The sequence below is a fragment of the Cupriavidus sp. CuC1 genome (assembly GCF_044627735.1).
GTDB lineage: Bacteria > Pseudomonadota > Gammaproteobacteria > Burkholderiales > Burkholderiaceae > Cupriavidus > Cupriavidus ulmosensis.
This window is the reverse complement of the sequence record NZ_JBIUHC010000002.1, coordinates 113,865-159,934: the sequence shown is the minus strand read 5'-3', so window position 1 is coordinate 159,934 and position 46,070 is coordinate 113,865. Positions and strand designations below refer to the sequence as shown.

General features: G+C 65.3%; 46 protein-coding genes and 1 tRNA gene. 17 read left to right on the top strand and 30 right to left on the bottom strand.

Features of this window, described 5'->3' with window-relative positions; translation table 11 throughout:
* Nucleotides 1–118: 118 nt before the first annotated feature.
* From mutY to mutM, 3 genes are all read right to left on the bottom strand, one after another.
* Complete coding sequence (gene mutY, locus ACGLHR_RS01555; protein ID WP_400091479.1) at nt 119–1,288, bottom strand: A/G-specific adenine glycosylase; 1,170 nt, start codon at nt 1,286–1,288, stop codon at nt 119–121.
* Nucleotides 1,289–1,398: 110 nt separating this feature from the next.
* The gene (locus ACGLHR_RS01550) at nt 1,399–3,342 is read right to left on the bottom strand and encodes a dynamin family protein (RefSeq protein WP_400091477.1); all 1,944 of its coding nucleotides are present in this window, start codon (nt 3,340–3,342) and stop codon (nt 1,399–1,401) included.
* 283 nt (nt 3,343–3,625) lie between these two features.
* Nucleotides 3,626–4,507, bottom strand: a complete 882-nt coding sequence (gene mutM / locus ACGLHR_RS01545; protein ID WP_400091475.1) for a bifunctional DNA-formamidopyrimidine glycosylase/DNA-(apurinic or apyrimidinic site) lyase — start codon at nt 4,505–4,507, stop codon at nt 3,626–3,628.
* Between the two features lie 141 nt (nt 4,508–4,648).
* On the opposite strand from mutM, the gene ACGLHR_RS01540 reads away from it, so the two are divergent.
* The 7 genes from ACGLHR_RS01540 (at nt 4,649) to pth (ending at nt 11,101) form a co-directional block, all read left to right on the top strand.
* Nucleotides 4,649–6,532 (top strand): tetratricopeptide repeat protein, encoded by a 1,884-nt coding sequence (locus ACGLHR_RS01540; RefSeq protein WP_400091472.1) that lies wholly within the window; start codon nt 4,649–4,651, stop codon nt 6,530–6,532.
* A gap of 119 nt (nt 6,533–6,651) precedes the next feature.
* Nucleotides 6,652–7,287 carry a lipoprotein insertase outer membrane protein LolB gene (lolB, locus tag ACGLHR_RS01535; protein ID WP_400091470.1) on the top strand — a complete coding sequence of 212 codons (636 nt, stop codon included), beginning with the start codon at nt 6,652–6,654 and terminating at the stop codon, nt 7,285–7,287.
* Nucleotides 7,284–8,162 carry a 4-(cytidine 5'-diphospho)-2-C-methyl-D-erythritol kinase gene (gene ispE, locus ACGLHR_RS01530; protein WP_318231594.1) on the top strand — a complete coding sequence of 293 codons (879 nt, stop codon included), beginning with the start codon at nt 7,284–7,286 and terminating at the stop codon, nt 8,160–8,162. The genes lolB and ispE overlap by 4 nt, the downstream gene beginning before the upstream one ends.
* Nucleotides 8,163–8,221: 59 nt before the next feature.
* Nucleotides 8,222–8,298, top strand: a tRNA-Gln gene (locus ACGLHR_RS01525).
* 96 nt (nt 8,299–8,394) lie between these two features.
* On the top strand, nt 8,395–9,348 hold the full coding sequence (locus ACGLHR_RS01520) for a ribose-phosphate pyrophosphokinase (RefSeq protein WP_017229695.1): 954 nt from the start codon (nt 8,395–8,397) through the stop codon (nt 9,346–9,348).
* Between the two features lie 121 nt (nt 9,349–9,469).
* Nucleotides 9,470–10,072 carry a 50S ribosomal protein L25/general stress protein Ctc gene (locus tag ACGLHR_RS01515; RefSeq protein ID WP_267605409.1) on the top strand — a complete coding sequence of 201 codons (603 nt, stop codon included), beginning with the start codon at nt 9,470–9,472 and terminating at the stop codon, nt 10,070–10,072.
* A gap of 435 nt (nt 10,073–10,507) precedes the next feature.
* Complete coding sequence (gene pth / locus ACGLHR_RS01510) at nt 10,508–11,101, top strand: aminoacyl-tRNA hydrolase (protein WP_318231596.1); 594 nt, start codon at nt 10,508–10,510, stop codon at nt 11,099–11,101.
* An 89-nt stretch (nt 11,102–11,190) separates the two neighbouring features.
* Here the strand turns inward: pth and ACGLHR_RS01505 are convergent, their stop codons facing one another.
* The 5 genes from ACGLHR_RS01505 to ACGLHR_RS01485 form a co-directional block, all read right to left on the bottom strand.
* Nucleotides 11,191–11,451 carry a YfhL family 4Fe-4S dicluster ferredoxin gene (locus ACGLHR_RS01505; protein ID WP_043343403.1) on the bottom strand — a complete coding sequence of 87 codons (261 nt, stop codon included), beginning with the start codon at nt 11,449–11,451 and terminating at the stop codon, nt 11,191–11,193.
* Between the two features lie 69 nt (nt 11,452–11,520).
* Nucleotides 11,521–12,009 carry a pantetheine-phosphate adenylyltransferase gene (coaD, locus tag ACGLHR_RS01500; protein ID WP_267605405.1) on the bottom strand — a complete coding sequence of 163 codons (489 nt, stop codon included), beginning with the start codon at nt 12,007–12,009 and terminating at the stop codon, nt 11,521–11,523.
* A 217-nt stretch (nt 12,010–12,226) separates the two neighbouring features.
* A complete protein-coding gene (gene rsmD / locus ACGLHR_RS01495; protein WP_267605404.1) occupies nt 12,227–12,856 on the bottom strand; it encodes a 16S rRNA (guanine(966)-N(2))-methyltransferase RsmD in 630 nt (209 codons plus the stop codon).
* A 77-nt stretch (nt 12,857–12,933) separates the two neighbouring features.
* Nucleotides 12,934–14,295, bottom strand: coding sequence for a M16 family metallopeptidase (locus ACGLHR_RS01490; RefSeq protein ID WP_400091494.1), 1,362 nt, complete (start codon nt 14,293–14,295; stop codon nt 12,934–12,936).
* A 24-nt stretch (nt 14,296–14,319) separates the two neighbouring features.
* Nucleotides 14,320–15,846, bottom strand: a complete 1,527-nt coding sequence (locus tag ACGLHR_RS01485) for a M16 family metallopeptidase (RefSeq protein ID WP_400091467.1) — start codon at nt 15,844–15,846, stop codon at nt 14,320–14,322.
* 60 nt (nt 15,847–15,906) lie between these two features.
* Here ACGLHR_RS01485 and ftsY point away from each other — a divergent pair, with 60 nt between their 5' ends.
* Nucleotides 15,907–17,052, top strand: coding sequence for a signal recognition particle-docking protein FtsY (ftsY, locus tag ACGLHR_RS01480; RefSeq protein ID WP_400091466.1), 1,146 nt, complete (start codon nt 15,907–15,909; stop codon nt 17,050–17,052).
* Between the two features lie 88 nt (nt 17,053–17,140).
* Here the strand turns inward: ftsY and maiA are convergent, their stop codons facing one another.
* On the bottom strand, nt 17,141–17,788 hold the full coding sequence (gene maiA / locus ACGLHR_RS01475) for a maleylacetoacetate isomerase (protein ID WP_400091465.1): 648 nt from the start codon (nt 17,786–17,788) through the stop codon (nt 17,141–17,143).
* Nucleotides 17,789–17,792: 4 nt separating this feature from the next.
* Nucleotides 17,793–18,494, bottom strand: coding sequence for a fumarylacetoacetate hydrolase family protein (locus ACGLHR_RS01470; RefSeq protein ID WP_400091463.1), 702 nt, complete (start codon nt 18,492–18,494; stop codon nt 17,793–17,795).
* Between the two features lie 210 nt (nt 18,495–18,704).
* Between ACGLHR_RS01470 and ACGLHR_RS01465 the strand changes: the two genes are divergently transcribed.
* The 5 genes from ACGLHR_RS01465 (at nt 18,705) to ybiB (ending at nt 24,079) form a co-directional block, all read left to right on the top strand.
* Nucleotides 18,705–19,376: an ANTAR domain-containing protein gene (locus ACGLHR_RS01465; RefSeq protein ID WP_318231601.1), complete on the top strand. Its 672-nt coding sequence runs from the start codon at nt 18,705–18,707 to the stop codon at nt 19,374–19,376.
* Between the two features lie 357 nt (nt 19,377–19,733).
* Complete coding sequence (locus ACGLHR_RS01460) at nt 19,734–21,053, top strand: CmpA/NrtA family ABC transporter substrate-binding protein (protein WP_400091461.1); 1,320 nt, start codon at nt 19,734–19,736, stop codon at nt 21,051–21,053.
* A gap of 85 nt (nt 21,054–21,138) precedes the next feature.
* Entirely contained in the window at nt 21,139–22,077 is a 939-nt protein-coding gene (ntrB, locus tag ACGLHR_RS01455) for a nitrate ABC transporter permease (RefSeq protein WP_400091458.1), read from the top strand.
* 52 nt (nt 22,078–22,129) lie between these two features.
* The gene (locus ACGLHR_RS01450) at nt 22,130–22,933 is read left to right on the top strand and encodes an ABC transporter ATP-binding protein (protein WP_400091456.1); all 804 of its coding nucleotides are present in this window, start codon (nt 22,130–22,132) and stop codon (nt 22,931–22,933) included.
* Between the two features lie 126 nt (nt 22,934–23,059).
* Nucleotides 23,060–24,079, top strand: a complete 1,020-nt coding sequence (gene ybiB, locus ACGLHR_RS01445; RefSeq protein WP_400091454.1) for a DNA-binding protein YbiB — start codon at nt 23,060–23,062, stop codon at nt 24,077–24,079.
* Between the two features lie 28 nt (nt 24,080–24,107).
* Here ybiB and ACGLHR_RS01440 read toward each other — a convergent pair whose 3' ends face one another.
* The gene (locus ACGLHR_RS01440; RefSeq protein WP_400091453.1) at nt 24,108–24,983 is read right to left on the bottom strand and encodes a pirin family protein; all 876 of its coding nucleotides are present in this window, start codon (nt 24,981–24,983) and stop codon (nt 24,108–24,110) included.
* A 411-nt stretch (nt 24,984–25,394) separates the two neighbouring features.
* On the opposite strand from ACGLHR_RS01440, the gene rpoH reads away from it, so the two are divergent.
* Entirely contained in the window at nt 25,395–26,291 is an 897-nt protein-coding gene (rpoH, locus tag ACGLHR_RS01435) for an RNA polymerase sigma factor RpoH (RefSeq protein WP_006159460.1), read from the top strand.
* Nucleotides 26,292–26,390: 99 nt separating this feature from the next.
* On the opposite strand, the gene ACGLHR_RS01430 is transcribed toward rpoH, so the two are convergent.
* The 5 genes from ACGLHR_RS01430 to ACGLHR_RS01410 form a co-directional block, all read right to left on the bottom strand.
* Complete coding sequence (locus ACGLHR_RS01430; RefSeq protein WP_267605391.1) at nt 26,391–27,017, bottom strand: SCO family protein; 627 nt, start codon at nt 27,015–27,017, stop codon at nt 26,391–26,393.
* 147 nt (nt 27,018–27,164) lie between these two features.
* Entirely contained in the window at nt 27,165–28,100 is a 936-nt protein-coding gene (gene cyoE / locus ACGLHR_RS01425; RefSeq protein ID WP_318231604.1) for a heme o synthase, read from the bottom strand.
* Nucleotides 28,097–29,200, bottom strand: a complete 1,104-nt coding sequence (locus ACGLHR_RS01420) for a heme A synthase (protein ID WP_400091449.1) — start codon at nt 29,198–29,200, stop codon at nt 28,097–28,099. The genes cyoE and ACGLHR_RS01420 overlap by 4 nt, the downstream gene beginning before the upstream one ends.
* Nucleotides 29,201–29,207: 7 nt before the next feature.
* Nucleotides 29,208–29,864, bottom strand: coding sequence for an SCO family protein (locus ACGLHR_RS01415; protein ID WP_400091448.1), 657 nt, complete (start codon nt 29,862–29,864; stop codon nt 29,208–29,210).
* Between the two features lie 98 nt (nt 29,865–29,962).
* Nucleotides 29,963–30,724: an SURF1 family protein gene (locus ACGLHR_RS01410; protein ID WP_400091446.1), complete on the bottom strand. Its 762-nt coding sequence runs from the start codon at nt 30,722–30,724 to the stop codon at nt 29,963–29,965.
* Nucleotides 30,725–30,802: 78 nt separating this feature from the next.
* On the opposite strand from ACGLHR_RS01410, the gene ACGLHR_RS01405 reads away from it, so the two are divergent.
* The gene (locus ACGLHR_RS01405; protein WP_006159466.1) at nt 30,803–31,012 is read left to right on the top strand and encodes a twin transmembrane helix small protein; all 210 of its coding nucleotides are present in this window, start codon (nt 30,803–30,805) and stop codon (nt 31,010–31,012) included.
* Between the two features lie 175 nt (nt 31,013–31,187).
* Here the strand turns inward: ACGLHR_RS01405 and ACGLHR_RS01400 are convergent, their stop codons facing one another.
* The 8 genes from ACGLHR_RS01400 to ACGLHR_RS01365 form a co-directional block, all read right to left on the bottom strand.
* Nucleotides 31,188–32,048, bottom strand: coding sequence for a cytochrome c oxidase subunit 3 (locus tag ACGLHR_RS01400; RefSeq protein ID WP_400091444.1), 861 nt, complete (start codon nt 32,046–32,048; stop codon nt 31,188–31,190).
* 137 nt (nt 32,049–32,185) lie between these two features.
* A complete protein-coding gene (locus ACGLHR_RS01395) occupies nt 32,186–32,398 on the bottom strand; it encodes a DUF2970 domain-containing protein (protein WP_035861042.1) in 213 nt (70 codons plus the stop codon).
* A 34-nt stretch (nt 32,399–32,432) separates the two neighbouring features.
* Nucleotides 32,433–33,047: a cytochrome c oxidase assembly protein gene (locus ACGLHR_RS01390; RefSeq protein ID WP_267605383.1), complete on the bottom strand. Its 615-nt coding sequence runs from the start codon at nt 33,045–33,047 to the stop codon at nt 32,433–32,435.
* Nucleotides 33,048–33,064: 17 nt separating this feature from the next.
* Nucleotides 33,065–33,196, bottom strand: coding sequence for a cytochrome oxidase small assembly protein (locus ACGLHR_RS01385; RefSeq protein WP_006159470.1), 132 nt, complete (start codon nt 33,194–33,196; stop codon nt 33,065–33,067).
* A gap of 77 nt (nt 33,197–33,273) precedes the next feature.
* The gene (gene ctaD, locus ACGLHR_RS01380) at nt 33,274–34,878 is read right to left on the bottom strand and encodes a cytochrome c oxidase subunit I (RefSeq protein WP_400091441.1); all 1,605 of its coding nucleotides are present in this window, start codon (nt 34,876–34,878) and stop codon (nt 33,274–33,276) included.
* Between the two features lie 23 nt (nt 34,879–34,901).
* Nucleotides 34,902–36,164: a cytochrome c oxidase subunit II gene (coxB, locus tag ACGLHR_RS01375; protein ID WP_318231609.1), complete on the bottom strand. Its 1,263-nt coding sequence runs from the start codon at nt 36,162–36,164 to the stop codon at nt 34,902–34,904.
* Between the two features lie 58 nt (nt 36,165–36,222).
* Nucleotides 36,223–36,732, bottom strand: a complete 510-nt coding sequence (locus tag ACGLHR_RS01370; protein ID WP_400091493.1) for a DUF2244 domain-containing protein — start codon at nt 36,730–36,732, stop codon at nt 36,223–36,225.
* A 265-nt stretch (nt 36,733–36,997) separates the two neighbouring features.
* Nucleotides 36,998–38,014 (bottom strand): methyltransferase domain-containing protein, encoded by a 1,017-nt coding sequence (locus tag ACGLHR_RS01365; protein ID WP_400091440.1) that lies wholly within the window; start codon nt 38,012–38,014, stop codon nt 36,998–37,000.
* On the opposite strand from ACGLHR_RS01365, the gene ACGLHR_RS01360 reads away from it, so the two are divergent.
* Nucleotides 37,937–38,878 (top strand): phosphoribosyltransferase family protein, encoded by a 942-nt coding sequence (locus ACGLHR_RS01360; protein WP_400091439.1) that lies wholly within the window; start codon nt 37,937–37,939, stop codon nt 38,876–38,878. The two genes, ACGLHR_RS01365 and ACGLHR_RS01360, sit on opposite strands and share 78 nt — an antisense overlap.
* 105 nt (nt 38,879–38,983) lie before the next feature.
* Nucleotides 38,984–39,454 carry a tRNA (uridine(34)/cytosine(34)/5-carboxymethylaminomethyluridine(34)-2'-O)-methyltransferase TrmL gene (gene trmL, locus ACGLHR_RS01355; protein WP_400091437.1) on the top strand — a complete coding sequence of 157 codons (471 nt, stop codon included), beginning with the start codon at nt 38,984–38,986 and terminating at the stop codon, nt 39,452–39,454.
* Nucleotides 39,455–39,472: 18 nt separating this feature from the next.
* On the opposite strand, the gene ACGLHR_RS01350 is transcribed toward trmL, so the two are convergent.
* From ACGLHR_RS01350 to ACGLHR_RS01325, 6 genes are all read right to left on the bottom strand, one after another.
* Nucleotides 39,473–40,465 (bottom strand): Bug family tripartite tricarboxylate transporter substrate binding protein, encoded by a 993-nt coding sequence (locus tag ACGLHR_RS01350; protein WP_400091492.1) that lies wholly within the window; start codon nt 40,463–40,465, stop codon nt 39,473–39,475.
* Nucleotides 40,466–40,472: 7 nt separating this feature from the next.
* Complete coding sequence (locus ACGLHR_RS01345) at nt 40,473–41,489, bottom strand: NAD(P)H-dependent glycerol-3-phosphate dehydrogenase (protein ID WP_400091436.1); 1,017 nt, start codon at nt 41,487–41,489, stop codon at nt 40,473–40,475.
* A gap of 105 nt (nt 41,490–41,594) precedes the next feature.
* Nucleotides 41,595–42,113, bottom strand: a complete 519-nt coding sequence (gene secB, locus ACGLHR_RS01340) for a protein-export chaperone SecB (RefSeq protein ID WP_267605373.1) — start codon at nt 42,111–42,113, stop codon at nt 41,595–41,597.
* A gap of 198 nt (nt 42,114–42,311) precedes the next feature.
* The gene (gene ltrA, locus ACGLHR_RS01335) at nt 42,312–44,015 is read right to left on the bottom strand and encodes a group II intron reverse transcriptase/maturase (RefSeq protein WP_400091434.1); all 1,704 of its coding nucleotides are present in this window, start codon (nt 44,013–44,015) and stop codon (nt 42,312–42,314) included.
* Between the two features lie 1,217 nt (nt 44,016–45,232).
* Entirely contained in the window at nt 45,233–45,490 is a 258-nt protein-coding gene (gene grxC, locus ACGLHR_RS01330; RefSeq protein ID WP_043343338.1) for a glutaredoxin 3, read from the bottom strand.
* A gap of 105 nt (nt 45,491–45,595) precedes the next feature.
* Nucleotides 45,596–46,009: a rhodanese-like domain-containing protein gene (locus tag ACGLHR_RS01325; RefSeq protein ID WP_006159481.1), complete on the bottom strand. Its 414-nt coding sequence runs from the start codon at nt 46,007–46,009 to the stop codon at nt 45,596–45,598.
* Nucleotides 46,010–46,070 lie beyond the last annotated feature (61 nt).

The window sequence follows — 46,070 nt, the reverse complement described above, 5'->3', positions numbered from 1 at the left end:
AATCTACTGCGCGGCCCGTGGCAGGCGCTGCGGTGCTCGCCGTACGCATGTACGGCTGCGCTCCTCGCACCTGCCACGGGCCGCTCGCTACGATTTCTTCGCACCTTCCGAGACGCTGTTAAAACAATCCGCCTTGGGCTTGCGCTTCCAGCAGCTTGCGCACTGGCGCGGGCGTGCCTACCGCGTCCAGATCGTCCAGCGAAAGCCAGCGCAGCGCGGGGCCGCTATCTGCGTCACGCACTGCGAGGCCGGTGACGTCGACGCGGATGGCGCGGATCAGCAGGCGGAAGTGGGTGAAGACATGGGTGAGTTCGCCGACCATGTTGGCAGCGCCGGGATTGCCGAATTCACGAGCGCGCTCTAGCGCAGCGTCTTCGGCCAGCTCCGCATCGAAGGGCACGGTATCGACCGGCATTTCGGGCAGGCTCCACAGGCCGCCCCAGATGCCGCTGTCCGGGCGCAGCGCGAGCAGGACTTCGCGGCCGCGGCGGACCAGCAGCATCACGGTGCTGCGCTCGGGAATGGCGGCGCGCGGCTTTGGCGTGGGCAGCACGCCGGTCAGGCCGTCGCGGCGCGCCACGCAGTCGCTCGCCAGCGGGCATGACGCGGCGGCGGCGAGGCAAGCTGGCTTGCCGCGCGAGCATACGGTGGCGCCAAGGTCCATCACGCCCTGGGTGTAGGACACCATGTCCTCGGCTTGCGTGGGCCCCTTGGCTGGCAAGACCTCATCGGCAAGCTGCCACATGCGGTTCTCCACCGCCTTGACGCCGGGATGCCCATGGATGCCGAAGAACCTGGCAAAGACGCGCTTGACGTTGCCGTCCAGGATCGGCGAGCGCACGCCGGCGCTGAACGCGGCCACGGCCGCCGCGGTGGAGCGGCCGATGCCGGGGAGCGTCACCAGCACCTCGGGGTCGGTCGGGAACACGCCGCCATGCTCGCTCATCACGGCCTTGGCGCAGCGGTGCAGGTTGCGCGCGCGCGAGTAGTAGCCAAGCCCGGCCCACAGCGCCATCACCTCGTCCGCGCTGGCCTCGGCCAATGCAGCCACGGTTGGCAGGCGGCCGACGAAGCGCTGGAAATACTCGATCACCGCGCTGACCTGGGTCTGCTGCAGCATGATCTCGGACAGCCAGATGCGGTAAGGGTCGCGGGTGTTCTGCCAGGGCAGGTCATGGCGCCCGTGCATGCGCTGCCAGCCCACCACGCGCGCGGCGAAATCGGCGGGAACCGCGGCGGGGGGAAGATCGGAAGAAACGGCAGGAGAAGCAGCGGGCTTGCGGGGCATCGGGTACGTGACGGGTAAGGCAACAGGGCGACAGCGCCGGAGGCGGCGGCGCGTCATGATACCGCCTCGCCGCCACCGGCACTCGCGGCCAGCCTTGCGCCGGCCGCGCTTCAGGCCGCGAACGCCCTGAGCTGCCCCTCGTCGGCGTCCGGCTGCAGGATCCGCCTGGAGAAGGATTCGATGCGGCCGCTGCGATCGTCCAGGCCGTTGAGCACTTCCTCGAGCTGCGCGATGCGGCTCTCGAGCGTGTCGGTGGCCTCATGGATGCGCTCGATCGAATCGACCCGGCGGCGCAACTGCTTCTGGTGTTCGCGCACCTGCGCCTCCAGCGGCGTCATCACCGACTTGAGCCAGATCTCGATATCGCGGTTCAGATCGCGGAAGGTTTCCAGCACGCGGGTCGCGATGGTGGAAAACGCGCTCTGCACCAGCTGCGGGCGCGTGCGCGTGAGCATGTTCATGGCACCGAAGTGCGTGTGGGCCAGCGCCAGCGTCTGCTGCAGTTCGCTGACGTAGCGCGCGGTGACGAACTGGATCGGCGCGGGCAGCGTAAAGCCATGCTCGGCATTGAAGCGGCGGTACATGCTGTCGGTGAGCTGGTGGAGCTGGGCGATCTTCTGGTCCGCCTCGCTGACCAGTTCGCCAAGCCGCGTGAACAAGGCGTCCATGTCCTCGCGCATGCCGCGCGAGAAGAAACGCTCCTTCATCTGCTCGCGGCGCTCGCGCATGGTGCGGCGCACGTCGCGCAGCTGCAGGCTCTTGATGATGTCGGCGCTATGGCGCCCGAATACCAGCCGCAGCGCCTGGAACTTGGCGATGCTCTGCTCGAACTCTTCCTTCTCGGACTGCACGCGCATCAGCATGTGCTTGACCATCGCGTGGTTCTTGCCGCGCAGGCCGCGCAGCTCGAACAACTGCTCGACGATGCTGCGGCGGCGGCTTTGCAGCAGTTGCTGCGCGCCGCGTGCCATCTCCTCCACCGAGCGCTGCACCTGGTCGGCGACGATCTCGCGCCGCTGCGGGATCAGCTGGTCCGACAGCACGTGCTCGAATTGCGGCAGGCCGCTGCGCGCCAGCAGGTCGGCGTCGTTAGTGACCTTGGCCACCAGGCCCTTCTGCGCCGACACCGGATAGACGCGCGACTCGTCGATGCCCAGCACATGGGCGCTGGTTGTGACCTGGCGCGTGATCTCGGCCGCGGTCTCGGCGGGCGACTTGAGCGGGTCCCACAGGCCATCGATCTTGTTCAACACGGCCAGGCAGCCCTTGCGGTGGCCTGCGCTCACATGGCTGCGCCAGAGGTCGAGGTCGCTCTTGGTCACGCCGGCGTCGGCCGCCAGCATGAACACAACGACATGCGCGTCCGGGATCAGGCGCAGCGTCAGCTCGGGCTCGGTGCCGATCGCGTTGAGGCCAGGCGTATCGAGGATGACCAGGCCCTGGCGCAGCAGCGGATGCGGGAAGTTGATGACCGCGTGGCGCCAGCGGGAAATCTCGACCATGCCGTCGGCATCGAGCGCGTAGGCGGCGTCGGGATCGTTCTCGTTGTACAGGCCGAGCGACTCGGCCATCTCGCGCGTGACCCGGTTGGTCTCGACCACATGCCGGAACGCATCCAGCATGCCGTCGGGCGACGAGGGGTCGAGCGGCACGGTATGCCAGTGCGCGTCGACGTCAAGGAAATCGGCGGTGGAAGCTTCCTGCAGGCGCGTCTCGATCGGCAGCAGCCGGATGCACGGTGCCTCGGCTTCGTCGTAGCGCAGCTCGGTCGGGCACATCGTGGTGCGCCCGGCGGAAGACGGCAGGATGCGACGGCCGTAGTCGGCAAAGAAGATTGCGTTGATCAGCTCGCTCTTGCCCCGCGAGAACTCCGCGATGAACGCCACCTTGAGCCGGTCGCTCTTGAGCACGCCCTGGATGCGCTGGACGCGTTCGTCGGCCTGGGCGTCGTAGAGATCGTGCTGCTGGAGCCAGGAGCGGAATTCGGCCAGGGAGTTGAGTACCCCGGTTCTCCAGGCGCCGTATTGTTCGAATTGAAGGGCGAGGGTTGTCATTGGCACTGGGATCGGCTTGGCGAAAAGCCCCCGCGACGGCGCTGCAGGCCTGGCATCTTGATGTCCGATGGCCGGCACCCGGGCGGTGACATGGTGTCTTTGTAACACTTTTTTACGTTCTTCAAGATACAGGTTTACGGCGGACTTTTGTGAAATTCGAGCCGCCCGCCGCCTCCCCTGTTGCGCCGGGCCATCGGGTTGGCACCACATTCGCGGGAAGATAGGCAATCGTCACTCTCGTGCGGGCTGCGGCACGAGAGCCACCGGCACGCCCCCGCCGGACTCAGCGTTGGCAGGTCGGGCAATAGAACGTCGAGCGCTGCCCCTGGACGATCTGCCGGATGGTGGTGCCGCAGACCCGGCATGGATGGCCGGCGCGGTCGTACACGGCGCAATCCAGCTGGAAATAGCCACTGCTGCCATCGCTGCCGACAAAGTCGCGCAAGGTGCTGCCGCCGCGCTCGATCGCGCGGGCCAGCGTGTCGCGCACGGCCTCGGCAAGGCGCTCGCAACGCGCCAGGGACAAGCGCCCGGCCGGCGTGGTGGGGCGGATGCCAGCGGCAAACAGGCTTTCCGACGCATAGATATTGCCCACGCCCACCACGATGTCGCCGGCAAGAAGCACGGTCTTGATGGCCGCGCTGCGCCCACGTCCCAGCCGGTAGAGCCAGGCCCCGTCGAAGCGTGGGTCGAAAGGCTCGATGCCAAGCTTGCTCAGCAGCGGATGGGTCGGCAATTGCGACTCTTCGAGCAGGCTCCACAGCACCGCGCCAAAGCGCCGCGGATCGCGGAAGCGCAGCACTAGTCCAGTGCCGGCGCCGGACCGCGCATCGCCCGGGCCGTCCGGGTCGGCGAGGACGAGGTCAAGGTGATCGTGCGTGCCCGGCGGCGGCGCCTGCGGCAGCACCCGCAACGTGCCGGTCATGCCAAGGTGGATCAGCAGCCATCCGGGGGCCTCCCCGTCCGGGCGCACGCACTCCAGCAGCAGGTACTTGCCACGCCGCTCGATGCGCGCGATCACCCGCCCGGCCAGCTGCGACTCCAGGTCCGGCTCGACCGGCCAGCGCAGGCCGCGATGGCGCACCACCACTTCGGCAATGCGCCGCCCAACCACATGCGGCAGCAAGCCGCGCCGGGTCACTTCGACCTCCGGCAACTCAGGCATCGAACCTCTCCCTTTTGTGCCACTCAAACCGCCAGAGACCCCAGCCGTGCTAGTGCCATGCGGATAAGCAAAGCATTGTAGCGGCAGGCTACAATGCCTTTACCTTCCCCATCGCCTTTGAGTGCTGGAGTACCCACCCACATGTCGGACCGCCTGGACCGTACCCCGATGACCACCGCTCAATTTATTTCTCCCCGGCGGCCGCTGCGTCACAGGCTCGCGGCCACGGCTGCGGCCGCGGTAGCAGTCTGCGCGCTGGCGCCGCTCGCCAGCCATGCCGCGTCCGCGGACGGCAAGCCCGCGATGAAGGTCGCCGCGGAGGCCACCACGCCAATCCGCTCGAACCCGCTGCCGCCGAAGATGCCCCTGCCGGCGGTGCCGCTGACCGCGGACATCCTCTACCGGGTGCTGGCCGCGGAAATCTCCACCCAGCGCGGCGTGGTTGGCCCCGCTTACCAGACGTACGTTGAGCTGGCCCGCAATACGCGCGACCCGCGCTTTGCGCAGCGAGCCACCGAGATCGCATTCAATGCCCGCAGCGCCCAGCAAGCGCTTGACGGCGCGCGGCTGTGGACCGAGCTTGCGCCGACCTCCGCCGGTGCGCGGCAAGTGCTGTCGACCCTGCTGGTCCTGAGCGGCCGATGGGACGAAGCCGAGCCCCTGCTGGCCCTGCAGCTCAATGGCGTGCCGCCGAGCCACCGGCCGGAGGCCATCCTGCAGATGCAGCAACAGCTTTCGCGCACCAGCGATCCGGCCGGGGCCGCCGCGCTGCTGCAGCGCCTGGTGGCCAACGACCTGAAGTCGGCCGAGGCCCACCTTGCCCTCGCGCGCGCCAAGGAAACCGCCAACGACATTCCCGGCGCCCTGGCCGAGCTCGACGAGGCCCAGAAGATCCGCCCCGACTTCGAAGCCGCTGCGCTGATGGCCGCCGAGCTGCGTGCCGACAGCGCGCCGGACCAGGCCATTGCCGGGCTGAAGGCGTTCGTCAACAAGGCCCCGGCCTCGGTCAACGGGCACATCACGCTGGCCCGCCTCTACCTGCAGCAAAACGACCTGCAAGCCGCGCGCTCGGAGTTCGAGACGCTGCGCACGATCGCGCCGAAGGATCCGCGCGTGCCGCTCGCCCTCGGCCTGACCAGCCTGCAGTCCAAGCGCTATGACGAAGCCGAGCTGTACCTGAAGGAGTACCTGCAGCTCGCCGAGCAAGTGCCGGCGGCCAGCCCGGATATCGCCTACCAGTACCTGGCGCAGATCGCCGAGGAAAAGAAGGACTATCCGGCGGCCGTGGCCTGGCTCGACCGCATCGACGACGCCCGGCTCGCGCCGGCGGCAGCCGTCAAGCGCGCGCAGTTGCTGGGCCGCATGGGCAAGCTCGACGACGCCCAGGCGGTATTCAACGACATGCTGGCCGATGCCGAGGATATTCCCGAGCCCGACCAGCGCGCGCAGCGCATGACCGCGATCCGCCAGGCCGAAGTCGGCATGCTGATCGACGCCAAGTCCTATGACCGCGCCCGCAAGGTGCTGGAGGAACGCGCCGCGGCGGAGCCGGACAACTCGGACTGGGTCTATGAGCTCGCCATGCTCGATGAGCGCGAGAAGCGCTACGACAGCATGGAAAAGCTGCTGCGCCGCGTGATCGCCATGCAGCCGGAAGCCAAGCAAGGCTATAACGCGCTGGGCTATTCGCTTGCGGACCGCAACGTGCGCCTGCCCGAGGCCCTCAAGCTGCTGGAAAAGGCCTCCGCGCTGGGCCCGGACGATCCCTACATCATGGATAGCCTGGCCTGGGTCAAATTCCGCCTGGGCCAGTTGCAGCCGGCCGCCGAACTGCTGCGCAACGCTTACGCCAAGGCGCCCGAGGCCGAAATCGGTGCCCACCTCGGCGAGGTGCTGTGGCAACTCGGCCAGCAGGACGAAGCCCGCAAGACCTGGACCGAAGCCGCCAAAATCGAGCCGGATAACGTCATCCTGATCGACACCCTGCGCCGCTACAACGTGCCGCTCTCCGCGCTGTCCAAGTAGCACCCTGCCGTCCGCAGCCGTCACGCAGCAAACAGATCACCCGCAATCATCCGCCGCCCGGCCCTCGCGCCGGGCCGGCAGCCCGGCGCCCGGCGGCGCCGGCGCGCACGCCAAACGCCATGCCCACATCCCGACGCCTTGCCCTGCTCTGCCTGAGCGCCCCCCTATGGCTCGCCGCCTGCGCCAGCATCACGCCCACGCGGCAGTTCGACGCTGGCGAGACCGCCCAGCCACGCGAGCTCAGCGGCCGTTTCGCCGCCAACTACGTGCGCTACGGCCGCGATGAAGGCGTGCAGGGCAGCTTCCAATGGCATGAGCAAGGCCGCAATGTGCGCCTGGACCTGATCTCGCCGCTGGGCCAGACCCTGGCCGTGGTCACTTCCACGCCTTCGGGCGCCACGCTCGACCTGCCCAACCAGGCACCGCGCAACGCGCCCGAGGTCGACACCTTGCTGGAAGAAGCGCTTGGCTTCTCGCTGCCGGTGGCGGGCCTGCGCGACTGGCTTCACGCCCGCCCCGCGCCCGGCAGCCCGGCGCGCACCACGCGCGACGACAGCGGACGCCTGGCTACCCTGGCGCAGAACGGCTGGACCGTACGCTACGTAGCGTGGCAGGAAGCCTCGCCCACGACGCCATCCACACCATCCACCGCGGCCGCGGCCGCGGCACGCCCGCGCCGCATCGACCTGGCACGCGACGGCCAAGCCAACCCGCTCTCGGTACGCCTCGTCATCGATCCGGAGCAAGCACAATGAGTACGGCCCGCCCCCTGCCGCCGCCGGAGCTGCGCAACTGCCCGGCGCCCGCCAAGCTGAATCTCTTCCTGCATGTGACCGGACGCCGCGCGGACGGCTACCACACGCTGCAGACGGTTTTCCAACTGGTGGACTGGAGCGATACGCTGGACTTTTGCCGCCGCGACGATGGCCGCATCGAGCGCATCAGCGACGTGCCGGGCGTGCCGGTGGAGAGCGACCTCATCGTGCGTGCCGCTCGGGCCTTGCAGCAGGCTAGCGGCACCGGCTTTGGCGCGGACATCGCCATTGCCAAGCGGCTGCCGATGGGCGGCGGCATCGGCGGCGGATCTTCGGATGCGGCGACCACGCTGCTAGCGCTGAATCATCTGTGGGGGCTGGGGCTGAGCCGCGACGAGCTCAAGCGCATCGGCCTTGCGCTAGGTGCCGACGTGCCGTTCTTCGTGCATGGAGAAAACGCGTTCGCGCAAGGGATTGGCGAGGAGCTGACGACGGTCGAATTGCCCGACAGTTGGTTCGTGATCATCCATCCGCGCCAGCATGTTCCGACCGTGGCAATTTTTTCGGACAAGCGCTTGACAAGGGATACAGCGATCACCATAATAGCGGACTTCACTGGATGCACAAACAAGTTCGGTTTCGGTCGCAACGACCTGGAAGCGATAGCAACAGTGAAGTTCGGCGAAGTTGCCCGAGCCCTTGAATGGTTGAGACAGTACAGTCCACATGCAAGGATGACCGGTTCCGGAGCCTGCGTGTTTGCCCGATTTAACGACGAGCAAACTGCGCAGCAGGTACTAGACCGGTTGCCTCCCGAATGGGATGGCAGGTGTGCGAAGAGTTTATCGCAACACCCACTCGCAACGCTCGCATAAAAGTTTTTCGTTCGGCGTCGCAGGCAGTTGAATGTGACGATGGACGTACCCGGTTGTGTAGGGGAGTCGCCAAGTTGGTCAAGGCACCGGATTTTGATTCCGGCATTCGAAGGTTCGAATCCTTCTTCCCCTGCCATTACATCCTACAGTGTCCTAATGGACCTGCACGAAAAGCTGCCGGCACTAGCCGGCAGCAATCGTTCCCCCTCCAGCAGCAAGACAGGTGCACCGAATGAGCAGCGAAGGCTTGATGGTTTTTACCGGCAACGCCAACCCCAAACTCGCGGAGGCTGTCGTGCAGCACCTCGGCATCCCGCTCGGGAAAGCCCAGGTCGGCCGGTTCTCCGACGGCGAAGTCCAAGTTGAAATCCAGGAAAATGTTCGCGGCAAGCACGTCATCGTGCTGCAGTCCACCTGCGCGCCGACCAACGACAACCTGATGGAACTGATGGTGATGGTCGATGCGCTCAAGCGCGCCTCGGCACGCAGCATCACCGCCGCCATGCCCTACTTCGGCTATGCCCGCCAGGATCGCCGCCCGCGTTCGGCGCGCGTCGCGATCTCGGCCAAGGTGGTAGCCAACATGCTGGAAGTTGCCGGCGTCGAGCGGGTCCTGACCATGGACCTCCACGCCGACCAGATCCAGGGCTTCTTCGATATCCCGGTTGATAACATCTACGCCTCCCCGGTTCTGCTGGGCGACCTGCGCGAGAAGAACTACGGCAATCTGCTGGTGGTCTCGCCCGACGTCGGCGGCGTGGTGCGCGCCCGTGCGCTGGCCAAGCAGCTGAACTGCGACCTGGCCATCATCGACAAGCGTCGCCCCAAGGCCAATGTGGCCGAAGTGATGAACATCATCGGTGAAGTCGACGGCCGCAACTGCGTGATCATGGATGACATGATCGACACCGGCGGCACCCTGTGCAAGGCTGCCCAGGTGCTCAAGGAACGCGGCGCGCTGAAGGTATTCGCTTACTGTACCCATCCGGTCCTGTCCGGCGGCGCGGCTGCCCGCATCGCCGACTCCGAGCTGGATGAAGTGGTGGTGTGCGACACGATTCCGCTGCGCGACGATGCCATCCAGTCCGGCAAGATTCGCCAGCTCTCGACCGCATCGCTGCTGGCAGAGACCTTTACCCGGATCGTCAAGGGCGACTCGATCATGTCGCTGTTTGCCGATTCCTGATAGAATTCAAGGCTTTACCGCGTTTGCGGCTGTTTTTTGGGGGTAAGACCCCAATTACGGCCCGTGGCGAGGTTCATCGGGCTGTCTGGTCGCGGACAGCCCTCTTACATTTGGAGTCATCATGAAAGTAGTAGCCTTCGAGCGTAGCGTACAGGGAACGGGTGCGAGCCGCCGCCTGCGCAACGCCGGCAAGACCCCCGGCATCATCTATGGCGGCGCAGCCGAGCCCAAGATGATCGAACTCGATCACAACGCGCTGTTCCACGCGCTGAAGAAAGAAGCATTCCACTCGTCGATTCTCGACCTCGAAGTGGAAGGCAAGGCTGAGAAGGCCCTGCTGCGCGCTTTCCAGATGCACCCGTTCAAGCCGCTGGTCCTGCACGTTGACTTCCAACGCGTGTCGGCCACCGACAAGATCCACGTCAAGGTGCCGCTGCACTTCATGAACCAGGAAAACGCCCCGGGCGTGAAGCTGGGCCATGGCATCGTCAACCACATCCTGAATGAACTGGAAGTGTCGTGCCTGCCGGCCGACCTGCCTGAGTTCATCGAAGTGGACCTGGGCAATGCAGAACTGGGCCAGACCCTGCACCTGTCCGACGTGAAGCTGCCGAAGGGCGTGAGCGCCATCACCCACGGTGACGAAAACCCCACTATCGCCAGCATCTCGCTGCCGGCCGGTGGCGTGTCGGAAGCCGCCGAAGGCGAAACGCCTGCTGCCTGAGTACCCTGAACGCAGCCCTCGGGCTGTGCGACAGGACGGCTCTCGCAGCCGCAAGAAAAAACCGCCGGCGCGTCCGGCGGTTTTTTTTTCGTGCCGAGGATCGCGTATGCTTGCCTCTGCCGGCACACCCGCGAACCGCAGATTTCCTGTTTGGCCCGCTTGCGGCCAAACCCAGCCGCGATGCGAAGCGAGCCGTGGCGGTGTTAGTTGCCGTATGGGGCGCCTCGTGGGCACGAGGGGGTGTCGCCCCATCCGGCGCGCCTTCTTTGCCTACTTTCTTGGCAAACAAGAAAGTAGGTCGCCGCCCCGCAGGGGTGGTGAAACTGCAGTTGATTTTGACTTTGCAGTTGCAGTTGCAGCCAAGCAGTTAGCCAAGCAGTTGCCAGCCGCCCCGCGCATCGTGCGCCGAGCCCCATCAACCAAGTAGTGCAACGCATGATCAAACTCATCGTCGGCCTCGGAAACCCCGGGGCGGAATACGAAGCCACACGCCACAATGCCGGCTTCTGGCTGGTCGACCAGCTGGCCCGCATGGGGGGCGTCACCCTGCGCGTGGAAGGCCGCTTCCACGGGCTGGCCGCGCGCGCCAGGCTGTGGGACCAGGAGATCTGGCTGCTCAAGCCGTCCACCTTCATGAACCGCTCCGGGCTGTCGGTGGTGTCGCTCGCGCGCTTCTACAAGATCCTGCCGGACGAGATCCTGGTGGCCCATGATGAGATGGACCTGCCGTCCGGCACCGTCAAGCTCAAGCGTGGCGGCGGCGCGGGCGGCCACAATGGCCTCAAGGATATTTCAGCGCACCTGACCACCCAGGAGTACTGGCGCCTGCGCATTGGCGTCGGCCATCCGCGCAATTCGGCGGGTGGTGCCGGCGAGCGCGAGGATGTGATCAATTTTGTGCTGAAGCCGCCGCGCCGCGAGGAACAGCAGGCCATCGACGAGGCGATCGACCGCAGCATCGCACCGCTGGGATTGCTCGCAAAGGGCGAGTCCGAGCGCGCCATGATGGAACTGCACACGGGACGCTAAGACCCCCGTGCACCAACAAAAAACCCCGCCACCTTTCGGTGACGGGGTTTTTTATTGCCGCATTGCCGTCCTGAGCCCAAGCAATCGCTTCAGGCCACCCGCTTCGCAGCGGTAAGCAGCCGGTAGCGATCCATCAGGATCTCGCGCGTCTCGATCCGGTTGGGATCGTGCGGGATGCAAGCCACAGGGCAAACCTGCTGGCATTGCGGCTCGTCGAAGTGCCCGACGCATTCGGTACATTTGTTGGGGTCGATCTCATAGATCTCGGGCCCCATCGAAATGGCTTCGTTTGGGCACTCCGGCTCACAAACGTCGCAATTGATGCAGTCGTCGGTGATCAATAGTGCCATGGTGTTTCCTTTAAACCCGACATGCCCCGCGCCCGACTGGCCGCGCCTGACATGTCGCAAGACTCTATTTTATTCCGCTTTGCTGCTGATCTTCTCCGCGAGCCAGCGTTCGACCGAGGGAAATACAAATTTGCTGACATCCCCGCCAAGCACCGCGATCTCGCGCACAAACGTGCCGGAGATGAACTGATACTGGTCGGACGGCGTCAGGAACATGGTTTCCACGTCCGGCAGCAGGTAGCGGTTCATGCCCGCCATCTGGAACTCGTACTCGAAGTCGGAGACCGCGCGCAAACCCCGCACGATCACGCGCGCGTTGTTCTTGCGGACAAAATCCTTGAGCAGGCCGGAGAAACCTTCGACGCGCACATTGGGATAGTGGCCCAGGACTTCACGGGCGATGCCTATGCGCTCTTCCAGCGAAAAGAACGGGCGCTTGTTCGGGCTATGCGCCACGCCGACCACGAGCTCATCGAAGATGTTGGATGCTCTGCGCACCAGATCCTCGTGGCCCCGGGTCATTGGATCGAAAGTGCCGGGATAGACCGCGACGACCATGCTTCCTCCTTGTTCTGCCCGCTGCCGGCCCTGGATGGACCGATCGACCCCGCCCACTATGGTGAGGGCTGGAGCCAAGGCTGCGTGACGAGCGTTGGCGACAGCGGCGTAGTGTAACTCTAAACGCGGCACTTGCAAGCCGCCACATTACGGTTTCGCCGCGCTGCCGCATTTTGCGTGGGGGTGGCCGGTCACAATGCTCGCGGCCATCCCGTGTTCAAAGGTTCCTGTGCTGCAGCAAATGGAAATGCACCGCGCCGGCCCGCGCATGCCGCACGATCTCCAGCGCCGCGGGCACCGGGGCGTCGGGGCCGCTCAGGGCGCGATCCGTTTCCACATACACGGCGCCGCCTGGACGTGACAGCCGCGCCGCATGCTCCAGCGCGGGGCCAAGCCAGTCTTCGGCAAAGGGCGGATCGAGGAACACCACGTCGAAGCTGGCCGACGGCATCTGCGCCGCCGTAGCGAATGCGTCACCTTGCACCACCCGGATCTGCTGGGCGTCGAGCCGGTACTGGTTGTCCCGCAGTTGCTTGGCCACGCGCGGATTGGCTTCGACCATGGTGACCTGCTGGGCACCTCGGGAGGCGGCCTCGAAACCCAGTGCGCCGGAGCCCGCAAACAGATCGAGGCACGCCAGCCCGGACATGTCCTGCCCCAGCCAGTTGAACAGGGTCTCACGCACGCGGTCAGGGGTGGGACGCAGGCCTTCGGCGTCGAGCACGGGCAGTGGCGTGCGCTTCCACTTGCCGCCAATGATACGGACCTGGGCAGGAGACTGCCGCGGCGAGGAGGATGGGGATCGCCCGCTGGCGGCGGGCGAGGGAGATCGGGTACGCGAATTCATGCCGTGATTGTAGAGCCTGTGGCGCGGAAAAGCGCAAGCGCCGGGAACGCCCCCCGGCGCCGGCGCCTGTCACTTCGCTATTCCGGTCCACCCACGATGACGGTCGCCATGGCGTCCGGGAACACGTGGCGCTGGAAGGCTTCGCGGACCTGGGTACGGGTGACCTTGCCGATCTGCGCGGTCCAGGTGTCAAGGTAATCCAGCGGCAGCCGGTACCAGCCGATATTGGCCACATTGGTCAGCAGCTTGCGGTTGCTGTCGATGCGCAGCGGGAAGCCGTTGACCAGATTGTCCTTGGCGGCCTTCAGTTCGGTGTCGGTGGGGCCTTCCGCCACGTACTGCGCCAGCACCTTGCGCACCAGCGCCAGGGCTTCGTTGGTCTGCGCCTTCTTGGTCTGCAGGCTGATGCCGAAGGGCCCTGCCTGCTTGGCCGGCGCGAAGTAGCTGTCGACGCCGTAGGTCAGGCCCCGCTTTTCCCGCACCTCATCGGTCAGGCGCGAGCTGAAGCCGCCGCCGCCGAGCACGTAGTTGCCCACCAGCAGGGCAAAGTAGTCGGGATCGCCACGCGCGATGGCGGGCTGGCTGATTGCTACCGTAGCCTGCTGCGCCGGATGCGGCACGCGCTGCTCGCTGGCCGGGATCTTGAGCTGCACGGGAGGCATCGTGGACGGCGTGGCGCCAGCTGGCAGGCCGCGCGTCAGTTGCTCGGCGATGGTCTCGGCCTGCTTGCGGTCGATGGCGCCGATCAGCGTCACGACGGCGCGCGACGCGGCGAAATTATCTCGCCAGAAGCGCTCGATATCGGCCCGCGTGATCGACTCGACACTGGCCACGGTCGGCGACACGCCATACGGATGCGATGGATAGATCGCGCGCGACACCATCTTGTCGGCGATCACGCCGGGCTTGGTGTCGGCCTCGCGGATGGCGGTGATCAGGCGTTGCTTTTCGCGCGCCACCACGGCATCCGGGTAGGCCGGCGCCTTGATCAACTGCCCGGCCAGCGCGAGCGACTGGCTGAGTTCCGGCTCGGAGGTCAGCGTGCGCAGGCCGACGCCGCCGCGATCGCTGCTGGCGGCGCCGCCGAAGTCGGCACCGGTGTCGGCGAAGGCGTCGGCCACCTGTGCTTCATTGCGGGCCGGCTGGCCATCCTGCGCGGCCGCGCCCTTGTCGAGCAGAGCCGAGGCGAGCGTGGCAAGGCCGGCCTTGCCGGCCGGGTCGTAGCGGCTGCCGGCGTCAAAATCCATATTGACGTCGAGCATGGGGATGGACGGGCTGCGCACGAAATACACGCGGGCGCCGGTGGAGGTGGTCCACTGCTCGATCGGGATCGCAGCCAGCGCGGCCTGCGAGGCGATCAGGGCAAGCGCACCGCAAGCCGCGCCTGCCAGGCGACGCAACAGGCGTGGCGACGGGATCGTCGGGGCAAAGAGGGGCATCATGGGTCCTGTCCTCTAGAGAGCTCAGCGGAGCGAGTCGGCGGCGGCCGGAGCCTTTGCCTTGTTCGGGTCGATCGGCTGCGGCAGCAGGGTTGCCACGGTCAGGTTATCGTCGTTGAAGTACTTGCCAGCCACCGCCTGCACCTGCTCCGGCGTGACGGCCTTGATCTTGTCGAGCATGCGGTCAATCTGGCGCCAGGAAATGCCGGCGATCTCGGCCACGCCGATCTCCATGCCTTGCCCGAACACCGAGTCGCGCTTGTAGATCTGCGCCGCCACCACCTGCGCCTTGACCCGCTTGAGCTCTTCGGGCGAGACGCCTTCGCGCGCAATGCGGGCGATCTCGTCGCGCAGCGCGCGCTCGATCTCCTCGGTGGTGTGGCCCGTGGCCGGCGTGCCGTCGAGCACCATCAGGGACTCGCCGCGGTTGATGCTGTCGTAGCCCACGTTGACGTCGTCGGCGATGCGGCGCTTGCGCACCAGGTCGCGCGTCAGGCGGGCGTTGTCGTAGCCATTGAGCACGGCGGAGAGGACTTCCAGCGCGTAGGGATCGACGTCCTTCTCGACATCGTGCAGGCGCGGCACCTTGTACGCCATCACCACGTAGGGGTTCTCGGCCGGGGCCTTGACCCAGATCCGCTTGATGCCCTTTTGCGCGGGCTCAAGCTGGTTCTTGCGCAGCGGCAGCGGGCGGGCCTTGAGCTTGCCGTAGGTGCGCTCCGCCAGCGCCTTGACCTCGGCCGCCGTGACGTCGCCCGTCACCACCAGCAGCGCGTTGTCCGGCACGTACCAGTTCTTGTACCAGGCCTGCACGTCTTCCACGCGCATGTTGACCAGGTCGTCCGGCCAGCCGATCACGGGATGCCGGTAGGGCGCGGCGGTGTAGACGGTGGCCAGCAACTGCTCATAGACGGTGCCGCGCGCGGAGTCGTCCGTGCGCAGGCGCCGCTCTTCCGTCACGACCTTCATTTCCCGGTCGAACTCATCCTTCTTGATGATGAGATTGGCCATGCGGTCGGCTTCCAGCTCCATCATCTTCGGCAGGTACTGCTTGCTGATCTGCTGGTAGTAGAGCGTGAAATCGCGGTTGGTCATGGCGTTCTCGCGCCCGCCCAATGCCGCGATCTGCTTGGAAAACTCCCCCGGGCCGACCTTTGGTGTACCCTTGAACATCATGTGTTCAAGCATGTGCGCCACGCCCGTGGTGCCGCTGACCTCGTCCACGCCGCCCGCGCGATACCAGATCTGGTGGGCTACGGTGGGCGCGCGATGGTCTTCCTTGACGATTACCCGCATGCCGTTGGACAGCTTGAACTCGGTGGTATCGGCCTGCGCCGCGGCAGTTTGCGCCGCGGTTGCCTGGCCGCTCGGCAACGGCGGCGCCACCACGGCGGTCTGCGCATAGGCAGCGCCGAACCAGGGCATCGCGATCAACAAAAGGGTGGGAACAAGGCGCCGGGAGAAAGCGGCCGGGCGAACAGCGCCGGCGCCGGCAAGATGCGAAGCGGTACGGGCGGCGCCCGACCTGGACCTGACAGCACAATGGTTCATGCGACCCCGTCTGCTAGAATTTTGGCGATTGATTCTACCGGGGTATTGACCCCTTTCCCAATGTTTAGTTTCTGGAAGAAGCGCAAGGCCGAACCGGCCGGTGCGCCGCCCGAGGTGCAAAGCCCGGCGCCCGCCGCCACACCGGCCGCGGCGCCCGCCAGCGCGCCAACCCCCATTCCCACGGCCGGGCCTGCCCCGGCCGCCGTCGTTTCCGTCCCGACAACCCCCATCGAGCCGGTCCAGAGCGTGCCTGCGGCCGCTGCCGAGGAACTGGTGCTGACCCCGCCGCCGGCCGCCTCCGCCGAGGCCAGGCGCGGCTGGATGCAGCGCCTGCGCACCGGGCTGTCCAAGACCAGCCGCAACCTGGGCACGCTGTTCGTTGGCGTCAAGGTCGACGAAGACCTGTTCGAGGACCTGGAAACGGCCCTGATCATGGCCGACGCCGGCGTGGAGGCTACCGAGCACCTGCTGAGCGCCCTGCGGCGCCGCGTCAAGACCGAACGCATCGACACCGCCGAAGGCGTCAAGGCCGCGCTGCGCGACCTACTGACCGACCTGCTGCGTCCGCTCGAGAAAACCATGTCACTGGGCCGCGAGCAGCCGCTGGTGATGATGATCTCGGGCGTCAACGGCGCCGGCAAGACCACCAGCATCGGCAAGCTGTGCAAGCACTTCCAGAGCTATGACCAGTCCGTGCTGCTGGCCGCCGGCGACACCTTCCGCGCCGCCGCGCGCGAGCAGCTGACCATCTGGGGCGAGCGCAACAACGTCACCGTGGTCTCGCAGGAGAGCGGCGACCCGGCCGCGGTGATCTTCGACGCGGTCAACGCGGCACGCGCACGCAGCATCGATATCGTGATGGCAGATACCGCGGGCCGCCTGCCCACGCAGCTGCACCTGATGGAAGAGCTGAAGAAGGTCAAGCGCGTCATCGCCAAGGCGATGCCGAACGCGCCGCACGAGTCGCTGCTGGTGATCGACGGCAACACCGGCCAGAACGCGCTGTCCCAGGTCAAGGCGTTCGACGACGCGCTGGGCCTGACCGGGCTGATCGTGACCAAGCTCGACGGCACCGCCAAGGGCGGCATCCTGGCCGCGATCGCGCGCCAGCGCCCGGTGCCGGTCTACTTCATCGGCGTGGGCGAGAAGGTCGAAGACCTGCAGCCTTTCAATGCCGAGGAATTCGCCGACGCGCTGCTCGGCTGAGCGGCAAACCGGCCCACCAGAAGAAAAGCCCCGCAATCGCTTGCGGGGCTTTTTCTTTTTGCGCACTGCCGGGGCTTAGCCTGCCAGCTTACTCAGCGTCCGGCTGCGCCTTGGGCTCGGCTTGCCGGAACGCGGGCAGCGCCATGCAGGAGTCGAACACCTTGGCGATGGCCGGGTAGCGGGCCACGTCGATATTGAAGCGCTGCGCGTTGAACACCTGCGGCACCAGGCAGATATCGGCCAGCGTCGGCGTATCGCCGAAGCAGAAGCGCCCTGCCTTGCCCGAGCGCACAAGGTTGGTATTCACCGACTCGAAACCCAGCTCGACCCAGTGGCGATACCATGCGTCCTTGGCCTCCTCCGCCACGCCCAGCGTGTGCTTGATGTACTTCAGCACGCGCAGGTTGTTCAGCGGATGGATCTCGCACGCGACCTCCAGCGCCAGGGCGCGGATGTAGGCGCGGTCGAGCGCGCTGCCCGGCAGCAGGGGCGGCTCGGGATGCGTCTCGTCGAGGTACTCGACCATCGCCACGGACTGGATCAATACATGATCGTCATCCAGCAGGGTCGGCACCAGCGCATCGGGGTTCAGCGCCCGGTAGGCCGGCAGCAGTTGCTGGCCGCCGTCGCGCAACAGATGGACCGGCATGTACTCGTAAGGCAGGCCCTTCAACTGCAGGGCGATGCGCACACGGTACGAGGCGGAGCTGCGAAAGTAGCTGTAAAGCTTGAGCATGGGCTCAGACTACCTTGACGGTGAGCTCGCCCACGCCTTCGATCTTGCACAGCATGACATCGCCCTTGACCACCGGGCCCACGCCTTCTGGCGTGCCGCTGTAGATCAGGTCGCCGGGTTGCAGCTCGAACAGCTTGGAGAGATAGGACACCATTTCGGGCACCGACCAGATCAGGTCCGACAGGTCGCCGCGCTGCTTCTCGACGCCGTTGACGGCCAGCGTCACCGCGCCCTTCTGCGGATGGCCGATGACGGACACCGGCACGATCGGGCCGATCGGGGCGGACTTGTCGAAGGCCTTGCCGGTTTCCCAGGGGCGGCCAGTCTTCTTCGATTCGTTCTGCAGGTCGCGGCGCGTCATGTCGAGACCAAGCGCGTAGCCAAACACGTGGCTCGCGGCGTCCGCCTCGGCGATGTCCTTGCCGCCCTTGCCGATGGCAACGACCAGCTCCACTTCGTAGTGGCAGTTGCTGGTGCCCTGGGGATAGGGGAAGGTGCCTTCGGTACCGTCGGCGACATAGCTCACGGCGTCGGCGGGCTTGCAGAAGAAGAACGGCGGCTCGCGATCCGGATCCGAACCCATTTCACGGGCATGGGCGGCATAGTTGCGGCCCACGCAGTAAACCCGGCGCACCGGGAACTGAGCGCTGCTGCCACGCACGGGCACGCCATGGGGCGCCGGCGGGGCAAATACGAATTCGGTCATCCATCTCTCCAGACTTGTGTACTGTGTTTTAGGCTACGCACCGGCATGCGGCGTCGCCAGCAGACGCCCCCCGCCGCGAGCAGGGCAATAGCATACACCTGCGTTTCCTGCCGCGTATGGCACTGGGCATTGAATCCGGGAAACCCCGCAATACAATTAAAAGCATCTCGGCGCGAATCTTGCATGGAACGAGAGATTCCAAGTGACGCCATGAACAGACGCCCCCCAGCCCCTTCCAGTCCGACGAGTCCGGCGAGTCCGGCGAGTCCGGCGAGCCCCGCGCCCGCCGCGGCGAGTTCACGCGCGCTGCGCATCTTGCTGGTGCGCGATCCGCATGACGAGGATCCGCTCAATATCGAGACGATACGTGCCGGGCTTGTATCGGCGGGCTTCACCGACATCGAAACGGTGGATGCCGACCTGCGGCTGCCCGACGCCATCGCCGCGCGGCAGCCGGACCTGATCATCATCGCCTCGGAGTCCGCCGCGCGCGATACGGTCGAGCATGTGTGCGTGTCGACCCAGCATGCGCCGCGCCCCATCGTGCTCTTCACGGACAACGACGACGCCCAGCGCATCAAGGCCGCGCTGACGGCGGGCATCACCGCCTACATCGTCGACGGCCTGCGCGCCGAGCGCGTGAAGACCGTGCTGGACGTGGCCTATGCGCGCTTCGAACTGAACCAGGAACTGCGCGCCGAACTCGATGCCACGCGGCTGCAGCTGGCCGAGCGCAAGGAAGTCGAGCGGGCCAAGGGCCTGCTGATGAAGGAGCGCGGCATGACCGAGGACGAGGCCTACAAGCGGCTGCGCAGCATGGCGATGGAGCGCGGTATCAAGCTCGTCGAGGCGGCGCGGCGGGTCATCGATGTGATGAGTTAAGCCCCGAATCAGCCCCATTGGCGTTTCGATACGCCCCGCACGCGCTTGGTGCAATGCACAAAGATGGCGCGACAGGAACACCTCCCACGCACCGGCACCGCACCGGCGCAGCTTTCGTTCGCCCGCTTCCGGCTCCTGCGCCCTTCGCTCCTGCTCTGCCATTCCGACAACAGCCCGTTCCACCCTTGGCACGCCGCTTGCGTAATCAAGGCATCGGCCAACGACGGCCGATCACATACCGATGTGCGCCGCCAACGACGGCCGCGCCGCATCACGGGACAACGGCGTCCTGACCTGCCCCCGCATTTCTGGCGAAAGCGGAGCAGTTCAGGACGCTTTTTATTTGGAGCCGTGTCAATGCCCTCTCGCCTGAAGATTACCAAGCCGCTGCATTCAGCAGTTGCCACCGACGCCAGCATCACTGGCGCCGATGCGGTGCCCGCCAGCAGCGGACGGCGCCGCGCACTGGCCACCATCGCCGGTGCCAGCGTGATCACCCTGGTTGATCCCCTGGTACGCGCTGGCGCATGGGCAGCCGGCTCCGACGCACCGGAAAAGCCGGAGGTACGGATCGGCTTCATCCCGCTGACGGACTGCGCCTCGGTCGTGATGGCGGGCACGCTCGGCTTCGACAAGAAGTACGGCATCAAGATCACGCCCACCAAGGAAGCCTCCTGGGCCGGCGTGCGCGACAAGCTGGTCAATGGCGAACTCGATGCGGCACATGTGCTCTACGGCCTGATCTACGGCGTGCAGCTTGGCATCGGCGGCCCCAAGAAGGATATGGCCGTGCTGATGAACCTGAACCACAACGGCCAGGCCATCACGCTGTCGTCCAAGCTCGCGGAGAAAGGCGTCAAGGACGGCGCCAGCCTGAAGGCGCTGATGATGAAGGAAAAGCGCGAGTACACCTTCGCCCAGACCTTCCCCACCGGCACCCACGCCATGTGGCTGTACTACTGGCTGGCCGCCAACGGGATCAACCCGATGCAGGACGCCAAGGCCATCACCGTGCCGCCGCCGCAGATGGTGGCCAACATGCGCGTAGGCAACATGGACGGCTTCTGCGTGGGCGAGCCCTGGGGGGCGCGCGCCATCGCCGACAAGATCGGCTTTACCGCGGAGACCACGCAGGCGATCTGGAAGGACCACCCGGAGAAGACCCTGGGCACTACGGCCGAGTTCGTGCAGAAGTATCCCAACACGGCGCGCGCGATGGTTGCCGCCGTGCTCGACGCATCGAAGTACATCGACGCTTCGGCCTCCAACCGCCGCAAGACCGCCGAGACCATTGCCGCCAAGTCCTACGTCAACACCGACATGGACATCATCCTGGACCGCATGCTGGGCCGCTACAGCAACGGCCTGGGCAAGACCTGGGACGACCCGGACTCGATGAAGTTCTACCAGGACGGCATCGCCAACTATCCCTTCCTCTCCGACGGCATGTGGTTCCTCACGCAGCAAAAGCGCTGGGGCTTGCTCAAGGAGCATCCGGACTACCTGGAGGTGGCGAAGAAGGTCAACCGCATCGACATCTACAAGCAGGGCGCCGCCGCGGCGCAGGTGCCGCTGCCCAAGAGCGACTTGCGCACCGCGAAGCTGATCGACGGCGTGGTATGGGACGCCAGCAAGGACCCGAAGGCCTACGCCGACGGTTTCAAGATCAAGGCCTGACGCGCACGCGCCCTGGCGTGATTCCGATTTTGTTTGCCGCTTGAACGCCGGCGTGGCGACACGCCGGCTCCTGAAGGAGCCTGACGTGAATGCACTAGCCCAGCCGGCCCCGCATGCTGCCAACCAAGCCGCCCCTGCAGATGCCGGCACCACCGCCGAGCTCGCCGTGGTTGGCGACCAGCAAGCCCATGAGCGCGCCGAGCGCCGCGCGCTCGCAGCACAAGCCGATGCGCGCCGCGCGGCGCGGCGCGACGCCATCGCCGCCGTCGTGCTCAAGGTGATACCGCCCGTAGCAGGCTTTGCGCTGTTCCTGCTGATGTGGCACGGCATCGCCACCATGATCCCCGCCATCCCCACGCCGGCCGCCACCTGGCATGCCGCCGTGCCGCTGTTCGCCGACCCGTTCTACCGCAACGGCCCCAACGACCAGGGCATCGGCTGGAACGTGCTGGCATCGCTGGCGCGCGTGGCGGCAGGCTTCGGGCTGGCGGCGCTGATCGGCATCCCGGCCGGCTTCGCGCTGGGCCGCTTTGCCTTTCTCAACGCCATGATGGCGCCCATCATCAGCCTGCTGCGCCCGGTCTCGCCGCTGGCGTGGCTGCCCATTGGCCTGCTGCTGTTCAAGTCCGCAAACCCGGCGGCAATCTGGGCCATCTTCATCTGCTCGATCTGGCCGATGGTGATCAATACCGCCGTGGGCGTGACCCGCGTGCCGCAGGACTACCTGAACGTGGCGCGCGTGCTCGACCTGTCCGAATGGAAGGTGTTCACCCGCGTGCTGCTGCCGGCCGTGCTGCCGTACATGCTCACCGGCGTGCGGCTGTCCATCGGCACCGCGTGGCTGGTGATCGTGGCCGCGGAAATGCTCACTGGCGGCACCGGCATCGGCTTCTGGCTATGGGACGAGTGGAACAACCTGAAGGTGGAACACATCGTCATCGCGATCTTCATCATCGGCGTGGTCGGGCTGCTGCTCGAATACGCGCTGCTCAGCCTGGCCAAGCGCTTCAGCTACGGCAACTAAGCCGCCAAGACGCCAAGTCGGCTACCGCGCCCTGGCACCCAAGGAGAACCTCATGGAAAAGTTCGTCCGTATCGAGAATGTCGGGCAGACCTTCAAGACCAAGAAGGGGCCGTTCGTGGCCCTGCGCGATGTCAACCTGACCATCGCCAGCGGCGAGTTCATTACGCTGATTGGCCATTCGGGCTGCGGCAAGTCCACCTTGCTCAACCTGCTGGCCGGGCTGGACCGGCCCAGCGCCGGCGCGCTGATCTGCGCCGAGCGCGAAATCGCCGGCCCGGGCCCGGATCGGGCGGTGGTGTTCCAGAACCATTCGCTGCTGCCCTGGCTGACCTGTTTCGACAACGTCTACCTTGGCGTGGAGCGCGTGTTCGGCGGCAGCGAAAGCAAGGCGCAACTGAAGGCCCGCACGCATGACACGCTGGCCATGGTTGGCCTGACCCACGCCGAAGCCAAGTATCCGCAGGAGATCTCGGGCGGCATGAAGCAGCGCGTGGGCATCGCCAGGGCGCTGGCCATGGAGCCCAAGGTGCTGCTGATGGACGAGCCCTTTGGCGCGCTGGATGCGCTCACCCGCGCGCACCTGCAGGACGAGCTGATCAAGATCGTGGCGAAGACGCGCAGCACGGTGGTGATGGTGACCCACGACGTGGATGAAGCGGTGTTGCTGGCCGACCGCATCGTCATGATGACCAACGGCCCTGCGGCCACCATCGGCGAAGTGCTGAAGGTGGACCTGCCACGGCCGCGCGAGCGCATGGCGCTGGCTGGGGATAAGGACTACCACGCATGCCGCACGGCAGTGCTGGACTTCCTGTACCGCAAGCAGCGCAATCCCGCCCTGAAGGAAGCCGCCTGAGCCGGTGCAATGAGGGGCCTGGCGCTACGGCGCCGGGGGCGAAGCCGGGCCGGGGTTGCGGCTGTCATGGGCACGGCCGGCTCGCTCCGCTATCATGGACTTCAAACCACATAGTCCCAACCCGCCATGACCACCACGCCCACCTCCCCTGCGCCTCCCGCCGCCCCTGCTTTCGCTGCCGCGAAGTACATCAAGGAAATCGGCCGGGGCGTCAACGGCGCCCGTGCGCTGCCGCGCGAAGACGCCCAGGCGCTGTTCGATGCCATGCTGGCGGGTCGCGTGGCCGATATCGAGCTGGGCGCGGTGCTTATGGCCTATCGCATCAAGGGCGAGGCGCCGCACGAGCTGGCCGGCATGCTCGATGCCGCACACGCGCATTGCCTGCCGCTGGCCGGCCCGGCGGACCGCATCGTGGTGTCCATCCCCAGCTACAACGGCGCGCGCAAGCAGCCCAACCTGGTGCCGCTGCTGGCGCTGCTGCTGGCGCGCGAGGGCATACCTGTGCTGGTGCACGGCTCCCGCCAGTTCAACGGGCGCGTCACCAGCATCTCGCTGTTCGAGGCGCTGGGCATCGCGCCTTGCGGCTCCGTGGCGCAGGCCGAATCCCAGCTGCGCAGCAAGGACGCCCAGCCCGGCCCGCTGGCCGTGCTGCCGATCGACGTGCTGTCGCCGGCGCTGGCCCGGATGCTGGACAAGCGCATGCAGATCGGCTTGCGCAACTCCGCGCATACGGTGGTCAAGATGCTGCAGCCGGTGGGCGCGCACTCCCCGGCCGAGGCGCTGCGGCTGTATAGCTACACCCACCCCGAGTACCGCGAAACCCTGACCGACTATTTCTCGCGCGAGCCCGCCAATGTGCTGCTGGCGCGCGGCACCGAAGGCGAGGTGGTGGCGGACGCCCGGCGCAACAGCCGCATCGACTGGCTGCACGACGGGCATCAGCGTACTTTGGTCGACCCGACTTCCGGCTCCATCGTGGAAGTGCCGGAGTTGCCGCCCGGCAGCGACGTGGACCAGACCGCGGCCTGGATCCGCCTCGTGCTGGACGGCAAGCTGCCCGTGCCCGCCCCGATCGCCACGCAGATCGACGCCATCCGCGACTGCCTGCAGCAAGGCACGCGGGTAGCCTGGGCCAGCCCGGTCTGAGCCGGGCCGGCTGCGCGGGCGCCTCTGGTCAGCGCTTGCGCTGGGGCAGGGGGATGCGGTCGTCTTCCCCCGGCACTCGCGGGAACTGGTCATCCTCCCAGCGCTGGGAGGCCGCTTCGATCGCCTCCTTGGTGCTGGCAACGAAATTCCAGAAGATAAAGCGATGGCCGTCGGTCGGGTCCCCGCCGAGCAACATCACGCGCGACGCCACCTGCGCCGTCAACGTCACCGGCTGGCCCGGCACCAGCACCGCCAGGTGCCGCTCCGGCAGCACCTCGCCGTCCAGCGCGATGGTGCCGTCCACCGGGTAGACGCCGCGCTCGGCATGCTCCGCCGGAATCTCCAGGCTGGCGCCCGCCTCGAGCTCAATGGCTACATAGAGCGTGCGGCTAAACACCTTCACCGGCGCCTCGGCGCCAAACGCATCGCCCGCAATCACCGTCATGCGTACGCCAGGGCGCTCCAGCTTGGGCAGCGTCGCCGCCGGATGGTGATGGAAGGACGGCTCGACGTTCTCGTGCTCCTTGGGCAGCGCCACCCAGGTCTGGATGCCGTGCAGGCGTGGCCCGGCATCGCGGGCGGCCTGGGGCGAGCGCTCCGAGTGCGCGATGCCCCTGCCCGCCGTCATCCAGTTCACGTCGCCCGGCCTGATGACCTGCTTGCTGCCCAGGCTGTCGTGGTGAAGCATCTCGCCCTCGAACAGGTAGGTGACCGTGGCCAGGCCGATATGCGGATGCGGGCGGACATCCGCCCCCTCTCCCGGCGGCATGGCCACCGGGCCCATGTGGTCGAAGAAGATGAATGGGCCGACAGTCTGGGTTGCCGCGGCGGGCAGCAGGCGGCTCACGGCAAAGTCGCCGAGGTCTCGGGTATGCGGCTTGAGCAAGTGTTCGATAGCAGACATGAATGTTCCCCGGTTTGGTCGATGCTGGCGCGCAGCACCACTGAGATAAATGAAAAGAGTGTAGCTGCTAGCGAAACACAGCATCTCATCTGGCGACAGAACCGGCAGGAGTAGCAGCCCTCTAATCATTGTCCGATCGTTGGCGCACCCGCGTGAGATAGTGGCCTCGCCACATCCCTCGCCACATCACGCAAGATGTCGGTTTAAAACACTATGCAGAAGCAATATTCGATTACCAGGAACTATCAACCCTATTGTCACTCGAACTTAGCAGTCACCCGGCTTGAGTGCTAATATGTGTTGCAATGCAGTGCGAGACCCCCAAAAGGTCCGCGCACGCGGGCAACCCACCCGCCGGAATGCGAAAGGAGCAATCGAGTGAACGCGGTCTTATCTGCTGACCAAACCCAAATGACCAACCGTCTGCCTACGGTGCCGCAGGGCGCAGGGACGTTTGCGCTGACCTTTCCCGGAACGCTGGGAAATATCGACAGCTATATCCAGGCTGTCCACCGTATTCCCCTGCTTACCCCCGAGGAAGAGCAGCGGCTCGCGCGCGAGTTGCGCGAGCACGACTCCGTCGATGCGGCGCGCCGCATGGTGCTGTCGCACCTGCGCCTGGTGGTGTCCATCGCCCGCCAGTACCTCGGCTATGGCCTGCCCCACGCAGACCTGATCCAGGAAGGCAATATCGGCCTGATGAAGGCCGTGAAGCGCTTCGACCCGGACCAGGGCGTGCGGCTGGTGTCGTACGCCATGCATTGGATCAAGGCCGAGATCCACGAATACGTGCTGAAGAACTGGCGCATGGTCAAGGTGGCTACCACCAAGGCCCAGCGCAAGCTGTTTTTCAACCTGCGCAGCCACAAGCAGGGCGCCCATACCTTCACGCCGGAACAGATCGACGCGGTTGCGCGCGAGCTGAACGTCAAGCCGGAAGAAGTGATGGAGATGGAAACCCGCCTGTCGGGCGGCGACCTGGCGCTCGAAGGGCAGATCGACGATGGCGAAGAAGACTTCGCGCCCATCGCCTACCTGGCCGACAACCACAACGAGCCGACCCGCGTGATCGAGGCCCAGCGCCACGACCGCCTGCAGGTGCAAGGCCTGGAAGAAGCGCTGTCCAAGCTCGACGACCGTAGCCGCCGCATCATCGAGGCGCGCTGGCTGCAGGTCAACGACGACGGCTCGGGCGGCTCCACGCTGCATGAACTGGCTGACGAATTCGGCGTTTCCGCCGAACGCATCCGCCAGATCGAAACCGCGGCGATGAAGAAGATGAAGGGTGCGCTGCAGGCCTTTGCCTAAGGCTGAAGCTCAAGCTCAAGCGCGCCAGAAATAAACAGGGCCGGTCTCGCGACCGGCCCTGTTTTATTTTTCCCGCCGGTTTCGCGCCGGCGGCTCGCCTCAGGACAGCAGCTGCTTGAGGTCGTGCACGATCGGCTCCGGCCCCTGGCCGTGGCGGATAAACAGCCGCAGCTTGCCGCTCGGGTCGAACACATAGCTGCCCGCCGAGTGATCCATGGTGTAGTTGTTCGGCGAAGTGCCCGGCACCTTGGCGTAGAACACCTTGAAGTCCTTGGCAACCTTCTGCAGCGCGGCATCGTCGGCCGGGCGCATGCCCAGGAAGCGCGGATCGAAAGCCGGCACATACTGCGCCAGCAGAGCCTGCGTATCGCGCTCCGGATCCACCGTGACGAACAGTACCTGCACCTTGTCGGCGTCCGGACCCAGTTGCTCCATCACCGCCTTGAGCTCGGCCATGGTGGTCGGGCACACGTCCGGGCAATGCGTATAGCCAAAGAACATCACTACCGCCTTGCCCTTGAAGTCGCCAATGGAGCGCACCTTGCCGTTGTGGTCGGTGAGGACGAAGTCCTTGCCGAACTCACTGCCGCCGGTGATATCGACGTTCTTGAAGGAAGCCTTCTGCTGACCACATGCCGCCAGCAGCAGCGAGCACAGGGCCAGCAGGCAAAACCGGCGGAAAGTCGCGAAGGTGGGGAGAAAGGCTGAAGGGAAGCGGTTTGGCATGCGAGTTCGGGTGGTGTTGACGGGCCGGACCGCCCGGCAGGCGGCTGGACGCGACAAGGTCACATTAACAGATGACACGCAGTATCGCCGATCGGGGCCGCCACGCGCGCAGGCCGCGACAAGATGCCGCAAGCCTGCCCGGCCCGCTCAGGCCTGCGGCAGGAACTTGAAGTAGTGATCGACCAGCAGCGCGGCGAACAACAGCGAGAGATACAGGATCGAGAAGCGGAAGGTGCGTTGCGCCAGCGCGTCCGAGTAGTTGCGATACATCTTCCACGAGTAGGCCAGGAAACCGCCCCCCAGGACCAGCGCGGCCGCCAGGTAGATATAGCCGCACATGCCGTACACAAAAGGCAGCAGCGTGGCCGCGATCATGATCAGCGTGTACAGCAGGATGTGCAGCAGCGTGAAGCGCTCGCCGTGCGTCACCGGCAGCATCGGCAGGCCGGATTTGGCGTAGTCGGCGCGGCGATACAGGGCCAGGGCCCAGAAGTGCGGCGGCGTCCACGTAAAGATGATCAGCACCAGGAACCAGGCTTCCGCCGGCAGGTCGCCCGCGACCGCCGCCCAGCCGAGCGCCGGCGGCATGGCGCCGGACAGGCCGCCGATGACGATGTTCTGCGGCGTGGCCGGCTTGAGCAGGATGGTGTACACCACAGCGTAGCCGACGAAGGTGGCCACGGTCAGCCACATGGTCAGGTCGTTGGTGTAGACGTGCAGCAGCCACATCCCTGCCCCGCCCAGCACTGCGGAGAAGACCAGCGTCTGGATGGTGGTGATCTCGCCGGTGGCCGACGGGCGCCATGCGGTGCGGCGCATCAGCGCGTCGACCTTCTGCTCCACCAGGCAGTTAATGGCGAAAGCGGCACCTGCCAACAGCCAGATGCCGGCAGCGCCCCCGATCAGCACCGGCCACGGCACCATGCCGGGCGTGGCCAGGAACATGCCGATGATGGCGCAGAAGACGGCAAGCTGCGTCACCCGCGGCTTGGTCAGGGCGGCGTATTGGCGGACCAGGTGGCGAACCCGTCCGAGGGGATGTGTGTGGGTAGCTGTAACCACTGAGGAGTTCTTGTCTTTCATGTGGCGCGCGCGGCGGCCGGCACGTCGGTAGCGATGTCAGCGGACCGGGCCGCGAGCCCTATATTGTAGTTGAGGCGAACCAGGAGCAGCAGCAAGACCGCCGCGCCGCCGTTATGCGCCACCGCGGCGCCCAGCGGCCAGTCGAACACGATGTTCGAAAGGCCGGTGGCCAGTTGCAGCGCGAGAAAGCCCAGCAGCCAGCCGGCGCTGCGCGCAAGGCCGCCAAGGCGGCGCGCCTGCAGGCCGAACCAGGCCAGGAAAGCCAGCACGACAAGAGCAAAGCCGCGATGCACCCAGTGGATCGCTACCAGGGCCGAGTGTGGAATGTAATCGCCGTCTGCGGTCATGCCGAGCTGGCGCCACAGCGTGAAGCCGTGACGGAAGTCCATGTCCGGCACGAGCTGGCCGTTGCACAGCGGAAAGTCGGTACATGCCAGCACCGCATAGTTAGTGCTCACCCAGCCGCCCAGGAAGATCTGCAGCACCAGCAAGGCCAGCGCAATGCGCGCCGGCCAGCGCAGCCCGGCCGCCTGCGGCGCGACCCGCAGCGGCGGGTCGTTGCGCGAGCCCAGCCAGATCAACGCCGCCAGCAGGCTCATGCCGAGCATCAGGTGCGTGACCACGATGATGGGCTGCAGCTTGAGCGTGACCGTAAAGGCGCCGAACGCGCCCTGCACGCACACCAGCAGCAGCACGCCGGTGGCGAACCAGGGCGACTGCTTGAGCTCGCGCCGCTTGACCCAGGCCAGCACCATCAGCGTGATGATCAGCACGCCGACCGCCATGGCGAAGTAGCGGTGGATCATTTCGATCCACGCCTTGGTAATGGTCACCGGCCCACTGGGCAAGGCCGTCTCGGCGGCGCGGATGTGCTCCTGCGCCGCATGCGGGTTGGAGTGGCCATAGCAGCCCGGCCAGTCGGGGCAGCCCAGGCCGGAGTCGGTCAGCCGCGTAAAGCTGCCGAACATGATCAGGTCCAGCGTCAGGAAGGCGGTGATCCAGACCAGCTTGCGGTACTTGTTGCGATCCCCCTTGACCAGCACATAGCTCAAGGGGAACAGCGCGATCAGGACGCCGATGATGGCGAGTTGGAGCAGCATGCGCGCCTCAACCGATGTGAGAGTACTTGAGCAGCTTCTTCAGGTCGGAGCTCATCTTCTTGGGGTCCGGCTCCTTGGGGAAGCGCATCATCAGGTTGCCCAGCGGATCGACCAGGAACAGGCTGTCCTCGATCCGGGCACCCGGTTGCGCCGGCAGCCATTTCTGCATGGCTTCACGGTTGGCGCGCAGGAAGCGCACGCCGGCATACGGCTCGTTGTAGGCGGCCGACAGGCGGGAATCGACAGCGCCGTCGTCGCTGATCAGCCATACCGGCACGATGCGCTCGCGGTCCTGCCCCTGCCCCGCGCGGATCTGGCGGATGGTGAACAGCTTCTTGGTGCAGGCTTCGTCGCACGCCGCGCCATCCGCGGTCACCAGCAGCCACTTGCCCTTGAAACTATCCAGCGGCACGGACTCCGCGCGCTCGTTGGCGATCTGTATCGCAGGCATGGGGCGCTGCGGATCGATGAGCGTGCCGTAGTTGGTGGAGCCGCCCGCCGGCTTGAACACGTAGTACGTCAGGTAGGAAGCGATGACGGGCGAAGCGCACACCAGCAGGAGCAGCAGCATCTGGATGCGGCCGCGGCGGGTGCGGGCGTCGATGCGCGGGTCTTGCGGCGCGGCGCGGGCGGCCTGGGCCGAAGCGGGATCTGGTTGTTGCATAGCGTTTCGTCTGTCTGTCGTTAGGGGCGGTTGCGCTCATCTGAGCGCAACACGTCGCTGTGGTTCGTGGGTGCTGCCGGGGCCGCCTGCGGGCTTGCTCAAGCCGCCATGCGGGCGGCGCGCCGCCAGCTCAGCGCCACCAGCAGCACCAGGGTCAGCGCGGCCAGCCCGAACCACTGGAAGGCATAGCCATAGTGGCGATCTGCGCCGATGTCCGCTGGCGCCCAGTCGCGCGCCAGCCCGTCGCCGTTGTCGTTGCGCTGTTCCAGCACAAAGGGTTGCAGGGGCACGCCGAGTTCCCTGGCGTAGGCGGCGAGATCCACATTCTGGCGGATCTTCTGGCCGGCCTCGGCATCCGCGCCCTGGCCAAGGCTGAAGACCCTCGGCACGGTCGCCAGCGCGGTGCCGTCCAGTTCCACCTCGCCTTCCGGGGTCGGGAATGGCGCGATATGTGTGCGATCCTGCGCATCGCGGGGCAGCCAGCCGCGTAGCACCAACACCGCCGGGGCGGAAGCATCGCCCCCTGCAACCCGCAGCGGCGTGAGCACCATGAAGCCGGCACGGCTATCGGTCCCGTTGCCGTGGGGGCGATTGTCCAGCAAAACCGTATGCGCTGCATCGAAGCGGCCGCGCACGTGCACGCGCCGCTCCGCCACCGCCCCATCCACCAGGCTGCGCCCTATCTCCAGCGGCGGCTGAGCTGCCAGCGCCTCGAGGCGCGCGGCCCGCGCCACTTTTTCATGGGCCCGGTTGAGCTGCCAGTTGCCCAGGGCACAGGTGACGGCGATCACCACCAGCGCGGCGATGGTGGGCAGCGGGCTCAGTGCGCGCCAAAGCTTCACGTGCGGCCTCCCCGGCATTTCCCGAGGGCGTTGCCACGCGCGCCGATGCGATAATGGCACTTCATCCCTAGCAGACCCCGCGCTTGCGGGCCCTCCATGCGTATCGTCATCCTCATCGCGTTCTTCCTCATCATCGGTAGCCTGGCCTCCGCCCTGTTCTTCATGATGCGCGACCGCGGCAGGACGCCAAACATGATGCGCTCGCTGATGTTCCGGGTCGGCTTCTCGGTGGCCCTGTTCGTCTTCATCCTGTTCTCGCACTGGATGGGGTGGATACAGAGCACGGGCATCCGCATGGCGCCCTGAAGCTGGCGCGCTTCCGGCGCCCCTTGGCTACGCCAGGATCGAACTACAAAAAACAAGCGCCGCAGGCTGGCTACTTCCCCTGCGGCGCTTGTTTTTTTGTTGTTCCCCGCGAGCAGAGGAGGAACCTCCCCCGCGACGCCGCCGGCGTGGCCGGCGGGCACTGCGATCGGGTGTCTTACAGCCAGTACACCACGATGTAGAGGAACAGCCACACCACGTCGACGAAGTGCCAGTACCAGGCGGCGCCTTCGAATGCGAAGTGATGGTCAGGCGTCAGCTGGCCCTTGAGCACGCGCACAAGCACCACCGTCAGCATGATCGCGCCGAGCGTCACGTGGAAACCGTGGAAGCCGGTCAGCAGGAAGAAGGTGGAACCGTAGATGCCCGAGGTCAGCTTGAGGTTCAGCTCCGAATATGCATGATGGTACTCATACACCTGGAAGCACATGAAGATCGCGCCCAGCAGGATGGTCAGCACCAGGCCCTGGATCAGCTGGCTGCGCTTGTTGGCCAGCAGCGCATGGTGCGCCCAGGTCAGCGTCAGGCCGGACATCAGCAGCAAGGCGGTGTTGATCGTGGGGATCGGCCACGGACCCATGGTCTGGAAGCTTTCCACGACCCCCGCCGGTCCGAGGTTCGGCCATACGGCGGCGAAGTCGGGCCACAGGATCTTGTTGTTCAGGTCGCCCAGCCAGGGCATGGCGATGTTTCGGGCGTAGAACAGCGCGCCGAAGAACGCTGCGAAGAACATCACTTCGGAGAAGATGAACCAGCCCATCGACCAGCGGAACGACAGGTCGATGTTCTTGCCGTACTTGCCCGTCTCGGATTCGTTGATCGCCTCGCCGAACCAGCTCTTGAGCACGAACAGGAACCACAGCAGGCCCAGTCCGCACAGGTACGGCCCCCAGGTCTGCCCGTTTACCCAGCCAGCAGCACCCCCAGCCGTCAGCAGCAAGCCAAAGCTAGCCGTGATCGGATGGCGCGAGGGGCCCGGTACGAAGTAGTACGGAGCGTTTGCGCGGTTCGCACTCATTCTTTTTTCTCCAGCTCAGAGTCTCTGATTCAGTAATCGTTATCCGCACATCCAGCCCTGACGAAGGCCGGCGGCATGCTTTTGCCCTGCTCTTTTTACTTGTTCCTACCCTGCCCTGTACGTTGCGCTGCGTGGCCTCACCCTACCACCACACGCACGACCGTGATCAGCACCGCGATCAGAATGGCTACCCCGATCAGGCCGGCAATGATCACATGGACCGGGTTGAGCTGTGCCATGTCGCGCTCGTGCTCGCTCCCCTTGCGCAGGCCGATAAACGACCAGAACACCGCGCGCAGGGTTTGCGCAAATGACAGCTTGCGCTTGACCGCGTCCTTCATCTCATCCACGGCTTACCCCCCAACAACCACTACAACTGCAAATTCAAATGCCCTTGCCCGCACCGGCCGGCTGCGCGTCGAGCGGACCTTGCGGCGCTTGCGCCACCGGCGACCCGATCTCGAAGAAGGTATAGGACAGCGTAATGTTCTTCACGTCTTTCGGCAGGTCCGGATCGATCACGAACACCACCGGCATCTCGCGTGCTTCCTTGGCCTTCAGTGTCTGCTCCTTGAAGCAGAAGCACTCGATCTTCTTGAAATACTGCGTGGCCAGCTTGGGCAGGTAGCTCGGGATGGCCTGCGCCGAGATATCGCGTGCCTGGCCGTTCGCCACTTCGTAGACGATGGTGGTCATCTCGCCCGGGTGCACTTCCATGCTGCTCTTCACCGGACGGAAGGCAAAGGGCCCGCGCGCGTTGGAGTCGAACTCGACCGTGATCGTGCGGGTCTTGTCCACCTGCGTGTTCTTGACCTGGCCACCGTACAGGTCCCGCGTGGTCACCACGTTCAGCCCGGTGATCTCGCAGATCTTCTTGTACAGCGGCACCAGCGCATAGCCAAACGAGAACATCAACGCCACCACCACCAACAGCCGCAGCATCATCCCGCGGTTGAACTTCTTGTCGGTGGCATTGCTTGACTGCTGGTTCACGCTCATCTCAATACCCTGCAGCTTCAGCCGAGAAAGATCATCTTGGCGAAGAAACCCAAAAAGAAAACCATCACGATCGAGAAAAGGATCAGGCCGAGACGACGATTGGAGGCCTTGCGGTCTGCCTGCGATGGACTTTTGTTTGGATCCTGCATAACACCTTGCTTGCGTGACGCGGAAGGACGGGCACTGCCCATCCTTCCGTGTCTATTGCGGCTTACCTGACTGCGGCTTACCTGACTTGCGGCGGCACTTCAAAGGTGTGGAACGGGGCCGGCGACGGCACGGTCCATTCCAGGCCCTCGGCGCCATCCCAAGGCTTGTCCCCGGCTACCTTGCCGCCACGATAGGACGGCAGCACCACGAAGAAGAAGAAATACACCTGCATCAGGCCAAAGCCCAGTGCGCCGATCGACGCAATCGCGTTGAAATCCGCGAACTGGGTCGGGTAGTCGGCATAGCGACGCGGCATGCCGGCCAGACCCAGGAAGTGCATCGGGAAGAAGGTGATGTTGAAGAAAATCATCGAACCCCAGAAGTGGATCTGGCCGCGGGTTTCGTTGTACATGAAACCGCTCCACTTCGGACCCCAGTAGTAGTAGCCCGAGAACATCGCGAACAGCGAGCCAGCCACCAGCACATAGTGGAAGTGGGCCACGATGAAGTAGGTGTCCTGCAACTGGATGTCGATCGGGGCAACCGCCGGCATCAGGCCGGTGAAGCCGCCGATGGTGAACACGAAGATGAAGCCGATCGCGAACAGCATCGGGGTCTCGAAGGTCATCGAGCCGCGCCACATGGTAGCGATCCAGTTGAAGATCTTCACGGCCGTGGGCACCGCGATCAGCATGGTGGCGTACATGAAGAACAGCTGGCCGGTCACGGGCATGCCGGTCGTGAACATGTGGTGAGCCCACACGATGAACGACAGGATGGCGATCGAGGCGGTCGCGTAGACCATCGAGCTATAGCCAAACAGGCGCTTGCGGGCGAAGGTCGGCACGACGTGCGAGACGATCCCGAACGCCGGCAAGATCATGATGTAGACCTCGGGGTGGCCGAAGAACCAGAAGATGTGCTGGTACATCACCGGGTCGCCGCCGCCGGCCGCCGAGAAGAAGCTCGTGCCGAAGTGACGGTCGGTCAGCACCATGGTGATGGCGCCAGCGAGCACGGGCATCACGGCGATCAGCAGGTAGGCGGTGATCAGCCAGGTCCAGCAGAACATCGGCATCTTCATCAGCGTCATGCCAGGTGCGCGCATATTGAGCACCGTGACGATGATGTTGATCGAGCCCATGATCGACGACGCGCCCATGATGTGCATGGCGAAGATCGCCATGTCCATGCCGGGGCCCATTTGCACCGACAGCGGCGCGTACAGGGTCCAGCCGGCGGCGGTGGCGCCACCCGGTGCGAAGAACGACAGCACCAGCAGCAGCGCTGCCGGGGGCATCAGCCAGAAGCTGAAGTTGTTCATCCGCGCGAACGCCATGTCGGATGCGCCGATCTGCAGCGGGATCATCCAGTTGGCGAAGCCGACGAAGGCCGGCATGATCGCGCCGAACACCATGATCAGGCCGTGCATGGTGGTGAACTGGTTGAACAGTTCCGGGCGGAAGAACTGCAGGCCCGGCTCGAACAGCTCGAGACGGATCAGCAGTGCCAGCGCGCCGCCAGACAGCAGCATGGTGAACGAGAACAGCAGGTACAGCGTACCGATGTCCTTGTGGTTGGTGGCAAACAGCCAACGGCGCCAGCCATGCGGTTGATCGTGGTGATCGTCATGCGCGTGGTCGTGCGGGTGGGCGAGCGCGTCCGGGGTAGCAGTACTCATCGCGAAAACTCCTGAAATCCTGTTCAACCTGCGGCGCGGTCACCCGCGGCGCTGGCCTGCTTGGCAGCGGGCTTGTCTTCCGTCTTGGGCGCGGCGTCGCCGCCAGCGCCGGGTGCGCCGCCGCCTTCGCGGAACTTGCCGGCACGCGCGTTCACGAAATCGCTCGGTTGAATCACTTCACCCGTCTTGTTACCCCAGCTGTTGCGGGTGTAGGTCATGACGGCAGCGAGTTCGGTATCGGAGAGGTGCTTCCACACCGGCATGGCACCCTTGCCTTCCAGCAGGATATGCATCTGGCCGGCATCCGGGCCGTTGACGATCTTGGAACCGTCGAGAGCCGGGAAGGCGCCGCCGCCCTTGCCGTTAGGCTGGTGGCAGACCGCGCAGTTGGCGGTGTAGACCTTTTCGCCGCGAACCTTGAGCTCGTCCAGGGTCCAGGTCTTGTTGGGGTCGTCCGCCTTGGCGGCGAGTTCCTTCTTCTTGCCGTCGACCCACTTGGCGTAGTCGGCGTCGGAGACGACGCGCACGACGATCGGCATGAAGGCGTGTTCCTTGCCGCACAGCTCGGCGCACTGGCCACGGTACACGCCAATCTTCTCGGCCTTGAACCAGGTGTCGCGCACGAAGCCGGGGATGGCGTCCTGCTTGACGCCGAAGGCCGGGATCATCCAGGCATGGATGACGTCGTTGGCCGTCAGCACCATGCGGACCTTCTTGTTCACGGGCACCACCATCTCGTTGTCCACCTCCATCAGGTAGGTGTTCGACTTGGGGGCCTCGTTGTTGATCTGCTCGCGCGGGGTGGTCAGGGTGGACACGAAGGAGATGCCTTCGCCGTCGCCCTTCAGGTAGTCGTAGCCCCACTTCCACTGGTAACCAGTGGCCTTGATGGTGATGTCGGCGTTGGTGGTGTCCTTCATCGCCACGACCGTCTTGGTGGCGGGCAGCGCCATGCCGATGACGATCAGGAACGGGATGATGGTCCAGATCACCTCGACGGTGATGCTTTCGTGGAAGGAGGCCGACTTCGCGCCCTTGGACTTGCGGTGCTTGAACACGGAGTAGAACATCACCCCGAACACGCCGATGAAGATCACGGTGCACATGATCAGCATCATCCAGTTCAGCCAGTGAATCTGCTCGGCGATCTTGGTGACCGGCTCGGTCAGATTGAGCTGACGCACGGCGGGGCCGCCTGGCATGTCTTCCACTGCCAGGGCTGCATGGCTAGTGAGCAAGGACGCTCCCACCAGACACGCTGCGGATGCCTTCTTCCACATTTTCATTTGTTATCTACCCAATTTACAGATTCAAATCTGTCACTCGCCGGACCTCCGCTGCCTCTCAGAGAGAACGTAAAGCCGATGCGAGCTCCTGCGCGAACTTTCGCCGCTTGTACGGGTCCAGAAAACACCCCACCCGCACAGCGCTCTTGCCCGAGCGCAGCAACACCAGCGCCCGTAATGATTCACCCGGTTCGACCCGCACCCACAGCGGGTTGAATTCATGCCGTGTCAGCTGCCCTGCACTGACCGAAACCACTACCAGCCTGCCGTCGACTAGGCTGACGCGCTCGTAGTCCGACGCATGCCGCCCATGCACCAGCAGGGCAATGCCCAGCCCGAGCAGTTCCAGCCCGGCAAAGGGAAGCACGAGCCATGACCCTCGCCACGCGAAGAACAAGGCGATGGCGAGCGAAACACTGACGATCGAGAGGTAAAACCAGCCAACCTGGCGCGGAGACAGCGAACAATTCCGCTTCATCAGCCAGTCTTTGTCCGGCGGGCCAAATCCGTCGGAACCGCCGCCGGATTTGTCTTGCGCCGTCTGGAGTGCGATACCCAAGTCTTGCATCGCCAACCTTGCATCGCCAACAACTCTGCGCTGGATGCACGCCTGGACGATTGCGCCTGGGACGCACCATTGAAGTGCGATTTCGCGCAAATTGTGCCAGGGAGACCACTGCGACAAACTGGCGCATTATAGGGCGCTTCGCCTACTCGGACAAGGCCGCTACTTGGCCAAGGGGCTGGCGCGCGACAAGTTTTTGTGCATCGGCACGGTGCTCGCGATAGCCCGCTTGACTGCGCCGCCGATGCGTGCAGCAGCGGCGCGGACGTTACTTGCGTTGCCGCGCGCGCCCGATCTTGTCGAGTGGAACCACGGCGTGGCCGAGCTCATCGACGGCCTGCTTGCCGCGCGGCGCCAGCTTCCAGGCATGGCCGTAGACGATCTCGAACGTGAGCGGGATCAGTCCCTCGGCATTGCGCTGGCGCTCCAGCGCGGCCAGCAGCGCCGCGTGCCAGCGGCGCCCGCGCAGCCCCCCGCCCTTGCCCGCGGCAGCCGGCAGGCGCAGCCCGCCAAAGGCCTGCACTTCGCGCAGAAGGGTCCGTGGCGACTCATAGGTGATCGTCAGGGTCTCCATGTCCATCACGGGCGTGGACCAGCCGCTGTGCACCAGCATGTCCCCGATATCGTGCATGTCGACAAAGCGCAGCGTATGGGTGTCGCCATCCACTTCGGCAAAGGCGGCGCGCAGTTGCGCCAGCGTATCGGGCCCGAACAGCGAGAACAGGACCAAGCCTTCGTCGCGGGTGACCCGGTGCCACTCCGGGAAGACCCGGTGCGGCTCGGGGTGCCAGTGCAGCGCCAGGTTGGACCACAACAGGTCGAAGCTGGCCGGCGCGAAGGGCAATGTGGCAAGATCGCCCTGCACCAGGTCGAAGGTCGGGCGCTTGCCGAGCAGGCGCCCGAGCCACCCGGACTGGCGCTGGGGATCGCGCTGCACGGCCTCGCGCAGCATCGCCCCGGAAATATCCAGGCCAGCGATCTGCGCATCCGGGTATTGGGCGCGCAGCGCGGCCAGGCCGCGCCCGTGCCCGCAGCCGATATCGAGCGCGCGCACCGGCGCCAGCCGGATCATCTGCATGCGCTCCTGCATGCGCTGGCCGATCTCGCCCAGCAAGAAGTCCAGCTGGCCGAATCCGGCGCTGCGCCGGTCGAAGGCGAGGCGGGTCAGCCGCGTGGGCGGCAAATAGGCATCGGGGGAGTCGGCGTCATGCAGGGACACGGTCAAACCAGGCAGCAAGAAACTAAGAATGTGGATGACGGCGGGCGTGAAGCGTCCGTCGGGCATACGGTGCGCGCGCCAACGGGCGCCACAACAGGATCGCAAGTATACGCGCCCACCGCGAGGCCTGCCGCCGATGGCTCGGACGTGCCCCATGCGCCAGCCACACCCCTGCTGCACCGCCTGGCGCACCCGGGCGAAGGCGCCCTGCGCCATCATGCGCGGCGCTTGCTGCGCACGCTCCTGCCAGCGGCCTGCGCATTGTGCGGCACTGTGCAGGACGAAACCGTCTGCGCAGGCTGCGCGCAAGAGTTGCTGACGCCGCTGCCGCGTTGCCGCTGCTGCGCCCGCCCGCTCGGGCGCATTGCCGGGCCAGGCGCCGCCTCGCTCTGCGCGCAGTGCCGCTACAAGGCGCCGCCTTTCGACGACGCGCTGGTGCTGGGCGACTACGCCAGACCGCAGGACGGCCTGGTGCTAGCCCTGAAATTCGGCGGCGTGCTGCCGCTGGCGGACTGGCTTGCGGGCGAGCTGGCACGCCGCTGGCTGGCCGAATCCGGCACGTCCGGCCTGGCCCTGCCCGATGTGCTGGCGCCGATCCCGCTGTCCGCGCAGCGCCTTGCCGAGCGCGGCTTCAACCAGTCCTGGGAAATCGCCCGGCCGCTGGCGCGCCGGCTGGGCGTGCGCGCCGCGCCGACGCTGCTGGCGAGGCTGCGCGATACCCCGGCCCAAGCCACGCCGGACCTGCCCGCGCGCCAGGCCAACCTGCAGGATGCCTTTGGCCTCGTGCCCGGCAACGACGTGGCGGGCCAGCATGTCGGCCTGGTCGACGATGTGATGACCAGCGGCGCCACCTTGGGCGAAGCGGCGCGGGTCCTGAAAGCCCACGGCGCGGCACGCGTGACGCTGGTGGTTGCCTTGCGCACCCCGTAGCGCACCCGATAGCGCACCCCATAGGCCCGGCGTGACAGGCGGCCCCCGGCAGGGTAAGCTGCCCAGCGTTTCACGGCTGCGGCGCCCCTGGCCCGCCCCTCCCCCATGTTCAATGTCGTCCTGGTCGAACCCGAGATCCCGCCGAATACCGGCAATGTGATACGGCTGTGCGCCAACACCGGTGCGCGCCTGCACCTTGTCAAGCCGCTCGGCTTTCCGCTGGAAGATGCGCGCATGCGCCGCGCCGGCCTGGACTATCACGAGTACACCAGCATGCGCGTGCACGAGAACTGGGACGCGCTGATGGAAAGCGAACAACCCGACCCGGCCCGCATGTTCGCGCTGACCACGCATGGCTCGACGCCCTTCGGCCAGGTCAGTTTCCTGCCCGGGGACTGGTTTGTGTTCGGATCGGAAACGCGCGGGCTGGCGCCGGAGCGGCGCGAGTGGTTTCCCACGGCGCAGCGCATCCGGCTGCCGATGCGGCCGGACAACCGCAGTCTCAACCTCTCCAATACCGTCGCGGTCGTGGTGTTCGAAGCCTGGCGCCAGAACGGCTTTGCCGGCGGCGCCTGAAGCCGCCGCCGAACTTCCTTATTCCGGCTGCACGCCGGCCACGCGGATCACCTTGTCCCAGCGCACCTTCTCGCTAGCCATGGTCTGGCGCAGCGATTGCGGCGCGGTGCCGGCCGGCACGAAATACTGGGCGCGCATCTTGGCGCGCACGTCCTCGCTGCCGATGATGGCCACCAGCTCGCGATAGAGCCGGTCGATCACCGGCGCGGGTGTGCCAGCCGGGGCCAGCACCGCTTGCCATGAGATCGCCTCGAAGCCGGGATAGCCGGATTCCGCCACTGTCGGCACCGCGGGCAGCAGGCTGGTGCGCCCGCTGGTGGTCACCGCGATGATGCGCAGCTTGCCGGCAGTCACCAGCGGCATGGCAATGGCCGGCACCATGAAGCCGGCCTGCACCTGGCCGCCGACCATGGCGGTGGTGATCTGCGCGAACCCCGGATAGGGAATGTGCTGCAGGTCGATGCCGGCGGCCGCCTTGAGCTGCTCCATGGCCAGGTGGGCAGCACTGCCGTTGCCCACCGACCCGTAGTTCAGCACGCCCGGCCGGGAACGGGCCAGGGCCACGAACTCCCGCACGTCATGCACCGGCAGGCGGGCATCCACCACCAGCACATTGGGCGACGTTGCCACCAGCGATACGGGGCTGAGCTGGCGCACCGGGTCGTAGCCGAGATGGCGCGACAAGGTTGGCGCGGTGACCAGCGGGCCATTGATGGTCAGCAGCAAGGTATAGCCATCCGGGGCGGCTCTGGCCACCATGCCGGTGCCGATATTGCCGCCGGCACCCGGGCGGTTTTCCACCACCACGGGTTGGCCGAGCGCCACGGACAGCTTCTCGGTCAGCAGGCGCGCGATCAGGTCAGGCGAAGACCCGGCCGGGAACGGCACCACCATGCGGATCGGCCGCGCCGGCCAGGGCTGGGCGGACGCGGGCGAAGCCAGCGCGGCACCAGCCGCGCCAGGCATGGCGCAGGCGGCAAGGGCTTTCAGGACGCGGCGCCGGGCCGCCATCATGGACTCATTCATCGCGCGCATCCCGCTGGAGCAGCCGCGCCACCGCGTCGGCGGCAGGCAGCCCTTCGAAGAGCACGGCGCATACCGCGCGCGTGATCGGCATCTCGACGCCCTTGGCCGCGGCCAGCGCCGCCACGGCCTGCGCACAGCGCACGCCTTCGGCAACGTGGCCCAGCTCGGCCAGGATCTGCGCGAGCGTCTTGCCCTCGGCCAACTGCTGGCCGACCTTGCGATTGCGCGAGAGATCGCCCGTAGCGGTCAGGATCAGGTCGCCCATGCCGGCCAGGCCCATGAAGGTTTCGATGCGCCCTCCCAGTGCCATGCCGAGCCGGGTCATCTCGGCCAGGCCGCGCGTCACCAGCGCGGCGCGCGCGTTCAGGCCCAGGCTCAGGCCATCGCTGGCGCCAGTGGCAATCGCCAGCACGTTCTTGACCGCGCCCCCCACCTCGGCGCCGACCAGGTCGTCGCTGCCGTAGATGCGCATGGCATGGTGATGGAACGCCTGCTGCGCGAGCTCGGGCAGCGCCGGCGAGGTGCCCGCCACGGTGAGCGCGCAGGGCAGGCCCAGCGCCACTTCACGGGCAAAACTGGGGCCGGTCAGCACGCCGTAGCTGGTGTCATCGAGACGGCCGGCGGCGGTGAGCTCTTCGCGCACCATCTGGTGCGGCAACGCATTGGTGCCGGCCTCGAAGCCCTTGCACAGCCAGAGCATGCGCAAGCCCCCGGTCTGGCTCGCAGCCAGCCGGCGCGTCATTTCGCGCAGGCCCGAGACCGGCGTGGCGACGATCACCAGGCCATCCGGCTCGACATCGGCATGCGCCGCGGCCCGATCGAAATCGGCCTGCACCGCGAGCCGCCCGGACAGCGGCACGCCGGGCAGGTAGGTGGCATTGACGCGGTCGGCGCCGATGCCGGCCAGCTGGGCAGCGTCCCGCCCCCACAGCACCACATCGTGGGTCGCGGCGGCATGGCTGGCGAGCGCGGTGCCCCAGGCACCCGCACCGAAGACTGTGATTTTCATGGCGGTTCGCCTCGCTTGTTCGGCCCCGCGCATTCGTCGCGACTACGCGGGCCGGAAAGACAAAACGGGGCCGAGGCCCCGTCTTTGCAGCTGACTACAGCAGGATCAGTGACGAGCCTGGCTGCCATCGGGCATCACGATGCCGCTGTTGCCGCCTTGCACGGCTTCAGCTTCTTCCATCGCGGCCTGCAGGCGCTGTTCGTACAGTGCCTGGAAGTTGATTTCCGACAGGTGGATGGCCTGGAAGCCGGCGCGGGTGATCACGTCGGCGATATTGCCGCGCAGGTACGGGTAGAGAATGGTCGGGCAGGCAATGCCCAGCAGCGGGTCGAGCTGCTCCACCGGCACGTTGCGGATATCGAAGATGCCGGCCTGATGGGCTTCCACCAGGAACGCAACCTTGTCCTGCACCTTGGTGGTCACGGTACCGGTCACCACGACCTCGAAGATGCCTTCCTGCAGTTGCGAGGCGCCCACGTTCACCTGCACTTCCACGGCCGGCGCTTCGGTCTCGAGGAAGATGCCGGGGGAATTCGGCTGTTCGAGCGACATGTCCTTCAGGTACACACGCTGGATGTTGAAGAACGGCTGGTCTTCCTGCTGATTGTTCTGCTGGTCGCTCATGAAAGGCTTCCGGAAAAATGGGCGTTGGGGGCCAGGCGTACGGGACATTGGCACCGCGGGCGGGATTGGCCCAGGGTCACGGCCCGGGTCGGCACCCGGTTGGGAGGGTAGGGACGAGATCATTCCTGATCTGTCCCCCCCTAAGAACCGTACGTGCGAGTTTCCCCGCATACGGCTCAAGCTTTTCAAAGCCTCACCTCAAATCGAGGGGGCCGGTTTCACAACGGTTACACCATGGTGATGCACTTGAACATGACAGATTGGATGCAGCAGCACACGATTTCCTAGAGCATCCGAGCCGCCGTGAACGCGCTGCTCGATGTGATGGTCATGCCACCCCGTCTCTTTGGTCATCTTGCACTGACACACCGCGCACAAGCCCCGCTGGGACATGTACAACTTAATCCATTGCTTTCGGTGCGACATACTATTCAGCAATCGCTCCTGACGCAAGGTCTCGCCGTACAACTCCTGCTCGGGATCAAAGGGATGGTAGTCCCCTCGAACTTTCTTGTGCCGTTGGATCGGCGTGCTCGCGAGCGAGTACAAATCCTTCCTGCCCTTACTACCATCCTTCTGACGCACTGCGGTTCCGAACACCCAGTTCCGTGTACCGACGGATGCAAAGTACTTCTTGCGCACCCACTCAGCACTCTTCCTCGAGTGACGCCGTTTTGCCCACTTCCATAGAGCCCGGAATACATCGTGCTCCACTCTTGTGAACGTCAACTTGGCGGCTACCGGTTGGTGGTAAAGCGCCCAACCTCGTAGCACTGGATTAAGCAAGTCAATCAACGTCTCTTGCTTAGCCGTCTTGTGCCGGCTGACGATCTCTTTCACCTTGCCATAGAACGCGTTGACGTTCTTCCTACTCGGCTTGATGAGCAGTGTTCCCGAGTACTTCCGGAAACTCCACCCGAGAAAGTCGAAACCTGTGGCGATGTTGACGATCCGCGTTTTCTCCGTAGATAGTGTCAGCCCCCGCAGTGCAAGGAACTTTTCCACCCACGGCTTCACTTCGTGTTCCAAAACCTCCGACGTACTGCCGGTGATCACGAAGTCGTCCGCATACCGCACGACATTCACCTTCAGCTTCCGAACTTGGTTAACACCAAACTTTGTCCTTAGGGACTCCGTCAGGTCGCGCTCCAAACCGTTCAGCGCCACATTCGCCAACGTCGGGGAAATGATGCCTCCCTGCGGCGTTCCAGCATCGGTCGCCTGAAACTGGCCTTGAAACACCACGCCAGCTTTCAACCACTTACGCAGGATCGCTTTGTCCATCGGGACGTTACGCTCCAGCCACTTGTGATCGATGTTGTCAAAGCAGCCTTTGATATCCGCCTCCAGTATCCAAGAGGCCGAAACCTTCCTGGACAGGTTGACGAACAACTGGGCCATAGCATCGTGGGTCGAGCGGTTGATCCGAAACCCATACGAATTCGGATCGCTCCTACCTTCCGACACTGGCTCCAATGCCAGCAGGTATAGGGCCTGCATGGCTCGGTCCAACATGGTCGGTATGCCCAGAGGGCGTTCCGTCCCGTTGGCCTTTGGAATAAAGACCCGCCTTAACGGCAGCGGTCGATACCCCCGACGCTTCAACTGCCCGATAGCTGCCCACCGGGTTTCAGGCTCATCCCACAGCACGCGGTCAACACCTGCTGTCTTTCTGCCACGGTTCTCCGTCACTCGCCTGACCGCCGATGCCTTGGCGGAGAACGAGCGGGTCAGGGACCTCTGTAGAGCTTTCACCCTACGCCAATCCCCTTCCTGTGTCGCCTTCGCAATTCGAATCTGCATCTCTCGAACGGTCCGCTCTACGCGGCGCCAATTAATGGCACCCCAGCTTTGCGGAACGCCGGAGGGCGCAGATTTATCCTTACGGATAAATGCTTCCATGCTGCTCTCCTATCTTGAGGATCTTCCCCAACATCGAGAGACAACATGCCCCTTGAGGGACAGTTGCCCTCAAGGGAAGAAAAATTAAACAAGCGAGATTAGCCAGCCGTCCTGCGACGATTGACCAGTTGGAAGTCTGCCCGCTTTCGCGTGGGATGATGTTTCAACCCCTATCCGGACCATTACAGCCCGGCATTCGCTTTCTCCAACCTCCCATACCCGCACAGCCGACAGCGTTCCTTACGGTTCGCCTGCCCGAGCCATACCGCGCTCCGGCAGCCATACGGGCTTACCACGTTCCCTACACGTTACAAGACTGGGTTAGGACCCGCCTCTCCGCCGGTGGTCCGATGACGACGTATTCCGAGTTTCCAGCGGAATATCCGACCACATACCTTTTGGTTAGTGCCTGTCAGCAGCTTTGGCACCGTCATATTCACGGCGTTTATCAGCAGTTCACTTAGTGTTGCCCATACCAGCCAGCCTAGCTCCTCGACCCCGTTGCTGCTCGGAGCCTCTACCAACCCGCCTCGCGGCAGATTCGTACCCTTGCGGGGGCTACATTGTCAGGAAAGCTTCACACCCCACCGTTACCAGTGACGCATGTCTCCCTAGGCTACTGTCTAGTCGTATAGCAGGTTCTCCATCGGGGCAGTCTCACGACCGTGCACGACCGAACCATAACGTGTAGAGCTTTCGCTCCGGGACCTCCCACAATCCTTACGACATCGTGACTCCATACTGCGGAATCAACTCGACAGGCGCAGACTCCAGAGAGTCAACGTATCCTGCCCCAAAGAGCGTAGCGCCAACCCATCTGGGCCGGTTTAAATGCCATGCTGTGGTCTCGCAACAATCTCTCGAAACCACACAGCCTCCCTTACGAAAGACTGTTTACAGAGAACTCGCCCAAAGGCGAGCGTCCCCGCCTTTGGGCGATGGCTGGAGGTAATCCAGCAAAAGCAAGTGCCGCTTGTCAAATCAGCTTTCGCCAATTCGACATTAGGCCAATGGACTCCCCTAAGCTGTTCGGCCAGGTTCGTCTAAGCAAGTAATGGTTGGGATTGGACGGCTTAGGTCGAGACCCTCACCTTGTCCCAACAAGGTCGATGCCCCTTACGTTGGGGCTACCCGGACACGAGAGTGCGTGTCGCACGAAAACGTATATGGTACATGACGCGGGTGGCGAATTCACCCGCGGCGAGACCGGCGGCGCGTCAGGCTGCCAGCAGCGGCACCAGGCCACCCTGGCGATCGAGCGCCGAGAGGTCGTCGAAGCCACCCACGTGGGTCTCGTCGATGTAGATCTGCGGCACGGTGCGGCGACCGGTGCGGCTCATCATTTCCTCGCGCTTGCCGGGCTCGCGGTCGATCAGGATCTTCTCGATCGCCTCCACGCCCTTGGCCTTCAGAAGGCGCTCGGCCATCTGGCAATACGGACAAACTACCGTGCTGTACATAACAACGCGGGCCATGCGCATCTCCTTGAAAAACGGGAATCCGGAGGTTGGTCGGTGCTCGCAAGCCGGGACAGCCGCGGCTCCGGAGGACATGCTCCCGGAGCCGCTTGGGTCCGCCGCTTACTTGACTACGGGGAGGCCGGCTTGCTGCCAGGCGGCCAGGCCGCCTTCGAGCGAATAGATCTCACTGTAACCGGCTTCCTTCAGGGCTGCTTGACCCTTGCCCGAGCGCTGGCCGGTCTGGCACACGACGATGATGGGGACGGACTTGTCCTTTGCAAGGCTGGCGGCACGGCTTGCCAGGTCGGCAAGTGGCGCACTCTTGGCTTGCGGCAGGTGGCCCTTGGCGTATTCGGTGGCTTCCCGGATATCCACGACCACGGCATTGCGCTTGTTGATCAGCTGGGTCGCGGCGGCCGGGTTGACGGTCTTGCCGGAGGTTCCGCGCGAGATGGCGGGCCACGCCAGCAGGCCGCCCGACACGACGGCGAGGGCGATCAAGGCAAGGTTGTTGTAGTCGGCGAAGAAATTCACGTTGGCATTCCGGTGGGTTGAGTCGGCGGCATTATAAAATAGACGGTTTGGCGCCCGCGAC

What these genes read in the sequence shown, in the direction of transcription:
- mutY (WP_400091479.1), bottom strand. Translation starts at nt 1,288, where the DNA reads ATGCCCCGCAAGCCCGCTGCTTCTCCTGCCGTTTCTTCCGATCTTCCC.
- ACGLHR_RS01550 (WP_400091477.1), bottom strand. Translation starts at nt 3,342, where the DNA reads ATGACAACCCTCGCCCTTCAATTCGAACAATACGGCGCCTGGAGAACC.
- mutM (WP_400091475.1), bottom strand. Translation starts at nt 4,507, where the DNA reads ATGCCTGAGTTGCCGGAGGTCGAAGTGACCCGGCGCGGCTTGCTGCCG.
- ACGLHR_RS01540 (WP_400091472.1), top strand. Translation starts at nt 4,649, where the DNA reads ATGTCGGACCGCCTGGACCGTACCCCGATGACCACCGCTCAATTTATT.
- lolB (WP_400091470.1), top strand. Translation starts at nt 6,652, where the DNA reads ATGCCCACATCCCGACGCCTTGCCCTGCTCTGCCTGAGCGCCCCCCTA.
- ispE (WP_318231594.1), top strand. Translation starts at nt 7,284, where the DNA reads ATGAGTACGGCCCGCCCCCTGCCGCCGCCGGAGCTGCGCAACTGCCCG.
- ACGLHR_RS01520 (WP_017229695.1), top strand. Translation starts at nt 8,395, where the DNA reads ATGAGCAGCGAAGGCTTGATGGTTTTTACCGGCAACGCCAACCCCAAA.
- ACGLHR_RS01515 (WP_267605409.1), top strand. Translation starts at nt 9,470, where the DNA reads ATGAAAGTAGTAGCCTTCGAGCGTAGCGTACAGGGAACGGGTGCGAGC.
- pth (WP_318231596.1), top strand. Translation starts at nt 10,508, where the DNA reads ATGATCAAACTCATCGTCGGCCTCGGAAACCCCGGGGCGGAATACGAA.
- ACGLHR_RS01505 (WP_043343403.1), bottom strand. Translation starts at nt 11,451, where the DNA reads ATGGCACTATTGATCACCGACGACTGCATCAATTGCGACGTTTGTGAG.
- coaD (WP_267605405.1), bottom strand. Translation starts at nt 12,009, where the DNA reads ATGGTCGTCGCGGTCTATCCCGGCACTTTCGATCCAATGACCCGGGGC.
- rsmD (WP_267605404.1), bottom strand. Translation starts at nt 12,856, where the DNA reads ATGAATTCGCGTACCCGATCTCCCTCGCCCGCCGCCAGCGGGCGATCC.
- ACGLHR_RS01490 (WP_400091494.1), bottom strand. Translation starts at nt 14,295, where the DNA reads ATGCCCCTCTTTGCCCCGACGATCCCGTCGCCACGCCTGTTGCGTCGC.
- ACGLHR_RS01485 (WP_400091467.1), bottom strand. Translation starts at nt 15,846, where the DNA reads ATGAACCATTGTGCTGTCAGGTCCAGGTCGGGCGCCGCCCGTACCGCT.
- ftsY (WP_400091466.1), top strand. Translation starts at nt 15,907, where the DNA reads ATGTTTAGTTTCTGGAAGAAGCGCAAGGCCGAACCGGCCGGTGCGCCG.
- maiA (WP_400091465.1), bottom strand. Translation starts at nt 17,788, where the DNA reads ATGCTCAAGCTTTACAGCTACTTTCGCAGCTCCGCCTCGTACCGTGTG.
- ACGLHR_RS01470 (WP_400091463.1), bottom strand. Translation starts at nt 18,494, where the DNA reads ATGACCGAATTCGTATTTGCCCCGCCGGCGCCCCATGGCGTGCCCGTG.
- ACGLHR_RS01465 (WP_318231601.1), top strand. Translation starts at nt 18,705, where the DNA reads ATGAACAGACGCCCCCCAGCCCCTTCCAGTCCGACGAGTCCGGCGAGT.
- ACGLHR_RS01460 (WP_400091461.1), top strand. Translation starts at nt 19,734, where the DNA reads ATGCCCTCTCGCCTGAAGATTACCAAGCCGCTGCATTCAGCAGTTGCC.
- ACGLHR_RS01450 (WP_400091456.1), top strand. Translation starts at nt 22,130, where the DNA reads ATGGAAAAGTTCGTCCGTATCGAGAATGTCGGGCAGACCTTCAAGACC.
- ybiB (WP_400091454.1), top strand. Translation starts at nt 23,060, where the DNA reads ATGACCACCACGCCCACCTCCCCTGCGCCTCCCGCCGCCCCTGCTTTC.
- ACGLHR_RS01440 (WP_400091453.1), bottom strand. Translation starts at nt 24,983, where the DNA reads ATGTCTGCTATCGAACACTTGCTCAAGCCGCATACCCGAGACCTCGGC.
- rpoH (WP_006159460.1), top strand. Translation starts at nt 25,395, where the DNA reads ATGACCAACCGTCTGCCTACGGTGCCGCAGGGCGCAGGGACGTTTGCG.
- ACGLHR_RS01430 (WP_267605391.1), bottom strand. Translation starts at nt 27,017, where the DNA reads ATGCCAAACCGCTTCCCTTCAGCCTTTCTCCCCACCTTCGCGACTTTC.
- cyoE (WP_318231604.1), bottom strand. Translation starts at nt 28,100, where the DNA reads ATGAAAGACAAGAACTCCTCAGTGGTTACAGCTACCCACACACATCCC.
- ACGLHR_RS01420 (WP_400091449.1), bottom strand. Translation starts at nt 29,200, where the DNA reads ATGCTGCTCCAACTCGCCATCATCGGCGTCCTGATCGCGCTGTTCCCC.
- ACGLHR_RS01415 (WP_400091448.1), bottom strand. Translation starts at nt 29,864, where the DNA reads ATGCAACAACCAGATCCCGCTTCGGCCCAGGCCGCCCGCGCCGCGCCG.
- ACGLHR_RS01410 (WP_400091446.1), bottom strand. Translation starts at nt 30,724, where the DNA reads ATGCCGGGGAGGCCGCACGTGAAGCTTTGGCGCGCACTGAGCCCGCTG.
- ACGLHR_RS01405 (WP_006159466.1), top strand. Translation starts at nt 30,803, where the DNA reads ATGCGTATCGTCATCCTCATCGCGTTCTTCCTCATCATCGGTAGCCTG.
- ACGLHR_RS01400 (WP_400091444.1), bottom strand. Translation starts at nt 32,048, where the DNA reads ATGAGTGCGAACCGCGCAAACGCTCCGTACTACTTCGTACCGGGCCCC.
- ACGLHR_RS01390 (WP_267605383.1), bottom strand. Translation starts at nt 33,047, where the DNA reads ATGAGCGTGAACCAGCAGTCAAGCAATGCCACCGACAAGAAGTTCAAC.
- ACGLHR_RS01385 (WP_006159470.1), bottom strand. Translation starts at nt 33,196, where the DNA reads ATGCAGGATCCAAACAAAAGTCCATCGCAGGCAGACCGCAAGGCCTCC.
- ctaD (WP_400091441.1), bottom strand. Translation starts at nt 34,878, where the DNA reads ATGAGTACTGCTACCCCGGACGCGCTCGCCCACCCGCACGACCACGCG.
- coxB (WP_318231609.1), bottom strand. Translation starts at nt 36,164, where the DNA reads ATGAAAATGTGGAAGAAGGCATCCGCAGCGTGTCTGGTGGGAGCGTCC.
- ACGLHR_RS01370 (WP_400091493.1), bottom strand. Translation starts at nt 36,732, where the DNA reads ATGCAAGACTTGGGTATCGCACTCCAGACGGCGCAAGACAAATCCGGC.
- ACGLHR_RS01360 (WP_400091439.1), top strand. Translation starts at nt 37,937, where the DNA reads ATGCAGGGACACGGTCAAACCAGGCAGCAAGAAACTAAGAATGTGGAT.
- ACGLHR_RS01365 (WP_400091440.1), bottom strand. Translation starts at nt 38,014, where the DNA reads ATGCCCGACGGACGCTTCACGCCCGCCGTCATCCACATTCTTAGTTTC.
- trmL (WP_400091437.1), top strand. Translation starts at nt 38,984, where the DNA reads ATGTTCAATGTCGTCCTGGTCGAACCCGAGATCCCGCCGAATACCGGC.
- ACGLHR_RS01350 (WP_400091492.1), bottom strand. Translation starts at nt 40,465, where the DNA reads ATGGCGGCCCGGCGCCGCGTCCTGAAAGCCCTTGCCGCCTGCGCCATG.
- ACGLHR_RS01345 (WP_400091436.1), bottom strand. Translation starts at nt 41,489, where the DNA reads ATGAAAATCACAGTCTTCGGTGCGGGTGCCTGGGGCACCGCGCTCGCC.
- secB (WP_267605373.1), bottom strand. Translation starts at nt 42,113, where the DNA reads ATGAGCGACCAGCAGAACAATCAGCAGGAAGACCAGCCGTTCTTCAAC.
- ltrA (WP_400091434.1), bottom strand. Translation starts at nt 44,015, where the DNA reads ATGGAAGCATTTATCCGTAAGGATAAATCTGCGCCCTCCGGCGTTCCG.
- grxC (WP_043343338.1), bottom strand. Translation starts at nt 45,490, where the DNA reads ATGGCCCGCGTTGTTATGTACAGCACGGTAGTTTGTCCGTATTGCCAG.